The organism is Paenarthrobacter sp. NPDC056912 (assembly GCF_042786555.1).
Taxonomy (GTDB): domain Bacteria; phylum Actinomycetota; class Actinomycetes; order Actinomycetales; family Micrococcaceae; genus Arthrobacter.
The window spans coordinates 55,505-110,144 of sequence record NZ_JBHUCD010000016.1 but is presented as its reverse complement, the minus strand read 5'-3'; the positions used below and the strand labels follow the sequence as shown (position 1 = coordinate 110,144).

Sequence of the window (54,640 nt, the reverse complement as noted above, 5' to 3'; positions counted from 1 at the left end):
GACGTAACGGTCCTGCTTCTGGCTCATGTACCAGCGGTGTTCCAAGACCTCGTGCACCACTTCCGCCGGCTCCAGTTTCCCGGCCAAGTGCCTCGGAATGGAGCGGACGATCGGTTCGAAGATCTGGCTGACCCACGCGTGCGCACTGATTTCCTCGTCCAAGTCCGGATTGTTGTCCGCCCGGAACTGGTCCATGTCATTGAGGAGGCGTCGAGCCTGGTTCTCCTGAGCGTCCAGGCCGGTCAGGCGAAGCAAGCGGCGCTGGTGATGTCCGGCGTCGACCACCTTTGGCTGGAGCTGGATGGTGGAGCCATCCGCCGTGGTCTTGATGGCGTATTCCTCCACGTCGAAGCCGAGCTCGTTGAGCCGCCGGATGCGGGCGCCCACACGCCAGCGTTCGCCCAGCTCAAAGGATTCCTTCTCCGTGAGTTCGGTCCAAAGCCGGCGGTAGCTGTCCATGATCAGCTCACTGGTGGCCACCGGATCAACCTTCTCCTCAATGAGACCGCCATCCAGCAGGTCCATCAGTTCGCCTGCAATGTTCACGCGGGCAATCTCGAGATCGTATTCGCGCTGGCCCATGGACAGGTCCGGGTAGAGCTCACCCGTTTCAGCGTCCACCAAGTAGGCGGCGAAAGCACCGGCATCGCGACGGAACAACGTGTTGGAGAGGGAGACATCGCCCCAGTAGAAACCAATGAGGTGCAAGCGGACCAACAGCAGTGCCTGCGCGTCAATGAGTCGGGTCAGGGTGTCCTTGCGCAGCATCTGCGAGAACAGCGCACGGTACGGCATGGAGAACTTCAGGTGCCGGGTGACCAGCACGGGGTTGAGCGGTTTGCCGTCCGCAGTGGTCCGGCCGGTAATGACCGCCACCGGTTCCACACACGGAACGTCCAGCCGTGCCAGCTTCCGCAGCATGTGGTATTCGTGGCGGGCAACATGCTCGGACGTTTCCTTGATGGCAATGACCGAACCGCCAAGGTGGGCGAAGCGCACAATGTGCCGGGAAATACCGCGGGGGAGCGCGGCCAGGTTCTCTGCGGGCCAGTCCTCCAAAGCGATGTGCCAGGGCAGGTCCAGCAACTCCGGATCCGCCGCGGCCGCAGTGATGTTCAGGGAACCAATGACACTCGCGGGAGGAGCCGTGTCCTGCGCGCTGGCCGCTTCGGTCCTGGGGAGCTTGCCGATCTGCCCGTAATCGGTGGGTTCGTCGTGCCACTGGGCTTCGTTTTGCTCGCTCATGCCTCAATTGTTCCGTACCCGGGCTTATTGCCTGTCATCGTTTCCTGGAACGGCCATTCAGGTTTCGCGGACCACTCGACGTCGGGCGCTTCCTGGAACGCCACACCTTGCTTGGCGAGCCGCTCACCGAAGGCCCCGAGCCGACGTCGGAAGTCACCGGTGTTCCTGGCCTCCTGGGCGGACCAGGCGACTTCTGCCAAGGAGACAGCCCTCGGGTACAGGAGCCAATAGGCCTGCTGGTTGTTGCGTACAGTTTCGGTCCACAGCGGGCCTTCGACGCCGAGGATCTGGTGATCCTGCAAGCCACCTTGGGCAGGGTCCCAGTTGTAGTACTCGGACCAGGTGAACGGCCCGCCTTCCACCCATTCGAGCCCGACGGGGCTGGATTTGTCGTATTTCTGGTCCAGGTAGGTGTTGGCTGCGGGGGACATGATCACGCTGGAGGCCCCGCTGTCAGCCCGGCGAACCACGGGCGCCAGGTCTCCGTGCCAGTACTGCACCACGGCACCGTCCGGAAGCCCGGCGTCGGCGTATTCGTTCCAGCCCACTACCGTCTTGCCTGTCTCCGTGCCGATCCGCGCGAACTCCTGGACCATGGCGATGTAGTTATCGTGTCCCGTGACATGGGCTTCGTCACCACCGATGTGCAGGAACGGGCCCGCCGTGATTTCCGCGAGCTGGCCCAGGACTTCCCGCACGAACTCGTACGTGGCGGGGAGGGCGGCATCCAGGGTTGACCAGCCAACCTCGGAGGTGGAGCTCATGGGCTTGGCAAGGCCGTCCGGGTTGAGCTGGGGGATCGCAGCGAGGGCGGCGTTGACGTGGCCTGGAAGATCGACCTCCGGGACCACCAACACGTTCTTTGTGGCGGCGTAGGCCTGGATCTCCTTGAAATCCTGTTGCGTGTAGAAGCCGGAGTTGCCGCGCACAGGCACCGCAGTGGGCACTTCCACCGCTCCGTGCCCGCCAACGGCCGTGAGCTTGGCGTAGTCAAGACCGGACGGGTTTTCCTTCGGGGCATGGATTTCGATACGCCAGGCCTGGTCGTCCGTGAGGTGAAGGTGCAGGGCGTTGAGCTTGAACTGCGTCATCACGTCAATCTGCTTCTTCACCTCCTCCACGGTGAAGAAGTTGCGGGCAACGTCCAGCATGAGGCCCCGGTACGCGAAACGCGGAGCGTCCAGGATTTCGACGGCGGGAATCACCCAGCTGCCGTCGCCTTCCTTGGGGTTGGTGTCCTCGATGGAGGAAGGGAGCAGTTGCCTCAGCGTCTGGACTGCGTTGAAGAGTCCTGCGTTGCTGCCGGCCGTGAGCTGGATCCCGCCTTCGGTGACCGTCAGTGCGTAGGCCTCCGGGCCGCCGTCGAACGTTTCCACCAACTGAAGGGCGATATCCCCGGTACGGGTGTCGGCAACGATCGGCACATCGAAACCGGTGCCGCGGCGCAGCAGCGAGGCGAGCTGCTCAGCTACCGGCACGGTTGAGTCATTTCCTGCGATCCGTGCTGCAGCTGCAAGCGTGAAGGCGGGGCTGTCCAGGAGCTCGACATGGGAGGGGCGGGGGATCAGGTTATCTGTCGTGTTCATGCCGTTCTTCCGGGAGAAAGGTTAACGCGAGAGCGGCCCGACCGGGAGGGGTCGGGCCGCTATCACAATGCGGAACTTACAGACGCGGTAGCGCCGGGATGGGCCCACGCCGGCAGGGTTCCCTGGCCGAGCGAAGCGAGGCTAGGGTGCCGGTGGGGACTAGTCGCCGAGGCGGAGGCCCGTCTTGGTGTCGAACAGGTGCACGTGGCCGGACTGCGGGCGAACGAAGATGGACTCACCCTTCATCGGGGGGCGACGACCATCGACGCGTGCAACGATGTCGTGGCTCTTGCCGTCGAGGATGGTGTGGCCGTAAACGTAGGCGTCGGCGCCGAGTTCTTCGACGACGTCAACCTCAACCTGCAGGCCTTCGCCGTTACCGACGGTCTCCAGGTCTTCCGGACGTGAACCAACCGTGACGGTCTGGCCGTGTGCTTCTTCGAGGACATCGCGCGGCACGGGGTAAACGGTTCCGCCGAACTGGACGCCGCCGTCAACCACCGGCAGTTCCAGCAGGTTCATGGCAGGGGAGCCGATGAAGCCTGCAACGAAGACGTTCTTGGGCTTGTCGTAGAGGTTGCGCGGGGTGTCAACCTGCTGCAGCAAGCCGTCCTTCAGGACTGCGACGCGATCGCCCATGGTCATGGCCTCGACCTGGTCGTGCGTCACGTAAACCGTGGTGACACCGAGGCGGCGGGTCAGGGATGCGATCTGCGTACGTGTCTGAACGCGGAGCTTGGCGTCAAGGTTGGAAAGCGGCTCATCCATGAGGAAGACCTGCGGGTTACGGACGATTGCACGGCCCATGGCAACACGCTGGCGCTGACCACCGGAGAGTGCCTTCGGCTTGCGGTCCAGGTAAGCCTCAAGGTCAAGGAGCTTGGCGGCTTCGCGAACACGCTCGGCGCGCTCTTCCTTGGAAACGCCGGCGATCTTCAGGGCGAAGCCCATGTTGTCCGCAACAGTCATGTGCGGGTACAGGGCGTAGTTCTGGAAGACCATTGCGATGTCGCGGTCCTTCGGCGGAACATCCGTGACGTCGCGGTCACCGATCAGGATACGGCCGGCGTTCACGTCCTCAAGACCTGCGAGCATGCGCAGCGAGGTGGACTTACCGCAACCGGAGGGTCCAACGAGGACCAGGAATTCGCCATCGGCGATGTCGATGTTGAGCTTATCGACGGCGGGCTTATCTGTGCCCGGGTACAGACGCGTAGCGTTATCAAAAGTAACTGTAGCCACAGTTATCAATCCCTTCACCGGCAGGTACGTGCCGGACGATCCGTTGTGAATGGTTCATTTTGTTCAGTTGAACTCCCCGGCCAATGGCCGGGGAGGATCGTGTGACGTCGCACGGTACTGTGCGTCACATCACATCCAAGAGTATGTCAGACTTTTGGACGAACTACCTAAATGTTACGAACGTCACATGTTGCGCTCATCACCTACGGGGTCGAGGTGGTTGCCCGGCGGCGTTCCCGCAGCAGGGCTTCCAGCAGCTCCGCGACGTGTACGGGTGCCTCCACGCGGTACTGCGCCTGCGTGAAGTCGAGCCCCACTTTGACGCCAACGTCACCGCGCATGAGCCTGCCCAGTGCGTCCTCATCCGTCACGTCGTCGCCTGCAAACAAGATGGCAGTGGCGCCGGTCGCCTGGCGGAGGAACTCCACGGCCTCACCCTTGGAGGCGTGGACCACGGATGTCTCCAGCACCCTCTTGCCCGTTTTCAGGTAGACGCCGGGGTACTCGCGCAGAACCCGCGTTGCGGCTTCGACGGCGTCCTCCGCAACATCGTCGTTCGCGAGCCTCGTGTGGAGCACGACGCCGGCGGGCTTGTGTTCGAGCAACGTCCCCGGAGCGACACTCACGATTTCCGCCAGGACCTCGCGGACGGAGTCCAGCTTGGCGCGTTGCTCCTGATCCAGCTCCAGGCCCAGGGATCCTTCCCCAAGCCACACTTCGGCTCCGTGGCTGCCGATCAGCAGTGTGCTCCCGGGAGGGGAGGCGACCAGCCGCAAACTGTCCAGCGCCCGGCCCGAGATGAGTGCCGTCGTCGTACGTGGAAGATCGGCCAGTGCCTCCAAAGCCGCTGCCGAGCGGGGAAGGGGACGCGCATCCTCAGCGCGGTCCACGATAGGGGAGAGGGTGCCGTCAAAGTCCAGAGCCACCAGGAGCTGGTCCGTAGCGGCGATGTCCCGGACAGCCTCCAACAGTTCGGGGGACAGGGATAAATGCTCAGCTGTCATCGCGCACCACTTTTTCCTCCAGCGCGGCCAGGAACTCCGCAGACCAGTGATCGACGTCGTGGTCCAGGATCTGTTTCCGCATCAGCTTCATTCGGCGGCGTGCCTCCTTGGCCGGCATGTTGATGGCGCCCAGGATGGCGGACTTGAGTCCGTCGATATCGTGTGGATTGATCAGGAGCGCCTGCTTAAGCTGATCGGCGGCGCCGGCAAACTCACTGAGCACCAACGCGCCGTCATCCTGCGAACGGGCCGTGACGTATTCCTTGGCAACCAGGTTCATGCCGTCGCGCAGCGCCGTTACCAGCATGACGTCGGCTGCCAGGTACAAGGCCACCATCTCTTCCACGGGATAGCTGTGGTGGAGGTAGCGGACAGCAGTGTTCTGGATGGTGTCATAGGTGCCGTTGATATGGCCCACGGTGCCTTCGATTTCCTCGCGCAAGAGCCTATACTGCTCCACGCGTTCGCGGCTGGGGCTCGCCACCTGGATGAGCGTGGCGTCCTCCACCTTGATGCTGCCCTCGCGGAGGAGTTCCTCGAAAGCCTTGAGGCGGTGGCCGATTCCCTTGGTGTAGTCCAAGCGGTCCACGCCCAGGAGGATGGTGGTGGGGTTGCCCAGGTCCCTGCGGATCTGCTGGGCGCGCTCAATGATTTCCGGTGTGGCGGCGAGCTCACGGATCTGGTCGACGTCAATGGAGATCGGGAAGGCCTGCGCCCGGGCAATGTGCGTGACTTCGCCGTCCGGTCCCTTCACATGGACCTGCTGCTGCTTGACGCTGGCACCCAGGAAGCGGCGTGCCGAACGCATGAAGTTGCCGGCATCGCTGGGTCGCTGGAAGCCCAGGAGGTCCGCTCCCAGAAGGCCGTCGATGATCTCCCGGCGCCACGGCAATTGCGCGAAGATCTCCGGAGGAGGGAACGGGATGTGGTTGAAGAAGCCGATCTTCAGGTCCTGGCGGGCCTGGCGGAGCATGCGGGGGACCAGCTGGAGCTGGTAGTCCTGCACCCACACCGTGGCACCTTCTGCGGCATGGCGGATGACGGCGTCGGCGAACTTCTTGTTGACCTGCCGGTACGAGTCCCACCACGTACGGTGGAACTCCGGCGGAGCGATGACATCGTGGTACAGCGGCCAGATGGTCGAGTTGGAAAATCCTTCGTAATACATTTCCACTTCGTGGCTGCTGAGCTGGACCGGGACCAGGTCCATGCCTTCATGGCTGAAGGGGCGGACGGTTTCGTCCGGGGCGCCATGCCAGCCCACCCAAGCGCCGTCGGACTTGGTCATCATCGGCGCGAGCGCCGTGACAAGTCCGCCGGGCGAACGACGCCAGCCGTTGCCGTCGTCGTCGCCGTCACTGCTGAAGCGATCGACGGGCAGCCTGTTCGAGACCACCATGAAATCGAACTTGGTCGCCGTTGGCTTCCTGGTTGGGGAGGCCTTGGCGCCTTGTTCGGTCCTGAGTTTTTCGCTTGCCGGTTCCTGCATTAATGCTCCCTGGGGTTGCTGTGACTCAGCTCCCAGCCTACCGGCGGAATCTTCCCGGGCACTTGATCGTTCAACAACCGGGTTCGTGGGACACGGGCAAGCTCCAAGTTGGCTCCCGTAAACTGTCCCCGTTGCCCTAGCTATGCCCTACGACGTCGAGTACCCCGAGGAACTGATGAGCACCGCAAACGAACCCCGCCTGTCCAAGGCTGAACGCACCGCCCAGGCACGGGAGAAAGCGCGCGAAATCCGCGAAGCACAGCTGAAGAAGGAGAAGCGCAACAAACTCCTTATCGGTTGGGGCATCGTGGTGGCCGTAGTGGCAATCCTCGCCATCATCGCCCTTGTGGTGACCTCCAGCATCCAGAACAACGCACCCGTTGCGGACAGCGGACCGACGCCGGCCAACGGCAACGTGCACGGCGGCGTGACCCTGCTGGCCAACAGCGAAGTGGTCAAGTCCGAACCCGGCACTGTCAACGTGGCAGATGTTCCGTCCGCTCCGGCTACCAAGCCCGCCACCGTGACTGTCCCCGGCGGCGAAGCCGAGGCCGGCAAGCCCGTGAAGGTCATCGCCTACATCGACTTCATCTGCCCCGTCTGCAAGCGCTTCGAGACCACCTACGGTGAGTCGCTCACAAGCCTCCGCAACGAAGGCAAGATCTCCCTTGAGTACCGCCCCCTCGGCTTCCTGGACCAGCAGTCCACCACCAACTACTCCTCGCGCGCAGCCAATGCTGCCGCGTGCGTGGTGAACTCCTCGCCGGAAAAGTACGCCGACTTCTTCAACCTTCTCTTTGAGCGTCAGCCGGCCGAAGGCAGTGCAGGCATCTCGGATAAGGACCTGAAGGCGATGGCCACCGAGGTCGGTGCGGCCAACATTGACTCGTGCGTGGACAGCAAGCAGTTCCGTCCATGGGTGAAGGTGGCCACGCAGGAAGCTGCGGCAATCGGCATCACGGGCACCCCGACCGTCTTCATCGACGGCAAGCAGTGGGACGGCTCCACCGACTTGAACGCTGAGATCCAGACTGCGATCGACGCCAAGAAGTAAACCTGCCGAATTGACGACGGCGGCCGGTCACCTGGGGTGGCCGGCCGCCGTTGCTTTGTGCAAACCATGGTTGGGCAGGCATCCCGATACCGGCGAATTTCCATGACGGGGATGGTCTGGGCTACCCTTGTCTAGCGCCGTTTTTGACAACGCAGGCTAGCACCGTTTTTGACAACGCAGGCTAGCGTTGTTGTGCACCGCCCCGGTTGCCGGGGCACGCCTCCTTAGCTCAGTTGGCCAGAGCACCGCTCTTGTAAAGCGGGGGTCGTCGGTTCGAATCCGACAGGGGGCTCCACGAACCCCTTCATTCCGGCGATTTTGCCCGGAACGGAGGGGTTTTTCACGCGCGAAAACTGGACGCTACACGATTACACACGCTTTTAGCGAGACGGACGATGGCCCGTCGGCGATCGGTCTGCATAGGGGAAAACCATGCAGACCAGCAGGAAGACCTTGGGACCGGCAACGGACCAGGGCAATGCAGTACACCTTATGACCACGGCGGAAGTGGCTGTCTGGCTGCAGGTGGCTCCCAAGACCCTCCGGAACTGGCGCTCTGCCGGTCTCGGGCCGACGGCCCCTACGCTCCATGGCGTCGTTCGATACGATCGTGCCGCTGTCGTGGCCTGGATCGGCGAGAATTCGAAGGCTGCAGCCTGATGGGGCGTTCAAGCCTGCCGGTTGGCGCATGGGGAACGATCAGCGCCAAGAAAGACGCAGCGTCGGCAAAGTGGCGGGCCAGCAGTAAGTTCCGTGGCTAGGACGGTGTCACGCGGAGCTACAGCAAGTTCGGGTCGACCAATGACAAGGCAAAGAACGCTCTGCTGGTCTCCATGACGCAGCGCCAGCAAGAGAAAGGACGCCTGTCCAACAATCCCACCCTGAAGGACGTGGCAGAGATCTGGCTGTCAAGCATCGAAGTTCCTCAAGTGGTGGCCGACGAAAGGGGAACATGGTCCCGGTCTTGGGAGATCGAGACGGCCCCGACGACCTACGCGGTGAGGGCGGCCCGGCGCTAGAAACGGGAGCAGAGAAGTTGCCCATTTGTCACGAACTCCGTATTGTTTTGTGACATGACCCCGTTCCCGAAGATGACTGCATCGGCCTACTTGGAGAAGATCCCCGTGCGGACCTACGTGCGCGCCGGCGACCTCCCGGGTTCCCCCGAGGCTTCCCGCGCCGCGCTCTCCCGTGCGGCCAAAGCCGGCAAGGTCGTCAAGGCTGCACGTGGACTGTACTTCAAAGGGCCCAAGACCCGCTTCGGCATGGCACGCCCCAACGCCTTGGACACTGCCTTGGAAGTAGTCGGAAAGGAAGGCACCGGCCCTTGCGGGTTCTCCGCCGCGCGCGCGTTAGGCCTCACCACCCAGGTTCCGGCGAAAGTCGAACTCGCCGTCACCGGCCCGGCCCCAGAAGGACTGGACGGCGTCAAGCTGCACACCCGGAACAACCCGGCCCGCCGGAAGCTCTCCTACCTGGACATCGCCCTGCTGGAGGTGCTGCGCGAACCGGCTGTCGTAGAGAGCGGCTGGACCGCACTGGTCAACGCCGCCCGGCTGTCGGTGAAGGAGAACCGTGTGCACCCGGACCTCATCGCTGCTGCGGTGCCCCGGGAGCGCCCCGAAGTCCGCACCCGGTGGAACGAGCTGTGCAAGGCTCTGGCAGTTTGACGCCCCTTCAGCTCCGCACCGAAGCGGATGACCTCGCTGCCCTCGTCGACGCCGCTGCCAGGGCGCGTGGCCTCCCACAGGCGTTCGTCGAGAAAGACTTCTGGGTCATCGAGGTGCTGCGCGCGGCGACTGCGAGCCGGACGGTCACAGACAAGAACAACACCGCCCTGCCGATCACCGCGGTCTTCAAAGGCGGCACGAGCCTGAGTCGCGGGTTCAGCATCATCGAACGCTTCTCAGAAGACGTGGACCTTCTGCTCGGCTTCCCTGACAACTGCTCCGCCGGGGCAAAGGACAAGGTCCTCAAAGACATCTGCACCGTCGTCGGCGACCGCTTGGGCCTCGGTCCGGAGAGCCTAGTCCTCGAAAACTCATCTAAGGGCGTGAAACGGAATATGCGCTACCACTTCCCGGCCGTTTATGGTGACCATGGGATCACCGAAGGCGTGCTGCTGGAGATGGGGACCCGCGGCGGGACCTTCCCGACCGAAACCAAGCACATCCGCTCCATCGCAGCGGAACACGCCCTTGAGGTCCTGGGGCAGGAGGAGTCGGAGTACGAGGAATACGCCGCGGTGACTGTTGAGGTGCTGTCCCCGGAGCGCACGCTGCTCGAGAAACTGGCTGCTGTCCACGATGCGGTCACCCGGCTCCCCGACGAAAGGGCCCATGTGGCACTGGAACGCGGCGGGCGGCACTTCTATGACATCCACTGCCTCCTGAACGATGACCGTGTCGTCTCCGCACTGTCTGCCGTCGGCCAAGTCGGTGTCGCTCGGCTGGTGGACGACATCGGGCATCACTCCGAGTCGGCAGGTTTTCCGTTTACAGAGCGCCCGGCAGACGGCTACGCCGCGAGCCGGGCCTTCACACCCGACCAGACGGCCATGCCTCACATGCAGAGCTCCTACGATCTGGCCACACGGCTGATCTACGGCAATGCGCCCACGCTGGAAGAATGCCTCGCCACGGCTAGGACAGCCTCCCATTTGATCTGACCGGGACGTGGAACATTCGTGCCCTTGGCGACCTGATCGCCAAGTGTCTGGCCGGCCCGAAGGATTCACCGAAGCGGGACTGGCACGCGGTGGCCTTCCTGGCGGCGGTCATCTCCCGGTTCGACGTCGTCGCCGTCTAAGAATCCCGCCGGAACCCGGCCGCCCTGAACGGGATACCGGCCGTCGGATCACAATCAGGACTGCCTTTGTGTCAATGGCGGACTGAAGCTCTACCGGGTCGATGTGTGGCCCGGAGGCCGCAGCCTCGATGTCCTTGATGTAGACGACGGCGGCCCCGGTGAGTGGATCGCACTTCGGACCGTGTTCATCTGGATCCAGGTGTCCAGCTTTGATGAGTCGATCTTCTTATCGGCGGGAATCTTCGACAGATACATGCCCCGACGTTATCGGAGAGACCTTGGCGCCGTGGTGACAGACTTGCTGCGTGCCGCGTCGGGTCCCTTACCATCGGCGGCTCGCCTGTCCGGACCCCTGAAGCGGCGGCCGCTTCCACGTATATGGATTCACGGGCGGAACGAGGTACGGCCGGGACTGCGGGACCAGCCAACTGCTGTCCGCGCTCTTTACCACGGGCTCCGGGGTGCAGCCCTCTCCGACGCACGCCGCGACCGCCGCCAGGGCTGATCGCAGAATTTCGAAGTTCGAGTACATGGGAGAATCGGCCCATGAATGTGACTCTCGATGGCTGGCTGAGCGATGACCCCATTTCCGGAGACACCCCCGAATCGGATTTGTTGGGGATGGAGGGCTTCGTGGAGTCGTCATTAGGGTTGCTGAAACGTATCCGCTCCCAGAGCGAGTCCTCGGTAATCGCGCTCATCGGACCGTGGGGAGCGGGCAAGACCAGTGTCTTGAACCTCCTCACCAACAAGCTGGCAGGAATTCCCGCCGAGGCTGGGAGCGATTGGGTTGTAGTCAACTTCAATCCTTGGCACTACCAAGACCTGCCATCTCTGCAGGACGGCTTCTTCCGTGAGCTCGACAAGTCGGTGCCATCCGGAAAATCGTGGAAAAGGGTCCGTAATTCGATTAGCGGATTCAGCCGATCCATCGCTCCGATTTCCAGCTTGGCGAGTCTCGCGGGCATCGATCCGTCCAAGGCGGTGGCGGGCGTAGCGGAGTTGATAGCTTCCGCGCCGAGCGTCGCAGAGTCCAGAAGAGGAGCAGAAATCGCTTTGCGCAAAGCCGGCAAACCGGTTCTCATGATCCTAGACGACCTGGATCGGCTGGCGCCTGAAGAGTTGCTGTTGGTCTTCAAGCTCATCCGGCTGATTGGGCGTTTGCCAAATATTTATTACCTTGTCTCCTACGACGAAGAGACCTTGCTCGACGTTTTGAGCCGCACGGGCCTAGTCGGCGCAGAGGACCCACGCCGGGCCATCAACTATCTCGAAAAGATCGTTCAGGTTCGGCTTGATCTTCCGCCATTACGGGCCGAGCAATCCTCGAGCTGGGTCGACGAGGCAGTCAATTCATTTGCGAGCAGGTTCAGCATCAGTCCTAGCTCCGAAGAGCTGAACCGTTTCACCCGGGCCTACCGGGGCCACATAAGGCACAGGTTGGACACGCCCCGGGCGATCAAGAGATATTTCGGTCAGATCGACGCTTTTTTCGATCAGGTCAGAGACGAGGTGGACTGGGTCGATTTCTTGCTCGTGTCTTGGCTCCGGACGGCCGAGCCGCTCGTTTACGACCTGATGATCGGGGAGCGGGACGAGCTGCTGGGCACATCCGATGCTGCTATGAACGCGCACGACCTGTTCGGAAATCGCGAGAAATACAGCAAAAATTACTGGTCGGCGAAGTTGACTGCCTCGCGTGTCTCGGAAAACCATGTTGATGGCGTGGCATACGTTCTCGGGCTGTTGTTTCCGCGGTTTCAGTCCGCGTGGCATGAGCCGCAGACAGAACACTCGTCTCGGGCGAAGGCTGGCCGGATCTCGAACCCCGACTACTTCGACCGGTTTGTTTCGTTTCAAGTACCCGAAGGCGACATTTCAGATGCGCTGGTCAGGGTTGCCTATCAGCAGATTATTGACGGTGTACCAGGTCCGCAATTGCTCCGCGTTGAGTCGGAGTTTGCGGCGAAGACGGACATCCTTGTAGATAAACTCGAGAATCTCTTCGAGGAGCGAAAGCTGGGTGGGGTGCAGCTGCTTGAATGGTTGGCTTCTCACTACAGTCTCCTAAGTGATGAATACGATCTCGTCACCCCAAGGACCCGAGTTCAATACGCTTCGCAACGGGTCTATCTTTCCCTTCCGGCGACAGACGTTGTGGCAGCACTTGAATCCGCTGCGCAGCATGAAGAAGGGCTGGCGCTTGCATCATTCTGGATCTACGCCGCGACAGGAACGGATCGGTTTCTTACCCGAGACACTCCTGAACGACTGGCAGCCCACGCTGATGCCCAAGTGAGATTTCTGAAGCTTGTCCAGGAAGAGTTCGACAGACACCGGAACCTGAGTCCGCTGGACTTCCCCGTTCACGTTTGGAACCTTATCTGGGACTGGATCAGGCTAGACGAGAATGGCGCGAGAATCTGGTTGCAGGCCGCCATCCGGGAAGGGGCATGGCCGATGCTCGACGTTGCAGGCAGCTTTGTGGTTGCACAATCGTCGGTGGGAAGCGCGGGCGCCAAACGAACGCTCCGAAGCCTTGAACTTGAAACACTGGACCGCATGGTCGGTCTGAACCGGGTCTACGAGTCCCTTCGCTCGGAAATTGAAGATGTCGATAGCTCGCCTCCGAACATTTCCGACATGACCCCGAATTCGCGACGTCAGTTCGCTCTCAAGATGCTCAAAAAGGAGCGGCTAGAGAGTCAGTCTGAGGGCGAGGGGTTCCTGTAGGGCGGACATTTCAGCGAGGATGCGCCACAACAGGTCCAGGCCATTCGGAATCTGCGCCACCGTATGTCCGGCCCCTTGGTCAAACCGATACCTGGGGTAGGCGTTCCACGGGGTGATTGTGAGTCGTAGGTCCGGGCCGGATACTCCATTCCGAGCCAGGAACGCCCAGTCACACGTCCAGGTTCGATCTCGGGGTCGAAATCCCGAGCGCAGACTTCAGGCTTCAAGCCTCACATGAAGTACACGTCATAGTTGCATGACCGCCGAGGGCGCGTAGTTGGCGTATACCGGCCGGCATCGCCCCCGGCGCCGCGATAAGCGGGGGTCGTCGGTTCGAATCCGACAGGGGGCTCCACGAACCCCTCCATTCCGGCGATTTCGCCCGGGACGGAGGGGTTTTTCGTGTCTTGTTAGTTGATGATTTCGCCGCGCTCGTCCGCAAGAAGTACGGCCAGCCGTTCCTTCCACGCCTGCAGTGCCTCGGGCGCAAGCCGTGTCCAGTCGGTGACTTCGCCCACCACCCTGAGCGGGGCAGCGCTGCGATATGAGCGGGTGGGGTTGCCGGGGAATTTCTTGTCGGTCACGTTGGGGTCGTCCTCGAACGGCCCGGTCGGCTCGACGGCGTAGACGCGCGGTTCGCCGTCGCCGGCCGCGAGTTCCGCAGCCAGTCCCGCTCCGTCCGGGAGGGCGGTGAAATAGATATGGTTCATCACGACTTCGGGACGGTAGTTCGACCGGAATCCCGCGCTCAGGAGATCACCGACCACAAGGTCGGCCTTCGTGCCGTGAAAGAACGGACCCGCGTCCAACGATTGGTTCACAGCTACAGCCTAAACCGAGGGCATCGCCGAAGACCCTCTAGCCGCTAAGAGCACGGATGAGGGTGTAGACAGCCAGCACGACCACTGCGAATCCGACCACCAAGTCAGTCCAGGTGGCCAGTGTTTCCTTTGCGTTCTTGTTCTTCTTCGGCACATGCAACATGCCGGCGATGAGGAGGAAGATGCCGCCGGCGAATCCAGCGGGCAGGGCCCAACCCGGCACGAGGGAGAGCAAGCCGGCGAGTCCCATACCGATATTGGCCGTCCCGAGTTCGCGTGCGAGTTGCTGCGCCTGAACACTCGGCGTGGCCGCGCCGAGAATGGCGGTGGTGGGCCCTTTGCCCGAGACCTGCGCGAGGCCAGCGACCAGCAGACGAGTGCCGACACCCCAAAACACCCACCATTTGCCGAAGACCAGCACCGGGTCGCCACCAACCAGGGCAAGCTCCAGCATGCCGGCGATGACGGGCAGCACGACTGTCTGTGCGATAACCAGGATGAAGTAGCCCATGGGTGTCAGTCCCTTCGCGTTCTGCCCGACAAGCAACAGGGTAGCGAGAACGTGGCCCTGCGGCGATGGCGCAAATCCCGGAAGCGATGCGGGGGCCGCGGCAGCCAAGCGTCGGACATACTGGTTTCATGCAGGCGACGACGGTTTTGGTCGAAGGCGAAAGTGACCGCTTGGCGGTGGAGACACTCGCCGTTCGACTTGGCCACGACCTGGCAGCGGAGCGGGTGTCCGTGGTGCCAATGGGCGGCGCGACCAGCATCATCCACTTCCTCGACCGCTACGGACCTAGCGGTGCCGACCACCGCCTCCTGGGCCTGTGTGATGCCGGGGAGTCGCGTGGAGTTGCCCGCGCGCTAGACAGGGCCGGTGTCGGGTCTGGTCCGCTGGCCGAACTTGGGTTTCACGTCTGCGATGCCGACTTGGAGGACGAGCTCATCCGCTGCCTTGGAGTCGATGCCGTGCTCGACGTCATCGCGGCTCAAGGTGAACTAGCATCATTCCGGCTTCTCCAACGTCAACCTTCACAGCGGGAGAGGACCGTTACCGCGCAGTTGCGCCGGTTTTTCGGAGGACGCAGCGGTAACAAAGTGAGATACGCGCCGCTGCTCGTTGAGGCGTTGCCCGCTGGGCATGCGCCCCCGCCACTTGCGCTCCTCGTTGCATCATTTTCAGGCTGATCCGGTGCTGAGATACCGTCCGCTGCTATCCAGAGCCAATGGGATGGTTGGACACGCGACTGAAGAACTGGTCACGAGGGCAGGCGTTGAGGGCAGAGTTCTTGGACGATGGACCTAAGCTGACTGGGCCGGAACGGCTTGATGAGGTAGGCCGTGGCACCGGCGGCCATTCCCTGGAGTTCGTCCTCGCGTTCGGCAAATGCTGTGATCATCACGATTGGAGCCATGGATACCTCACGGAGGCGTTGAGCGACGTCGCGTCCGTCCATGTCGGGCAGTCCCAGATCCAGGGTGATCAGTGCCGGGCGCAGCTTGGTGACGGCCAGCAACCCGCCGGATCCGGTTTCCTCTCCGTGGACCTCAAACCCTTCGCCGGTGAGAATCAACGTGATGAGGTCGCGAATGTCTGCGTCGTCCTCGATAACGACGCAAATCCCGCGTGAAGTCATAATGCCCCCAGCCCAATTTTCCACCCGATTCTACCCGCAAAGGGCTACAAGCCGCGCGGAATTGGCCTGGGGCACGGAAAGTCGCTGCTGAGCGAAGACAACAAGCCCTGCTTGTCAGCTTGAGCTGGGAAGATAGCAGGAGGAACCCGGAACAAGGAGCATCATGACACTCAAAGAACGCCTGAAAGCGGACGTCGTCGACCATATGAAGGCCGGCAACAAAGTCGCCCTGACCACTGTGCGAAACGTGCTGGGCGAAATCACCACCCGCGAGAAGTCCGGCAAGACGCCGGTGGAACTCGACGACGCCCAGGTCACCTCGCTGCTTCAGAAGGAAGCTGCAAAGCGCCGGGACACGGCCCGCATCTACACCGAAGCCGGTGAAGCGGACCGGGCAGCGGCAGAAGTCGCAGAGGCGGAGATTATCGAGGCCTACCTTCCCAAAGCGCTCACCCGTGAAGAGGTGGAAGCAATCGTGGACGAGGCCATCGCTGCTCTGAAAGCGGACGGTCAGGAACTCTCGATGCGTTCCATCGGGGCCGTCATGAAGCCGGTCACCGCGAAGGTGGCAGGTCGCTTCGATGGCAAGACCGTCAGCGAGATTGTTCGCGGACGCCTGGCCTGACCGTCACCGGCCGCCTCAGCAACTCAGTTCACCCGAGCAGCCACCGCAAAGTGTCCGCATTACGCACGGCGTTACCACCGCCGTCGTTGTTGAAATAGACGTAGACGTCCTTGCCGGAGCCGCTCCACTCGTGGATCCTGTCAGCCCACCATCGTAAGTCGTCGTCGGAGTACGAGCCGCCGTATAGGTGCTGGTGATCCGGGCCGTGCAGTCGAACATAGACGAACGGCGCGGTGGCCCGCAGGATGCAGGGCAGGTTGGCGCCGCTCATGATGCAGTAGCCCGCCCCGTGACGCTCCAGCAGTGAATACCCATCGGGGTGGTCCCAACTGTCATGCCGGAACTCAACGGCAACGCGGATCCATGGGGGCATGGCGGCCAGGAAATAGTCCAACCGGGCGTCGTCGCGGGCCAACCCGGGTGGGAGCTGGACCAGCAGCACGGCCCGTTTGTCGCCAAGCTCGTGCCAGCGGTAGAAACTCGCGTTGAGCTCCACCGTGGTGAACCTCGCAACGTAGTGGGCCAGGCGTTTGGATGGCTGTAGGTCCGGGGGATAGAGCACGTTCTCCCAGTGGTCGTAGCTCCAGCCCGACGTGCCGATGTGGATGCCCATGGTGTGGATGGTAGCCGGTTTCCGACGGTCTCGGCTGGGCGGGTTTTGAGGATGGTAGTGCCGTGCGGCACGCCCTCCGGAGCGTGGGCGTCACTTGGCGCCGAAGAGTTTCCTGCCGATCTTCGCGAGGACACCCGGTTCTTTTGACGGGTCAATGAATACCGGTTCTGCGGAGAAGTCGGTGCCTGTGTCGGTGACGGGGAGGCGTTTGTTGTCCCAATCGACGGTTTTCATTTGTGGATTGTATATGGGAGGGATCATTCCTTCAGCTCGGAATACTTCCCGCATCCATGGTGGAATATTTTCTGCTGTCCTTGGAAATGTTCTGAGGTCCTGGGCCCAAGTCGCCCCATCTGCGGGCCGATCCGGGATTCTAGCGAGCGTCTCAGGCCGTATAAGTTCTTCATCAAAGACATCAATATAGTTTTCGCCTGCCTGCGAAATTTGTACTATACAACTCGTCCATGTTCCTTGGCCAATTTCATAGGATGAACGTCGCAACTCGTACATCCAGTTGGTGGTGCTCTCTTCGGAAAAAGCTACAGAAAAATCTTGACTCTTGGGTGCTCCTCCAAGCCAACTTGCTTCTGTCCTTCGGGACCAAGCTTCATGCAGGACCGCTGATATTCTGATTTCATCGGCAACGAAACCGGCTCCGTTCAGGGAAAAGGCCTCATGGTGTAGTCGGTCAAGTCCTGCTAATACATGCGGCGAAGTAAGTCTAAATCCATGTGGCATTTCTAGTCTTCCGTATCGCGCAAATTATCGAATCGGTTGATTTCGATTTCCGCTGTTGGGTGCCGGCGATTTTGGGGGAGCGTCGTAAACGGCGGATTCAAGTCTGGGGCTTCTGGAAGCCTGCGATTTGGGCCGGGCCGGTTTTGAAGGCGACAGTGCCGGCAGGTACGCCCTTTGGAGCGTTGGCGTTACTTGGCGCCGAAGAGTTTCCTGCCGATCTTCGCGAGGACACCCGGTTCCTTTGACGGGTCAATGACCACCGGTTCAACGGAGAAATCCGTACCATGGTCATTGACGGGGAGGCGTTTGTTGTCCCAATCGACCGTTTTCAGTTGTGGATTGTACACCGGTGGCGTCAAAGCATCTGCACGGAGCGCATTCCACATCCATTCCTGAAGATTGTCCTCTGTGCGAGGGAAGGCTAAAAGATCCGCCTTAACGGACTGCCCTGATGCCGGGCTGTTGGAAATTTTCGGATCACCGAACATGCCGCGCGTCAGAATTTCGTGATCGAATGCTTCGAGTCGCCCTTCGTCGGACGGGAAAAGGAATACCCTGAAGGTTTTCCATGCGCCGAGTCCTGGAGCATACAGCTGTCGTCTGACTTCCATCAGCCAGTACTCAAGAAGTTCAGAAGGAAAATCAGCGTGCCATCCACGGCCGCCCCACCGACCGTCACGGCATACATCGACGTAACGCCTCGTCGTATCTTGAGACATAAGCGAGGTGCTTACGACTTCCTGAGCGCCAAAGCCTAGTCCAGCCTCGGAGAATGTATGCTCCTTAAGGCGAGCCAGCCCCTGTTGAATAAGCGGATTGTCAACGATCGAATCTTGCATCGAGAGCCTCTCTACTTGGGGAACTCAAGATTTGGGAAGAAGTCATCTTGAATCAAGTCCTCGTCAAATGAGTGAGACACCTTGAGTCCGCTGGGCAGTCCGGGATTAGGTCCTGGGATGGCTTCTACCTTTAGGTGCAAGTCTAGGGGTTGTCCGGTGTCGACGCGGTGGAGGGCTTTTGTCATCAGGTCTCTTTCGAGCTGGTAGAAGGCCAGGGTGTTGGCCGGTACGTTGGGGATTCCGTGACCTCGGTTTTGGAACATGAGTTGGGCGAGGAGGTTGGCGCCTTCGCCGGGGCCGGCGAAGAGCGAAGCGATGAGGTGGCCGCCGTCGTAGCCGGACCCGCCGACGCGTCGGCCGGCGAGTATTTGCTGCCAAGCGCTGCGGTTAATGTCGCCTTTGAGGAGCCCGGTGATGTGCGCTTGGACGCTTTTGGGCTTGGCGAACTCGTCGGTGATTATTGTGAAGTGGTTCTCAAGTCCGCCGTCGGCTTTCGCGACGACGTTGTAGGTGACGTTGGGCACCCGCTTGTTGAGTTCGGTTGACCACGCCCCCTTGATGCCTGCGTAGGTGTCCACGCGTTCCACCCGGCCTGTGGCGTCTGTGTAGAACTTTTCCATCGTGTTGGCTGTGTGGCCGCCGGCACCGTCTTTCATTTTGGTGCGGTGGTCGATGATGTATTCGGTGTTGGGGTGCAACCCGGTCCTGGCCGCGAAGTTGTCTTTGCGGCTGACTGGGAAGACGTCGTGCCCATGCTGCAGGACAACGGTGTTGGTGATGTTGTTCTGTGGCGGGAAAGGATCAGGGGTGACAGTTGGTGGCGAAGCCGAGGTACGGTTCTCAAGGTGAGGACCGGAGCCACCCTGTGCGTGAGGGGTGTTCTCCCGGATGCCTGCAGCTGTATGGTCCAGCCAGTTCGGCAGTGCACTGTTGCCCGCGGTTCGGCTAAGCACCCCGCTGGGGTCCGGGTGCAAGGTGGTTGGAAGGCTCGCTTCGGCGTTTCGCAGGCCCTGGGCAATGTGGTTCATTCCATCGGCCGTGGCGTGTTTCGCTCCGCCCATGACGTCCGCTGCCCCGGTTTTCGCGTCAAGGAGGGCGGCCCACATATTCACTTTTGCCTGGGTGATTCCGTCGAGGACCTTGGTGGTGGTTGCTGGCATCATCAAATCCGACAGTTTCAGTGCCAGGGTGCCGGGCTTATCCAGGAACAGGCCGGTCCGGTGCAATCCGTTGGCGGCGTTGCTGAGAGCCGAAGAAAGCCCGCCAAGCCGGGAACTGTCCATAGTGGCGATGCTCAGCCGTTCGGCGGTCAGCCCCAGTTTCCCGGCTGTTGATCCTGCTTTGATGCCGGCGCCGGTGCCGCCGGCGAGGAGGGATGCGACGTCGAATCCGGTGGCGCCAGCGGCGTGCCAGGGGTCGGTGGCCCAGTCGTCGTAGTGGATGGTCTCCTTCAGGGCCCCGCCGACAGTGAGGACGGCGTCGAGGTCCTCGGCGGTGGTGTCCCGGAAACCGCGGTCGATGACGGCTTTGGTGGTGACCGCCGCGGCGCCCAGGGCGAACATTCCCTGCCAGGCCTGGGTTTGTTTGACTTTGTCGGTGGTGCCCAGCAGGGTGTGCAGGCCTTGCCCGGCGCCGAGCAGGGCGCTGACGAACCCCTGCCCGGCCGAACCGGGCCCGCCCAGGCGCAGGGACACGTTCGGTGGCCCCCAGGGCAGGTCGGGGAGGTCCTGGTCGGTGCCGAAGAAATGCTGGGCGTGGGTCAGGCCGTTGGCGATCAGGTCGGTGGAGCCGTCAAGGGTGGCCCGCGGGATGGCCGGGGCGTTGTAGCGTTCGCCTCCGGTCAGGGCGCTTAGTTCCGTGGCGCAGGCGGCGTCGGAGTCGAGAATGGCCTGGGCCAGGGCGCTGGCCTTGTCCATGGTTTCGCGGTGCCGGTCCACGATGTTCAGGTGTGATTGCCAGTCATCGTTGCCCCCGATGAGCCCGTCCAGGGCAACGATGTCTGCCCGGAGGGCGGTGATGCGCTGTTTCAGTTCCCTGGCCCGGTCCGCGTAGGCGCCCAGCACGGCCGCGGCTTTGCCGGTCAGGGCGGCCAGGTCCTGGGAACGGGAGAGCACCGGATTGAACCCGGCCAGGACCTGCCCGGCCTCGGGTGCCTCGTACGCCCCGGACAGCCCGGCCCAGGACCGGGCAGCGTCGTTGACACCGGAATGCACAGCATCCCCCGAAGCCGCCAACGCCCGCGCATGGGTATCCAACGCCTCAGGATCAGGCAACGGCGGAAGCCCCTCGACACTGATCCCCGACGCCCCGCCACCAGCAGCACACACATCCCTGAAATCCACACTCATCAAACTTCTTCCTGGTCCCGGGGGCTACCGCGGCCCGCCGACGCGGCCCTGCAGGTACACGGTCGCTGCACTGGACGCGGCGGCAGAGGCCATGGACATATCCCCGCTCACGTAAAAGGTCACCGCTTCGGAGGTCCCGGACAGGACCGTGCTGCTGCGCTCGATCACGTCTGTGCTGGCACGAACCAGGCCGTTTTCCACGAGCGCCCCGAGGGCTTGCTGGACTTGGCCGGAGGGAACCGCTGTAGCGATCCCTTCCACTGCGGCCTGCATCGTGGACAACGGAATGTCCAGCCCGGCAACTGATCCGGCGGTCAAGGAGATCACCGCCCGCGCGGTGCCGACGTCGATGTTCCAGACAACCATTACTGTGAGATGCCGGTTTAGCCGATGCTCTGCACGGCGTTGCGGGCAGAGGTGGCGGCGGTAGTGGCGGTGTCGTCGTTCTGGGCCAGGGTGGTCCGGACGAGTGCGATGATTCCGCGTACCTCGGCGGCGGCGGCGCCCCAGCGGGCTTCGACTGCCTGGTATTCGGCGTCCACGCCGTCGGCGCGGAAGTCCGCCATGGCTTGGTTCACGTCGGATTGGCGGGCTGCGATGAGGGTTTCCAGTTGCGCGGCCAGGGCTTGGATGTCGGACTGGACCTGGGCGGAGACGTTGGTGTCGTAGCCGATGCGGTTGCTGGTCATGGTCATGCCCGTCCTTGGAATCGTGCGGCGTCGAAGTTCGCTGAGCCTTCGGAGCGGCGTGCGTTGTCCGAGGCTGCGAGGTCGCCTTGGGTGAAGGCGGTATTCATCCCGGACTGGCCGTGGACGATCGCGGCCAGGGCGGTGTTCAACTCCGAGGCCACCAAGTCCGAGCGTCCTTTGAATGCGTCAAACGCGGCCTTGCCGGCTCCGCTGAATTTGCCCTCCAACGGGGTCACGGCGTCCACGAAACGCCGCACCAACGCGCCGAGGTCCTGATGCGAAGCATCTGTTTGCTTGGTGAGGTTGCCGAGTGTCTCGGCGCCCATATCGAAGATGGCCATTGAATCCCCCAAAGAGAAGTGGTCGGTCGTTGCGGCGCCGAAGCACATTAACAGAATGGTCAACGCGGGTTGTAAAGTCCAGTCGATGCAGTAACAGGTGACAAAAACTTTATGACGTTCCAGTCACATCCACGTGGCGTACAAAGTCGTGCTGGGCTTCACGATGCCTCACCTGAAGCGGTCTAGGTGCCGAAGAAGGCGGTCTAGGTGCCGTTTTGGGTCCGCCTAGGTGGTGAAACACCCCAAAATGAGTGTTGCCGAAATCCGTCTAGGTGCTTCGTCGGTAACCCGCATGACGTCGCGGCTCCACAGCCAAATCCGGCACGTCAGCGATCACGGTCCTGAAGTAAAACTTGAACTGATGAGGTGCTAAGGTCTGGTCCGTATTTAGTCGGTGCCATGGTCTAGGGTTGATGGCATTATGACGCCATACATGAGCCTGATTGGGGAGGCCGAACATGGCTGAAGACTACGATTCCCGCCTGCTCGAATCAGCACGTGCGCGGAAACACAGACTCGACGATTCCCTGCTGTTTGGGCAAAACCCGCAGGAACGTACTTACAAAACCGCGACAGCGCGATTGATGCAGTCCCTTTTGATCGCAGCGCTCATCGCGGCCATTTGTGTTGGCTTCAGCTTCGTCCAGCAGTTGCTCAGCGAACAGGCCGCCAAACAGGCAATGCCATCGGCAGTAGCCGTAAAACTAATCGAAGGAAGCCTATGAGTGCGGCCCTGAGCCGGGTTACTGTCATTGCTGCCCACCGGCACCTTGACCTGCGACTCCCGTCCGATGAGCCTTTGGCGACGCTGATCCCACAGATCCTGGACCTGATGAACCAGGTCACGGACGGTGAGACGGTGAGTTCTGCCCGCGGCGGGACCACCCTGCTCACCTCCGCGGTGCTGACCACCAGCATGGGCATCACTGTGGAAAATTCGTCCACGCTTCGCGAGGCAGGCATCTCAGATGGCTCCATGCTGTACCTGCGCGACGAACGCAACGTTCCGGCCGCGCCGGACGTTTACGACGTTCCCTCCTTTGCCGCAGACTCGACAGAACGCCTGCCGGCGCTGTGGACGGGCAACCTCAGGGTCATTGGACTCTCCGTGGTGGCCGGCTTGCTATTGGCGGCGGCGGGCTCCTCGTTCGTGGTGGTCCTCCGTGGAACGGGCAACAAGAATGCGGCGCTGATTGGCATCGCAATCGCTGCCATGCTCATGATCGCCGGCGCTGTTACTGGCCGCGCACGCTCCACTCCCGCCGGCTTGGCGCTGGTGTTCGCGGGCCTGGCGACCGCCGCGTCAACAAGCTTCATCGTGGCACCATTCGCAACCGGTGCGTTGCTCCTGGCCGCCGCATTGGTGGTTGCCTTGGCTGCCTCGGCGGCAGCAACGGGGAAGTATGTCCCGTTCCTCTCCAGCGCAGGCTTGCTGCTTGCATTGGGGGGTATGTGGGCGTTGCTGGCCTTCAGCACGCGCGACCAGCCGCTCTCGGCCGGAGTGACGGGCGTTGTTGCGATCTTTGCGTTGGGTGTCGCACCCCGTTTGGCCACGATCCTGACGGGTCTGAGCGGATTGGACGACGACCAGCGGCAAGGGAAACGGATTACCCGCAGCACCACGCTGGACGCTATCCACGCCGCTCAGGCCACCTTGACCGGCTGGACCTTGACCGCGGCGGCGGTTGCCTGCGTCGCTGTCGTGGTTGTCGCAACGGCGAAGAACAGACCAGTCTGGGCGGTCCTCTTGTCCGTCGCGCTGCTGGGGGCGTTGACGTTCCGCGGCTTGGCTCTTCCCCTGGTTGCCCAACGTGCCGGCCTTTACGTCGCAGCGGCCGGGGCCTGCTGGGGTGCTACCCAGGTTTTTGCGCTGGCGACCAAACAGCCGCTGCTGCTGGCAGTCGCGGCCAGCTTGGCAGCTCTGGTTCTTGTTGCCTCGATCCTCAAAGTACGGGATCAGACCGCTGCCAGGCTTCGCGTCATGGCCTCACGACTCGAACTGATCTGCGTCCTCGCCACTATTCCGCTGGTTCTGGGACTTTCCGGCGCCTATACACAACTAGGACAGACCTTTGGCTGAACAACCGCGCTCAGGCTTCCCGCTCGGCCAGCCGGGCACCGACTCGCCGGTCCTCCAGACAGCGCTCAGGACGAGGACACGCACGACGCCGGTGGGCGGCTTCCCGGGGATGGGCACCGCAGCCAGCCCGCCGCCGTCGAGCCGCCCCGCCGCTGCACCCACAGCGGGACTGGCCACCGCGCCACACAAGAAGAGCCCGAGCAAGAAGAGCGGGGACACCTGGTGGGAGCGTGTCCGCTTTGAGGTGACCGACGCTGTGACCTCCGGGGCGCTCTCGGAGCGATTGATCCGTGCAAGCTCGGCAGTCGAAGCCCCCATCACCACCGGACGACGCATTGTGGTGTTGGGAACGGCCGGGGGAGCGGCAACCACCACGGTCGCGTCGTTGCTTGCCAAGCTGATGGGCAGTATCCGGCAGGAACCGGTCATGGCCGTGGACGCCACCGATCACAGCGGGAATCTCCTGCGCTGCCTTGGGGCATCGCAGGCCGCGCCACTGACAACCCTCATGCGGCAATTCCGAACCCAGCCTGTCCGGACTTTGCCCGACGCCGTCAAGAACGCCGCGTCCTGCGGCAACCAGGTGTTCGCCGCGGGCAGGCCGGACGTGCCCGCCTTCGCGGACGCACCCCTTGGATTGCAGGAGTGGACGGATGTCTCGTCAACATTGTCGCGCTTCATGGCAGTAACAATCGTCGACGGCGGCGCCTCACCATTGTCCCGGCACGCGGCGGCGCTGCTGGAAACGGCCCACGCCGTGGTGCTGGTTTCACCGCCGGGAAGCGTCGAGGCAGCTAAACTTGCCTCAATCCAGGGATCCCTTGCTGAGACGTTTCCGGACGTTCACCAGGTTCCCGTAGTAGTCCGTTCCCGGCAGAATCACGAGGCAGCCTCGAGCGACGGCGTGCTGTCCTATGATCGGCATCTGGCCAGCAGCAGCGGCCTGCAGCTCAGAAAGCTGGGCTCCCGCACCAGGATCGCGGCCACGGAACTTACCGGCAAGGCCTTGATGGCCGCCAACAGGGCGTAAGCGCATGACCACACGAATAGTTCACCGCCCTGCGCGGACCACCCTTCCAGAGCGGGCGCCCGGGGCCGCACTCCTGGACGCGCCACCGCAGCTGGCCGGCGGCGCGGGCGGAATGAACCTGCTGGCCCTGGTTCCCATGCTGGGAGCCGCAACATCGGTGACCGTCATGATGCTCTTCCGAGGATCGTCCCTGGCCGGTATCGGCGCGATCATGATGGTGGCCACCGTCCTGGCGTCTGTGGTGCTCATGTTTTCCCAGCGCGGCAAGGCGACCAGGCAAAGGGCTGCCAAGCGCCGGCTCTACATGGACTACCTTCGCCGCCGACGAGCCGACTTCGAATCTGAAGAGCTGCAGGCACGCGATGGATCCAACAGGGCCCACCCTCCGGTGGATCGCCTGGTGGAGTGCGTGGTCAACGATCCCCACCGGCTGTGGGAGCGCCGCCGCACCAGCCCCGATTTCCTGGTGACCCGTTGCGGCACCGGCAGTGTTCCCCGCCGTCCCATCACGGTCCAGGACAGCGGGGATGCCGTTGAACGCCCGGATGCCTTCATGCTTTCCGAAGCCGAACAGCTTCGCCAACGCTTTGGCAGCAATCCGGACATGCCCCTGACGCTGCCGCTGGGTTCGGTGTCGGACGTATCGATCGTGGGGGACAGGGACACGGCGCTGATGCTGTGCCGGAGCCTGGTGTGCCAGCTCGCGGCCGGGCAGTCTCCGGAGGACGTGGAACTGGCCATTGTTACCGGTGACGCCGAGGTGAATGACTGGGAATGGACCAAGTGGCTGCCCCACCTGCAGGACCGTGGAACTCCGCGCCGTGCCGGGTCCCTGGCCGAGCTGGCCGGCCTGCTTGAAGGCTCCATGGCTGCCCGGCTAGCTGCCGTGAACAGCGCCTCCCGCAACTTCCAACGGGTACCCGCGGATGCCCTCCCACGGCTGATCATCATCACGGACCTGCCTGGGCAGAACGCTTCAGCGCTGCCCGGTATCCCGGCCGACCTTCCCTTGTCCCGCCTCGCTGTGACCCGAATCCATGTGCTGGCTGAACAGCAGCAGGAGCCAGAGCGTGTGGACCTCCGCCTGATGGTGGCACCCGGCACCTTGAGCATGGAAGCTACAGCTACCGGCCACACCATTCGGGGCATTGCTGACGAAGTACCTCCGGTGGTGGCCGGATCCGTTGCCCGGGCCTTGGCTCCACTCCGACTCTCCGAGTTGTCTCACGAATTCGGGGAACACCGGTCTTCGCGCAGCTATGCAGAAGCTCTGGGCCTCACCGACTACACAGCCGAGGCGATGATCCAGTTGTGGAAGACCCCGCGAGGCTCGGATTTCCTGCGAGTAGCCATCGGAGAAGACGAAGACGGCACGCCCATCCACCTCGACCTGAAGGAACCCGCCCAGCAAGGGATGGGACCCCACGGACTCTGTGTTGGCGCTACCGGCTCAGGAAAGTCCGAGCTGCTGCGCACCATCGTCTTGTCCTTGATCGCTACCCATTCTCCCGAGGACCTCACCATGGTCCTGGTGGACTACAAGGGCGGTGCGACGTTCGCGTCCTTCGAAGAGGCGCCACATGTGGCCGGCCTTGTCACCAACCTGGTTGGTGACGCCAGTTTGGTGGACAGGATCTATTCCAGCCTTGCCGGCGAGGTCAAACGGCGCCAGGAGTTGCTGAAGAGCGGCGGCGACTTCGCGCACATCAACGATTACCGTAGCGCCCGCAGCAGGAACCCGGATAACCCGGCGCTCGCGGAGCCGTTGCCCTACCTTTTCGTGTGCATCGACGAGTTCGGGGAGCTCCTGACCGCCCGTGCCGATTTCATCGACCTCCTGCTGTCCATCGGCAGGATTGGCCGCTCCATCGGTATTCACCTGCTCCTCGCGTCCCAGAAAGTGGAGCAAGGCATGCTCCGCGGCCTGGACACCTATCTGGCGTACAGGATCGCGCTGCACACCAACTCGGAGAGTGAAAGCCGGACCATCATCGATGTGCCCGATGCCTACCACCTGCCCAGCGCCCCCGGGCACGGCATCCTCAAAGTGGACACGAGCGTCTTCAAACGATTCCGAGCAGTTTACGTTTCCGGTGCCCTGCCTTCGCAGGATGACGACGCCGGCGCGGCGGTCCCGGAGGCCGTCCCTGTGCGCTCCTTCCGCTTGGCTGCGGAGCCGGACACTGAGGTGCCGTTGATACGGAGCGGTCCTATCGAAGCCGACCGACCTCCGGGGAAAGCCAACAGCGCAACCATCCTCACCGCCGTCGTGGGTTTCGCCGCGGAACAGCCGCGACAGACCCAACCGGTGTGGCTTCCGCCGTTGCCTGTTGCTGTGTCCTTGGCCGGAACCGGCGCCTCACTGGACCTCACCTCAACAGGCCCACGGCTGGCCCAACCACGGTACCTGAGCCCCGCCGTGGGCATCCTCGACGACCCAGCCCGGCAATGGCAGGGGCCGTGGCACCTGGACCTGTCCGCCCGCGGAGGCAACCTCGCCATCATCGGGGCACCGCAAAGCGGAAAATCCACGGCACTGCGTACCATCGCAGCATCGCTGGCGTTGAGCCACAGCGTGGAAGACGTCAATATCTACGCCGTAGACCTGCTGGGAAACGCGGTGGCGGGCCTGGCCGAACTGCCCCATTGCAGCGGTGTGGCGGGCCGCGGAAACCGCGAGCTGCTTCGCCGGACGGTGGAAGAAGTCCAAGGCCTGCTGAACGTTCGTCAGGCCGTGTTCGACCATCACAAGCTGGATTCACTGCAATCGATGCGGGGATTGCGGTCCCGGGGTGGGCTCGGCGAGCTGGGATGCACGGACGCGTTTCTGTTCATCGATGGATTCGGAAGCCTGACATCTGAATTCCCCGAGCTGGAAGACGCCATTCACGACGTCATGACGCGCGGGAGCACCCTGGGCGTGCACGTGGTGGTCAGTCTGCGCAATTGGTCCGAGGTGCGGATGGCCCGACAATCGTTATTGGGAACCAGGATCGAGCTGCATCTTGCCGATCCCGCGGATTCCATCGATCGTCGCCTGGCCACGACTCTGGGTGCCAACCGGCCAGGGCGGGCGCTAACGCTGGAGAAGACGATCGGACAATTCTCCCTGCCGTCGTTGGCCACCCACCCGGACCGCGACAGTACCGGGCAGGAACTGGCGGACCTTGCCGCGGTCCTGCAAAAGTACACCTCCACAACAGCTCCTCCCGTACGCGTCCTGCCGGGCATGACGCGGCTTCCGAAGGATTACCATTCGGTTCGCGGCAGCATTGCGTTGGGCGTCAGGGAGCACGACGCCGGCACAGAGAGCCTTGATCTGTTCGGCGGGGACAGGGGAGCGGTGATCATCGGTGACCCTGAGACCGGCCGTACGAACCTGCTCCGGACCGCAGCGTCCCAGCTGATGGCTGCCCACCAGCCGGGCGACGTGGCCTTCGCAGTGTTTGATCCCCGCCAGCAGTTGCAGGACTTCATCCCTCAAAACTACTTGGGCGAATACGCATCCAACGGCCAGCGGGCTGCACACCTGGCGGAGTTCCTTGCGGGCCAGGCGCGGGATCGGCTGGGCGACGGGAACGGCGCACCGGTCCGGACGCCAAAGATCGTCCTGCTGGTGGACGACTATGACATCCTCGCGGCCACGGGTAACCAGCCAATGAAAGCCTTGGCAAGCTACCTTCCCTCCGGAGCCGACATTGGACTCTTCGCGATGGTGACCAGCAGGACCACAGGGGCCGGCATCATGATGCACGACCCCTTCATCGCCGGCCTTCGAGCCGCCGGCGCACCAGTGGTCATGTTCTCCGGCGACCACTCCGAGGGAGCGATCGCGAACGGTGAGCGACCCGTCCCTCTGCCTACCGGACGGGCCAGGGTTCTCCGGACAAGCCGACCCCCTGTTACAGTCCAGACCTTCCACCACGGCCTTGAGGTTGCCAACCATGAGCTATGACTTCCACCTGATTTGTGATGAGGATCCTCGCGAAGGCAGGTTTGCCTACGCCTCCGCGCAATTCGAGGACAAGTTCCAGGTCACCGCCGTGGCGGGCTCCGAGAACTCGGTGGTGAAGCTGGTGGGAGAGGGGCTGGGGCTGATCAGCGTCCCCACCCTTACTCCAGGTGCCGAGGTGGGCAGGATCTTTGGCGAGGATGTGGCCAAGCAGCTCGCAGGAGACGCCTGGGTGTCCGAGGTCAATTGCCCGCATGACAAGGACACTGCCGAAGCCGTGCGGTCCTTCTTGATGATTACGGTCATCGGGACAAAAGGGCTCCTGATTGATCCCCAGTCCTACGAGGTCATCAACGCCGAGTGGGGCTCATGACGTCGCTGGTTCCTGTCTCAACTCCCGCCCGGCGACCATGGCTCAGCAGCTCGCTCCGTGGGGAGTTGGAGCGCGCAGGCGTGGCGACGTCCGGGACCGGTGTGGCTGCACTGCAGACACACGCTGATGCGGCTCCCAGCTACCCGCTGGTGGCGTTCCTCAAAGCCGCGAGCATACCCTGGGTCACCGAAGGTCCGGACGGTGACCTGCATGAAGTGGCGGCGGCTGCGGTGAGTGAAGCGCCCGTGGCTGGTCCCGGCGTCGGGCTTTACGGCAGCGTGCTGCACGCGGCTACGGGGGACTTGGTGCTGGGCAAGTTCACCACCCGGATGTTGGCAGCTGCCGGGTGTTCGCCGGCGTTCATGGGTGCTGCGGAACCGTTGCAGCAGCCCTGGGATGCGGTAGCGCTGACGGCGTGGCTGCGGCCCACCATGCCTTTGGGGATCGCACTGGTGTCCGGGGAAGGATTTGCCGGCATTGTCACCGCATACCGCACTGAGGCCGGAGTACTGGAGTCCTTCGATGTGCTGATGGCAGCACGTTTGGGGGGAGTTCGTCTTCCGGAGCGCAGCGCGCTGGGGTCCGCCGCCGTGGATGCCAATGCCCAGGGATTCGGGATGGACCTGCATTTCGGGGCCGTTGGGCTTCGTGTGCCTGCGGGCAGGGACGCGCTCAGGGTACCCCAGTTGCTGGTCCTTGGACCTTCCCTGCACAAAGGTGGGGCAGCCGTAGCGGATGGGCACGCCGGCGTGGACGTTGAAGTCCTGGGGAATGCGCCCTTCCAGCACCTGGCCATCCGGTACCCGGCAGCATCTTCCTGGGACGGTGGAGAAGCCCGCGGGCTGCGGGAACGGATCCTGAACGCAACGTCCGCAGGCTAGTCCCGCAGCCTTGTCCGCAGCGGGTCTAGACGTACCCATCCACGATCGCCGCAGCGATCTCCTTGTACGCCCGGCGCGTGCCGGCCGAGATCTTGTCCAGTGAAATGCGGTCGCCGTCCGCAACTCCGCGGTCGTGCGGCACAGTGATGAGCTGGCGGCAGAAATCTCCCAGGTGCTCTTCGATGGCTCGCTTGTTGACGCGGCTGGATACTTGGTCCTTGTCCGTGACCACCACGACGGCGTTCCGGGCGAGGTTCTCGTAGCCATGATCGGCCAGCCATTGAAGGGTGTTACGGGCACGTTTGGCGCCGCTTACGGCGTAGCCGGAGGCGATGACCAAGTTGGTGGCTTCCGGGAGCACGCCGGCCATTGCCGGGTGGGACACGCCCGTGCCGCAGTCAGTGAGTGTCACCGAATAGTACTGGGACACCAACTGCTTGATCTTCAAGTACTCGGCGGCAGTGAGGGCATCCGACAACGCTGGATCCTGCTCGCCGGCCACCAGGTGCAGCCTGTTGGCGTGGTGCATGTAATCGGTGAGTGTGGTCAGGGACGTGATGTGCCCGATGTCCCGGACAATGTCCGTGATGGTTCGAGGCTTTACCTTTTGGTACAGCATTTCACCCAACGCGCGTTCAGCGAGGTCTCCGCTGTCAGGGTTGGCATCGATGGCGCACGGGTGGTCACCGCGGTATTCGGCAAGGATCATGCCAACGCCGACTGTTGTGGACGTCTTGCCGATGCCGCCCTTGAGGCTGAGGATGGCGGTGTTGAAACTGCCCGAGAGCGGGCGGGCGATCCTGCGCTCCAACTCGGCCTCGTCCTGGTCCTTGGCGCTGGGCCCGAGGTTCACAAACCCACCCGTTGCCGCGTAGAGCGCGCCGCGGATGCCGCTGGTGGGCCGGGGCCTGTCCGGCCGGACGAATTGGGTCTCAAGGTGTGCCGAACCGTAGGGCGGGCTGGCGGGAGCGGGCTCGGCGGCGGGCTGCCGGGGTGCCTGTGCCGGGGCAGATACCTCGGGCGCCTGGGCGGGCGCGGACTCCGCTGCGCCGGGGAATCCTGTTACTGCTTCTGCGCGACCGTCCGGATGAACGTGGAACCGGCCCGCCTGGCCTTTGACGTGGTCGATCGCATCCGCCAGCACGGGAGCTCCGGAGGACTTGGCATACTGCGCAAGTACATCAATGGCCGCTGAGTAAGGATCAATTCCCTCGGGCGGTGAAATGGTCTCACCACCAACAGTTACCTTGCCGTCGGCGAACACTTCAACGCGTGTGGCCCCCAGTTCCATCGCTGCACCCTTCGATATTTCCGCTATGCATCATGGCGACGCTCCAACCAGTGATACTAGCCGGGCCGGGCTGCAGGGTCATGTCACAGGGCTTCCCAAGGGGTGGTTGTGGAAAACGGATCAATGCCTGCCGGCAGTCCTCGCCATCAGGGCCTGGAGATCCTCGGCGACCTTTGCGACCTCCCGCTGCCTGGCGGCCCGGGTCGGCTTGGATCCATGGGTGGCTTGGCGCGGGGGCCGGGTGGAGGTACGGGCTGGTCGGTGGATTTGGGGATCTCGCGCGGGCGCGTCGACAGTGACGGTTCCCTGCAGAGGATCGTGAAAGAGCGGGAGGTTCATGATCCCTGATCTTGACACAACGGCAAGGTCGCCGAAATGGACAACTGCATATCATCCTTCTGGTGCGCTGTGCAGATGTCTATGCGTCACTCGGAGCCGCGCGGTCCTGCCGTCGTCTTCCGGACAATCAACTTCGGCGGCACCAGGATGTGCTTGGATTCACTGCGTCCCTCAATCCGTGACAGGAGGAGCTCGGCCGCTTGCCGCCCCATCTGAACGCCGGACTGATCCACAGTGGTCAGACCGATGGGTGGAAGTGATGCGGACGGGACGTTGTCGTAACCCACCAGGGAGATGTCCGCGGGAATACTGATCCCGGCATCGAACAGGCTGGTGAACGCTCCAAGGGCGGCGACGTCCGCGCCGCCGTGGAGGGCTGTCGGGCGCTGTGCCAGTGGCCGCTGAGCTATTGTCCGCCCCGCTTCCAGGCCGCTCTCATACCCCCAACGACCAAGTACGTGATCAATCCATTCCTGGAGGCCGTGCTTCTCCATGGCCAGGTTGTAGCCGTGCCGGCGGACTGTCTGAGGCATGCCTGGCTCACTCTCCGGCATGGTGTTGGCGAGCATTGAGATCCGCTGGTGCCCCAGCCCGACGAGGTGGTCCACAATGAGCGCGCTGCCTGCGATGTCATCGCTGGCAACGGTGTCAAAGTAGTCGGCGGGCCCGTGCCTGCCGAGGACCACCACCGGCATGGTGCGCCCTAGCTGCTCCAACTCCTCGTTGGGCCCGAAGGGGGCGATCAACAGGAGCCCGTCCATGCGGCGATCCACCATGGCCTCGATGAGTTTCCTCTGCGCATCGAGCCCCTGGCGCGCCTGGCCTATCAATACCTGGTATCCGAGTTCATCGGCGACATCGCGGATGCCCTCCACCAAAACGGAAAAGAAGGTGTTGGAGAGGTCTACCAGGAAAACGCCCAAGGTGTAGCTGTTGCCGCGCATGCCCCGGGCAAGGGCCAGCGGGCGGTAGCTGAGAAGTGCCATGGACTCTTCCACTTTGGTGCGCATCGCAGGGCTGACGCCGTACGCGTTGCGGAGAACTTTGGAAACGGCCGCGCGCGAAACGCCGGCGTGCTCAGCGACGTCGCTGATCGTGGCGCGTTTAAGCGGTTCAGTCATTGGTTTCCCCTCCGGCATTGCCCTTCATTCGTAATTGTAGATTGATCTACGAAAAAGTCTTGGCAACGACTGTGACATGACTTACAGTAGAAAAACGTAGACCGATCTACACAATGGCATCGCAGGACTGGCCGCGAGGTTGAAGAGTCCTTTTGAAACGTTCCACGAACTATGGAGTCCGTGGCTTTACGAGGAGGTAAAGATGGCCGCAATGAGCAAGCAGCGCTGGGCCGCTCTGGCTGGGGGAGTGACAGTCCTGGCGCTGGCTCTGACCGGTTGCAGCGGAGGCAGCAACAACAGTGCCGGCGACGGTAAGACCATCACCTGGCTGGTGGACAACGCTGAGAACACCGTGGCTGCCGCAGAAAAGGTCGCCGAAGAATTCACTGCCGCCAACCCCGGCATCAAGGTTGAGGTGGAGACCCGCCCGCAGGGCGGGGACGGTGACAACATCGTGAAGACAAGGCTGTCCACCGGCGACATGGCCGATGTCTTCAACTACAACACCGGCTCGCTTCTGCAGCAGATCAATCCCGAGCAGAACCTGCAGCCCATCACCAATGAGTCCTACCTGTCCAACGTGACCGACTCCTTCAAGCCCGTGGTGACTTCCGGCGGCGAAGTGTATGGAGTGCCGTTCAGTACCGGGATGGCCGGAGCGGTCCTTTACAACAAGAAGGTCTACGAAAAGCTCGGACTCTCGGTCCCCAAGACGTGGGACGAGTTCATGGCCAACAGCCGCAAGATCAAGGACGCGGGAATCGCGCCGATCATACAGTCGTATCAGACCACCTGGACCTCACAGCTCTTTGTCCTGGGCGACTTCGCCAACGTAGTGACCGCGGACCCTGCCTTCCCGGCTGATTACACCGCCAACAAGGCCAAATTCGCCACGAACGCGGCGGCGGTCAAGGGCTTCGAACACCTTGAAGAGGCAGGAAAGGCCGGCCTTTTCAATGAGGACTTCGCTTCCACCACCTACCAGCAGGCGCAAGACATGCTGGTCAATGGTCAAGGTGCGCAGTACCCGATCCTGAGCTTCGCCCTCAACAACATCAAGGTGAACTACCCGGACAAGCTGAACGATCTCGGGTTGTTCCCGCTTCCCGGCGATGATGCGTCCAAGAACAAACTGACCGTCTGGATGCCGGGCGGCACATACATTCCCAAGTCCACCAAGAACCTTGAGGAAGCCAAGAAGCTCCAGGCCTTCATCGCCAGCAAGGCTGGATGTGATGCGCAGACGGCAGCAGTCGGTGCGGCCGGACCGTACCTGGTGAAAGATTGCGAGCTTCCCTCGGACGTGCCGGATGCCGTGAAGGACATGCTCCCGTACTTCGAGGACGAGGCCAAGAACAGCCCCGCGCTGGAATTCCTGTCCCCGGTCAAGGGTCCTGCCCTTGAGCAGATCACCGTCGAGGTCGGTTCGGGCATCCGCTCCGCCAAGGACGGCGCCGCCCTCTACGACGAGGACGTCAAGAAGCAGGCCAAGCAACTGAACCTGCCCGGCTGGAACTAACCTCCGAACCCTACAAGCCGTCCGGACCCTTCCGGTCCGGACGGCCCTTGGAGAGATTCACATGACACTGAACACCGCACCAACGCCGACGGCGGTACGTCCAGTACCGCAGGCCGCCCAGCCCAAGCGCCGCAAGGGCAAGTCGCCCTACCCCTACTGGTTCTACCTCCCGGCAGCAGTCATCTACACCGCACTGTTCCTGGTCCCCACCATTGTGTCGTTCTTCTTCAGCCTGACGCGCTGGAACCTCAGCGAATTCACCTTCATTGGCTTGGACAATTTCGTACAGTTCTTCCAGGAGCCGGCTCTGATCAAGGGCCTCACCAACACGTTCATCTACGGACTAGTGACTTCCGTCCTCAAAGTTGTCCTGGGAATGCTCCTGGCTGTCTTGCTGACGTCCCAGATCATCGCCCGTGGCTACTTGCGTTCCGTGATGTTTTTCCCCGTCCTGCTGAGCAGCATCGGCGTCGGCATTGTCTTCACCGCCCTGATGGACCCCCGCAACGGCATGATCAACGAGGGCCTGGCGGCCATCGGCATACAAGGTCCCGCGTGGCTCACCGACCCCGCGTGGGCACTGATTTCCGTCGCCTTGGTGGACGTCTGGAAAGGAGTCGGCCTGGCCACTGTTATCTACATTGCCGGCATTGTCTCCATTCCGCAGGAGTACTTCGAAGCCGCCAAGATGGACGGCGCCAGCTCCTTCAAGAGCTTCTTCAACATCACCCTGCCGCTGGCACGTCCCGCCACGGCAACGGTCATCATCCTTTCCCTCATCGGCGGCCTGCGCTCCTTCGACCTGATTTGGGCCATGACCAAGGGCGGGCCGGGCTTCACGTCCGACGTCATCGCCTCCGTTATTTACAAGCAGTACCAAGCCGGCTTCTACGGCCTCTCCACCGCAGGGAATGTGGTCCTGTTCCTGATCGTCACGGCGATCATCCTGCCCTTGTCCATGTTCCTGAACCGCAAGGAGGTCGAACAGTGACCACCGCCCTCAAGCGTTACGGCCTCGGAGTCCTGGCCATCGCCGTCAGCGTCGTCGTCTTCATCATTCCCCTGCTCTTCATGGTCCTCACAGCCGTGAAGGACCGGAAAGAAGCAGCTAAGCTCGATTTCGCGTGGCCCAGCAATTTCCAGTTCGTGGAGAACTTCACGCAGGTGCTGTCCGCCCGGAAATTCATGTTGGTCACCGCTTTCATCAACAGCACCATTTTGACCGTGGCCAGCGTGACCATCCTGGTGATCCTCGCGGCCATGGTCGCCTGGGTCCTTCAGCGCCGCAAGTCACGGTGGAACGGTGTGGCCAACTTCCTGATCCTGTCCGGACTGATCATCCCGCCCGCCATTGTGCCCACCATCTGGGTGCTGCAAAGCATGGGATTGTTCAAGACGCTCCCTGGCCTGATCCTCATCGAAGTGGCGTTCGGCCTGTCCTTCTGCGTGATGCTCTTCCGGGCATTCATCGCCTCCATTCCCAAGGAACTGGACGAAGCCGCCGTGATCGACGGTTGCGGCCCCATCCGCCTCTTCTTCAGGGTGATCTTCCCGCTCCTGCGCTCGGTCATCATCACGGTGATCGTGGTCCAGTCAGTGCATATCTTCAACGACTTCCAGAATCCGCTCTACTTCCTGCCGGGAGACGCGAACGCCACTGTGCAGCTGACCCTTTTCAACTTCCAGAGCCAGTTCACCACCAACTACAACCTGCTCTTCATGAACATCCTGCTCATCACAGTCCCGCCGTTCATCATGTACCTGTTCTTCAACCGCCAGATCGTCGCAGGCATGACCGCCGGCGCCGTCAAGGGCTGACCCACACCCCACCAAGGAGACTTCCCCTATGCCCGCCACCGTGCATCCGGCAACGTTCGAACACTTGCCCCAGCCTCTCGGCATCGGCCTCGCCACACCGCGCATTTCCTGGAAAACCAACGCCGAACCCGGCTGGGTCCAAGAGGCCTACCAGGTTTCAGTGAACACCGCCGATGGACAGTGGACGGGTGAACGGATCGAATCCGCAGAGTCCGTTGTGGTTCCGTGGGAAGCCAGCCCCCTGAAGTCCGCCCAGCGCGCCGAAGTCAGCGTCCGCGTGTGGGGGGCCGGGGACCAGGTGCCCAGCGAATGGAGCCAGCCATCCGCCGTCGAAACCGGTCTCCTGGAGCCCGGCGACTGGACGGCCACCGCCGTCACCCCGGCGTGGGACGAGGACCCGGACACTGACCGCAGGCCGCCGTTGCTGCGGCGGGGTTTCAGCGTTGACAGGCCAGTAGCCTCCGCCCGGCTGTACGTCACGGCCCATGGCTTGTACGAGGTGGAGATCAACGGCGTCCGCGTGGGGAACGACGCGCTTTCGCCGGGCTGGACGGTCTACGGCGAGCGACTGCGCTACTACACCTACGACGTCACCGGGCACCTGTCCGACGGCGACAACGCCATCGGCGCGCTGCTCGCCGACGGTTGGTACCGCGGCCGGATCGGTTTCAAAGGCGGGTACACCAACCTCTACGGAGACAAGGTCGCGCTGCTGGCCCAGCTCCACATCACGCACGACGACGGTTCGGTCACCGTGGTGGGCACGGACGAGAGCTGGAAAGCGTCCTTCGGGCCGATCCTCCTTTCCAGCCTGTACAAGGGCGAAACGTACGATGCCCGCGAACTGCAGTCAGGCTGGAGCAGCCCTGGCTTCGACGACTCAGGCTGGGAGCCGGTCACCGGCGTCGAACGCGATCCCAGGACCCTGGTGGCGCCGGAAGGTCCGCCCGTCCGCTGCACCGATGAGCTCCGTCCGGTGAGGGTGTGGGCCTCTCCGCTGGGCAAGACGCTGATCGACTTCGGCCAAAACCTGGTGGGCCGTCTCCGGATCACGGTCCGAGGGGAGGCAGGCTCCACGGTCACGCTCCGTCACGCCGAGGTCCTGCAAGATGGTGAGCTGTACACGCGCCCGTTGCGTGGTGCGGACTCCACCGATCACTACACGCTGGCAGGGAACGGCGAAGAAACCTGGGAGCCGCGGTTCACCATCCACGGCTTCCGCTACGCCGAGATGACGGGCTGGACCGGCGAGGACATCGCGCAGAACGTTGTAGCACGGGTGTACCACACAGATATGGAGCGCACCGGGTGGTTCGAGTCCTCCAACCCGGACCTGAACCGGCTGCACGACAACGTCCTGTGGAGCATGAAGGGCAACTTCGTGGATATCCCCACGGACTGCCCGCAGCGCGACGAGCGTCTGGGCTGGACCGGTGACATCCAGGTCTTTGCCCCGACGGCCAGCTTCCTCTACGACTGCTCCGGCATGCTGTCCTCCTGGCTCAAGGATGTGGCCGCCGAGCAGCTCCCGGACGGCACCGTGCCCTGGTACGTGCCCGTCATTCCGGGCGGCAACTACTGGACGCCCATCCGCCCGGGCGCGGTCTGGGGGGACGTGGCGGTGTTGACCCCCTGGACCCTCCACGAGCGCTTCAATGATCCGGGCATCCTGGCCGCACAGTATGACAGCGCCAAGGGGTGGGTGGATCTCCTGGACCGGCTGGCTGGCCAGAGTCGTCTGTGGAACGGGAGCTTCCAGCTGGGTGACTGGCTCGATCCGACCGCCCCACCCGAGGACCCCACACAAGCCATGACGGACCCGCACCTTGTGGCCACCGCGTACTTCGCGTGGTCTGCACGGCACCTCGCACGGACTGCCGCCGTCCTGGGCAAGCCCGACGACGAGCTGCACTACTTCACGCTGTCCCGCGCTGTGGCCGACGCCTTCGCGGCTGAGTACATCCACCCCGACGGCATCATGACCAGCGACGCCCAGACGGCTTACGCGCTGGCGATTGTCTTCGACCTCTTCCCTGATGCTGACTCCAAAGCACGGGCCGGTTCCCGCTTGGCGGAGCTGGTCCGGGCCAACGGCAACCGTATCGGCACCGGATTCGCGGGTACGCCCGTAGTGTCCGACGCGCTCACCATTGCTGGCGAGATCGACGCCGCCTACGATCTGCTGCTGGAGAAGGAATGCCCGTCCTGGCTCTACGCCGTGGGCCAGGGCGGAACCACCATCTGGGAGCGTTGGGATTCCATGCTTCCGGACGGCTCCATCAACCCGGGCGAGATGACGTCCTTCAACCACTACGCCCTCGGCGCGGTAGCTGACTGGATGCACAGGGTAGTTGGCGGCCTCGCTCCGCTTGAACCCGGCTACCGGAAGATCCTCGTCAAGCCCCGGCCCGGTGGCGGCCTGACCTCGGCTTCGGTCCGGCACGAGACGCCGTACGGTGCAGCTTCGGTGCAGTGGAGGATCGACGACGGCGGCCTTACCGCCGTCGTCGAAATTCCCACCGGGACCACGGCGCGAGTTGAGCTGCCGGGCGAAGAACCCGTTGACGTGGGGCCGGGCCGCCACGAGTTCGCTGCGCAACTGGTCTTCTAGCGGCAATGTGAGGAGCCGGGCAGGGAATGTCCTTGCCCGGCCCTTCGCTGTCTGGGTTGCCCTGCTTGGTGTGCCTTGCCCTGACAGGAACTGGCAGTACACCTCACAGCAGGCACTCCCACCAGCAAGAAGAGGCTGGTTATCTGGAACGTGCACCAATCTCCTGCCCAGAAGGACCCCTCACGTGACAGACATCAACGCGCTCCCGGCGGCCCAGCGGCTGGGGTGTCGGCAGTGAAGCACATGCTTTCGTCGTCGATGGCGTTGCTCTGGGGGCTGCAGTTTGCCTTCCTCACCCCAGCCTTGGCACTGATGCTCGTAGACCTATTCGACGCCTCGCCCGCCGATGTCGGGTGGGTGCTCGCGCTGTACAACGCTGGTGGTTTCCTCGCGTCGTTGATGATCCCGGCGCTCGCGGACCGGAAGCGCGACTACCTGCGGCCGATGCTGCTCTGTGCTGTTTTGGCCTTGGCACTCCCTGCCGTGCTGGCCTTCACGTCCTCCCTGCCAGTGGCTGTGGTTGCCCTGTTGGCATTGGGAGGCCCATCCGGCGTGGGGATGTCCCTCTTCTTCGCCCACCTCAAGCACTCTGGAGCAGGTTCCCAGGACGTCGTCTCCATGCGCGCGATCGTGTCGTTCGCCTGGGTTGCCGGACCACCGCTGGCCACCTTCATCGTGGGGTCCTACGGCAGCCGCGCGATCCTGTTGGCCCTTGCTGCTGTGGCACTGTTGAACATCCTGACAACGGGGGCAGCATTTCGTCGCAGCAAAGCCGTCCCTGAGCTCGCAAAAGCGGCCGGCACTTCGGAGGACGGCCGCGCATCCTCCAGGATCGCCGTCGTTGGTGTCGTGGCCGGGTTCATCATTCTTCAGGCCACCGATAGCAGCTCCGTGACCATCATGGCCCTCTTCGTCGACCAGAAAATGGGCGGGCAGCTCATGTGGGCCGGTATTACCTTGGGTGTCGCCGCGGCGCTGGAGATCCCGGCACTCCTGCTGATCGGGCGCATGAGCAGGAAAGCCTCGGAGAAATCGCTGATCGCGTCAGGATGCCTTGCCGGGATCGCCTATTACGCCGGGATGACGTTTGCTGCGGAGCCCATCGCTCTCATCTCCCTGCAGGTCCTGCACGCGTGGTTCTTCGCGGTTGTGGCGGGCGTTGGGCTGACCCTTTTCCAGCGGATCATTCCCCGCCCTGGTTTGGCGGCCGGCCTCTTCACGAATACCCGAAGGATCGGCGCAATTGTGTCCGGCCCCATCATCGCGTTTGGGTCGATGACGGCATTCGGCTATCAGGGCGTCTTTGCCGTCTGCGCCGTGCTGACGCTGGTGGCCTTGGTGCTCATGGAAATCACGTCAAGGACCGGCAAGGCCGTGGAACCTGCACGTCGCGCCAGATCCTACGAATCCGACCGCGAAGTCAGCCCCACAACGCCTTCTTGAGCAGTGCCCTCAGCTGGGCATTCTCGTCCTCGCTCAGTGCCGCGAGCTGGGTCTGCTCGCATGCTTCGAGCGCGGCCCGCGCCTTGTTGTGGATCCTGCGGCCCTCGGTGGTGGAGACGATGATCTTGGCGCGTCGGTCCTGTTTTCCCTGGGTCCGGTTGACCAGGCCGCGGTGCTCAAGATCGTCCACCAGGCTGACCACCTGGCTGGGGTCCAGGCTGAGGAAATCGGCGAGTTCGCGCTGCGTCGGTTCCAGTCCGCTGCACGCGATTGTCAGCACGGAAAAGTACCGTTCCCTGAGTCCGTAATCCGCCAGTGCCCTGTTGTTCAGGAGGGAACCCGTTGCGTGCAGTTTGGCCAGCAGCAGACCCACGTCGTTGCCGATTTTGGCCGTGGCCAGGCGCGGGGTTTCCACTTCGGTGCTTTGCGGGCCCATGACAACTCCAATAGTGATGAAAGGCAATAATTCACGTTTTCAATGATCCATATTCTCACTGATCACGATAAGGATCTCACGATGCAGCAGGATCGGCCCCACTGGCGGTCTTAGGGTGACGCTCGCTCACTTATCGTGGGTTTTTGGGTGACGCTCGCTCACTTATCGTGGATGTTGCCGTCCGGAACTTTCGGCGCGCAGGCGAGTATCGCCGTCGAACTTTATGCGGAGGGTGAGAGAGCGTTTGGAAATTGGCGCCGGGAAGGGAGAGAGGGTTCCGAAAAGTTTGTCGGGAAGTGAGAGAGCGTTGGGAATTGGGCGACATAATCCGTCAACGGGCTAAATCCCGGTTAATTTTGTCCAACGAACTGCCTTATCGGCGCCGGGGGCATTACGATGAGCACGACTCATCACTGAGTACTACTCACCACACCTAACCCGGGGGATATACCAATGAGCTACCCGCAGCAACCGCAACAGACCCAGCCGTACGCCGCACAGGCCGGCGAGCCGCCGCTCTGGGCTCCGTACTACGGCGCACCGATCGGCGCAGCTGTAAAGCGTTTCTTCAAGAAGTACACCGACTTCACCGGTCGTGCCAGCCGCAGCGAGTACTGGTGGTGGACGCTGGTTTCCGTCATCGTCAGCACCGTGCTGAACACCCTTGCCACGGTGGTCGGCTCTGCCGGCGCTACCGTTAGCGATGCCGGAACGGTGACCCTTGGCGGTGGAGCCATTGCGTTCTACGTCATCCTGGGCATCTGGGGCCTGGCAACAATCATCCCGTCCATCGCCCTGCTTGTTCGCCGCCTTCACGACGGCAACTTCAGCGGCTGGCTGGCACTGCTCGTCTTGGTGCCGTTCCTTGGCGCCCTTGCCGTGTTCGTGCTCTCGCTCCTGCCGTCCAACCCGGCCGGCCAGCGTTTCGACCAGCCCCAGGCTGCCTAGTAATCCACGTTCCAAACAAGAGGGGCGGCACGCAATGTGCCGCCCCTCTTGCGTGCCCCCGGAACCTGCCCGTGAAATGCTGTGACTGGCACGGACCGACCCCAACGACGAGGAGCGCCGCATGTCCGGGAACACCGGATCCAGGAAGATCAAACGCTGCGCGGTGGTGGGCGGCGGGATTATCGGCGTCGCTGTCGCGCGGGAACTCGCCGCCAAGCTCGACGACGTCCAGGTCACCGTCTACGAGAAGGAAGACCGCCTCGCGGCACACCAGACCGGCCATAACTCGGGCGTTGTCCATGCGGGCCTCTACTACGAACCCGGCGGACTGAAAGCAACGCTATGCCGCAGGGGAGTGGAGTTGCTGCAGGAATTCTGCGCAGCGAAAGGCCTGCCGTATGAGGCCTGCGGCAAGCTCGTCATTGCCCAGACGGCCGAAGAAAGCAGGCGCCTGGACAGCATCTTCGCGCGCGCCACAGCCAACGGGGTGCCTGGTGCCCGGATGCTTTCGCGGGGGCAGATCAGCGAGGTGGAGCCGAACGCCGTCGGGCTTTCTGCTTTGCACTCGCCGGAAACGGCGATTGTTGACTATGCGGCCATCACCAACGCGCTCGCCGACGACGTCCGCGCCTCGGGCGGGACCATCCGGCTGGGGCAGGAGGTCACCTCCCTGGAACAGCAGATGAGCGGCGTGGTGGTTCACACGAAGGAAGGCGGCGAACACTTCGACCTTGTGGTGGCGTGCGCGGGCCTGCAATCCGACCGTTTGGCGGAGTCTACCGGGGAGCCTGCAACACCACGCATCGTCCCTTTTTTCGGACAGTATTTTCTGCTGGGAAAGGAAGCCCGCGAGAAGGTGAAGGGCTTGATCTATCCGGTGCCGGATCCCAAGCATCCGTTCCTGGGCGTACACCTCACTAAACGCATTGACGGCGAAATGATGCTCGGCCCGAATGCCTTCATATCTTTCGGCCGCGAATCCTACGCGTGGAATGCCGTGAATGTGCGTGACGTGCTCAATTACACGCTCTTCCCGGGTTTTTGGAATTTCGCTCGCCAGAACGTGCCGTCGGCCGTCCGTGAATTTCAGACCGTGGTGAGCAAGAAGAAGTTCATCCGTGAGGCCATGCGGTTCGTGCCGTCGCTGGAGGGCGCAACGATTCTTCCGGGGACCCGCGGTGTCCGCGCCCAGGCGATGAACGGTGACGGTTCGCTGGTGGACGACTTTGTGATCGCACGACGCCGGGACGCGGTGATGGTGCGCAACGCGCCGTCGCCAGGGGCTACGTCGTCCATGGCCATCGCGGAGTACATCGTGGAGCAGGCTTTGCGGGACTGAGGGGCGGGCGGAACAGTTAACAAGTCCGTGACGCAGCCGAAACGGCACCCACATCCGGCCCGGTTACCGTTGCCGCATGATCGCATCCCTGGCCTCGTTTGCCACCTCAATCGGCACCACCCTGGCGGCATGGATCGAGGCCGCCTACGTTATGGACTGCGCTGAACCAGAAACCGACGAGGGACTTCGAAGCGATTGGACGTGGCTTCCGGCCCTGAGCGGGGTCACCGTTGCCAGCGCCCAAGCCATTCAGGCGCACGCGGGAAGGGCCCGTCCAAAGCCCTAGGGCCGGCGTCGAAAGCTGCACAATGTCGCGTTGGGCACAGTATTCGTTGATCACGTGTACTATGCCCTAAACTGCTTCACTGAGGTGCCGGAATAGGCACTATGCAGCAACGAAAGCGAACCCTCAATGGCTACTGATTACGACGCCCCGCGCAAGACAGAAGAAGAGTCTCCCGCTGAATCACTTGAGGCACTCCAGGCATCCCGCGGGAACGGTGCACAGACTGCAGTCATCGACGTCGAGGAAAACGATACCGCCGAAGGAATTGACCTTCCCGGCGCCGATCTCTCCGGCGAAGAACTGACCGTCATCGTGGTTCCTGAACAGTCCGATGAATTCACGTGTGGCTCCTGCTTCCTGGTCCGCCACCGCTCCCAGATTGCGTTGGAAAAGAACGGTTTGAAGTACTGCAAAGACTGCGAAGGCTAAACTCCAGGCAAACGCATTTCCCCTCGCCCCGCCAGACCAGGACCGGTCCGGTGGGGCTTTTGCGTTTCGCCTGGCGCAGGTAACGCTCAGGTGTCGTTACTTTCGATCACGAACATGGGCGCGATGACGTCCAAAACCGTCTGGAACCAGCCCCAAAACGGGCTTCCGATGACACTCCCGTGACCCCCGAAAGGCCCCCTTAACGGTTATGCGCCGAAGCGGCTACAAACCGCCCGAACACCGGGATGCGCTCCTAATGTTGAAGTATCAATCTCGCCTGAAGGGGGCAAAAAATGAGGAAGTTCAGTGCCGGTTTGGCAGCAGTCCTGGCTGCTGCCGGACTCGGTCTGGCAGCGCCGGGTCCAGCCTCGGCAGCATCATATTGCGGTATCACGTGGGGCTCATTGGCCAAGGCCGATCCCGACATGAGCTCCGCCAATGTCACCAGCGTCCGCACGGGTCAACAGCCCTGCTACGACCGCTTGGTGATCGACATGACCGGCAAAGTGGCCGGCTACTCAGTGCGTTACGTTCCGGTAGTGATCCAGGATGCAACGGGCTATCCCATCCCGATGCTCGGTGACGCGGACTTGCAGGTGGTGGTGACGGCGCCGTCGTACAACCAGAACGGCCAGCCGACGTACTTGCCGGCCGCGAAGGCAGACCTGTCCAACGTTTCCGGCTATCAGACGTTCCGCCAGGTGGTTTATGCGGGCAGCTTTGAGGGCACCACGAGCATCGGGCTGGGGCTCCGTGCCCGGCTTCCGTTCCGGGTGTTCACCTTGGACGGTCCCGACGGCGGGTCCCGCCTGGTGGTGGACGTAGCACATCGCTGGTGAATGAGGACGCCGGGAGGGGGCGCTCAGGACGCGGGAAAGCGGCCAGTTCGTTGGAATGTTCCACACGAACTGGCCGCTTTCCCGCGAACTCGCTGTTTCCCTACTCCGGCACCACCAGGGCCGGGGTGTCCTTGCGGATAGTTTCACCACGGAAGAAGCCGGGCCGGACGCGGGACATGATCAGCATGACCACGGCGCCCAAAGCGAGGATCCCGATGCCGAGGACGAACACCAAGCCCACCCCGAAGATCTCCGAGCCACTTCCGAACTCCGGAGCCCAGCTGTCAACGGCGGTCTGAAGGAACACCACGAACAAGCCCACCCCACCCAGCAGCGGGCACACGAGCCGGAGGAAGAAGTTGCGGACGCTGGAGAACACGCTGTTGCGGAAATACCACACGCAGGCGATGGCCGTCAGTCCGTAGTAGAAGCAGATCATCAGGCCGAGGGCCAGGATGGTGTCGTTCAGGACGTTTTCGCTGATCACGTGCATCACTGCGTAGAACCCCGCGGACAGGACGCCGGCCGCAATGGTGGCGAAGCCCGGCGTCGAGAACTTCTTGCTCATGTGGCTGAAGCGCTCAGGCAGGGCGCCATAGTGCGCCATGGCCAGCAGGCTGCGCGACGGTGACGTGAACGTGGACTGCAGGGATGCCGCGGAGCTGGAGAGCACCGCGAGGGACATGAGGATGGCGAACGGTCCCATAACAGGCGACGCGAGGGCGGTGAACACGTTGGCGTGGTTTTCGGCGTTGTTCAGGCCGATTCCGGTGTCTCCGACGCCGGCGAACATCATGGTGGCGATGGTGACCAGCAGGTAGATGCCCAACACGATCACGGCGGTCAGCGTGCCTGCGAGGCCGGCGGTCTTCTTGCCGTTGGCGGTTTCCTCGTTGACTGTCAGGCACACATCCCAGCCCCAGTAGACGAAGATCGACAAGGAAATACCTGCTGCGATCTGGCCGAAGGTTTCGATCTTGGTGACGTCGAACCAGTCCCAGCTAAAGGGAACGGCGGTCTCGGACGTGGACCAGTTGGCGAAGGCCATGGCCACGAACAGTCCCAGGACCAGCAGCTGGAAGCCCACCAGGCCGTACTGGACGATCTTGGTGGTGTGCAGGCCGCGGTAGCTAATCCACACGGCCAGCGCCACGAAGACGAAGCAGGTGGCCACGTTGAGCAGCTTGTTCGAGGCGAGGTCGGCGAGCTCAGGTGAGCCCGTGGCCTGTGCCAGGAACAGGTAGAAGAAGTCCACGGCGACGCCCGCCAGGTTGGACAGCACGATGATGTTCGCCGCGAGCAAGCCCCAGCCGCCCATCCAGCCTACCCACGGGCCGAACGCCTTGGTGACCCAAGTGAACGTGGTGCCGCTGTCCGGTGAGTCTGCGTTGAGCTCCCGGTAGGCCAGCGATACCAGGATCATCGGAATGAAGCCGATCAGGAAGATGACGGGCAGTTGCAGTCCGACTTCGTTGACGGTGGGACCGAGCGCACCGGTGAGGGTGTACGCCGGGGCGATGGTTGAAATGCCCAGAACGACGACGGCGAGGAGCCCCAGCTGCCCCGTCTCCAGTCCCTTGCCGCTGATGTCGTGCGACGGTGCGGCTGCGGCGCTGCTGGAAGCAGCGTTGCGGATTGTCTGGCTCATGTGAGGCCCTTTCTAGCTGGCCGAGGGTTGTTGCTGCGTGATGCAGTGGATGCCGCCGCCCCGGGCGAAGAGTTCGCGGGCGTCAACACTGACCACGCGGCGTCCGGGGTAGGCATCGGCGAGAATGCGGTGGGCTTTCTCGTCCATGGAGTCGTTGAAACTGCAGGCGATGACCCCGCCGTTGACCACGAGGTGGTTGATGTAGCTGTAGTCCACATACCCTTCGTGGTCGGTCAAGGTAACTGGTGCGGGAACTTCGATGATGTTCCAGTCCCGGCCTGCTGCGTCGTGGGTGGTGCGCAGGAAGTCGATGATCTCGCGGGAGACGTTGTAGTCAGGGTGTTCCGGGTTTTGCTGGGAGTGGACCAGCAGCGTACCCGGGCTTGGGATCGCTGCCACGATGTCCACATGGCCGCGCGTGCCGAACTTTTCGGAGTCACGGGTCAAGCCCCGGGGCAGCCACACCACGTGGGTGGCGCCGATGGTGCGGGCCAGCTCCTCCTCGATGTCCGACCTGGTCAGGCCAGGGTTGCGGCCTCGGTCCAGCTGCACCGTTTCGGTGACAAGGACAGTGCCCTCGCCATCAACCTGGATGCCGCCGCCTTCGTTGACGATCCCGGACGGTATGTGGCTGGCGTTGGCCCGCTGGCTCACGTCCGCGGCGATCAGCGAGTCCTTGTCCCAAGCCGCCCAGTCCTGCCCGCCCCAGCCGTTGAAGATCCAGTCAACAGCGCCAAGTTGCCTGTTGGCGTCGAGCACGAACGATGGCCCGATGTCCCGCATCCAGGCATCGTTGAGTTCGGCAGTCTGTACCTCGACGCGAGGGTCCAAGTAGCGCGCGGCTGTCTCGACGTCGTCGGCCGTTACCACCATGGTGACGGGTTCAAACTCGAGGATGGCGTTCGCGACGGCGGCCCAGGCAGAGCGCGCTGCGTGCGCCTCTTCGTCGGTATCGCCCAAGGTGTAGCCGCCGGTGGGGAAGGCCATCCAGACGCGGTCCTGGGGAGCCGTTTCGGACGGCATGCGCCAGACGCTCACGCGGCGACGGCCTGGGGCTGGGCTTGGATGTAGTCGGCGCGCAGCGGGGCGGTCCACGGCGGGGTGCGCGTGGCCGGTTCCGTGCGGGCCATGGAAGCCGGGGCTTCGCGGCGGGTGATTTCAATCATGATGGCGTGTACTCCGTGAGACGACAGTCACTAAATGAATAGCGTTCATTTAGTATGGCCTGTGTCACGCTTCTGTGCAAGGGCGGGCTGAGTGACTGTTGTTTGTGACCGGGCGGGGGTGGGTTCCCCGGGGTTGCCATGGGGGCCATTAGCGACGAGCCGGCGAGTCGATGGATGGGTGCGTTATCGGGTTTTCCACATAGCAACGATTGGGTCTGATGGTTGCTCTTGCCTGCTGGAAGAGTTGGGGTATGGAGCAGATTCGGGGCAGTCAGGCGGGCGCAGCGGTTGCGTCTGATCCTGTCGCAAGACTTCTGTCCCTGGAGTCGGCACCCCGGGTTTCTGATCTCATCGCACTCCTGGGCGCCGTCCGTCTCGGTGCCGCGAGCGGCGAGCTGATCGATCAGATTCGTGGGTTGGAAGATTTGAAGTCCGCTATTGCTGGCTTGCAGGCGCGTGCTGCGGTGGCTTTTGATCTGGCGCAGCGCGGCGAGCAGGAGGCTGTCGGTGTGCCCGCTTCTGAGCGGGGCCAGGGTGTCGGGGCGCAAGTGGCGTTGGCTCGGCGTGAGTCCCCGAACCGTGGATCCCGGCTTCTGCGGTTGGCGAAGGCGTTGGTAACCGAGATGCCCCGCACCATGGCCGCCCTGGAAACGGGCCAGCTGAACGAGTGGCGTGCCACCCTACTCGTGAAAGAGACCGCCGGCCTGTCTGTCGAGGACCGGTCCGCCGTGGACGAGGAACTCGCGGCCGATACCGGGACGTTCGAGGGAAAGGGTGACCGGGCCATCGTCGCGGCCGCGAAGGCCGCAGCGTATCGCCGTGATCCGCGCTCGGTGGCCCAGCGTGCCGGTCACGCCGCGGGCGAGCGGACGGTGAGCCTGCGCCCGGCACCAGATGCCATGACCTACCTGACAGCGTTGCTGCCCGCCGCCCAGGGTGTGGCCGCCTCTGACGCGCTGACCCGAAAGGCGGAATCGGCCCGTTCGGTGGGGGATTCGCGGACCCGGGGACAGGTCATGGCCGACACCCTCGTCGAACGACTCACCGGCAAGCGCGGCGGGATCAGCGGTGTGGAGCTCCAACTCGTGATGACCGACCGAACCCTTCTCCAAGGCGACAGCGAACCGGCCCGGCTCAAGGGCTACGGAATCGTCCCATCGGAATGGGCCAGAACTCTTGTTGGCACGGGGGATGAGTTCACCGTGTGGCTCCGCCGGCTCTACGCTGCACCCGGGACCGGCGAGCTCTTGAGCATGGACTCCAAGGCCCGCTTCTTCCCGCCACGGCTTAGACGTTTCATTGAAATCCGCGACGATACCTGCCGCACGCCTTACTGCGACGCGCCCATCCGGCACATCGACCACATCGTGCCCTGGCGCTCCGGCGGCACCACCACGGCGGACAACGGCGCCGGACTCTGTGAAGCCTGCAACCACACCAAGGAAAACCCCGGTTGGACCGCCAAAACCGCGCCCGCGGACGTCCACGCCCTCGAAATCAGCACCCCCACAGGGAACACGTACCAGTCCAAAGCGTCACCCTTGCCGGGGCAAGGTCAAGCAGCGGGAAATGCGCGTGACCCGGACCCGGAACCCGAAGCGCGCCCACCTGGGCACGAACGGCGTGGCCTGGTCCCCGTATAGCGAGCCTGGGGTGCCGGCCCGGTGGTGAAACTTCCCGGGAACGGCCCCTGGCGAGCCTAGGTCAGAGTCGGCAAGGTGAGAATCTCGGCACCGTCGGGTGTGATGGCGATGGTGTGCTCGCTGTGGGCTGTCCGGCAGCCCGTCACGCTTCGGAGCGTCCAGCCGTCAGGATCGGTGACCAGTTCGGCTGTGTCCGCCATGACCCACGGCTCCAGTGCCAGTAGGAGCCCGGGACGCAGTTTGTATCCGCGGCCGGGCCGGCCGGTGTTCGGAACGTGCGGGTCCTGGTGCATGGTTGATCCGATGCCATGGCCGCCGAATTCGACGTTGATCGGGTAGCCGGCCTCGCTGAGGACTGCGCCGATGGCATACGAGAGGTCTCCGATCCGGGCGCCGGGTCGGGCGGCAGCAATCCCGGCGCGCAGTGCACGTTCGGTTGCGTCGATCATCGCGACACTCTCTGCAGGCCGTGATTCGCCCACAATGAAGCTGATGGCCGAGTCTGCAGCGACTCCGCGGAGGGAAACTGCGAGATCCAGTGTCAGCAGGTCGCCGTCGGCAATCGTGTAGTCGCGAGGCAGCCCGTGCAGCACGGCATCGTTGACGCCGGTGCAGATGTAGTGGCCAAACGGCCCCCGTCCGAAGGATGGTGCGTAGTCGACGTAGCAGGATACTGCCCCCGCCTCGAGGATCATGGCCTTGGCCCACTGGTCGATGTCCAGAAGGTTGGTGCCCACGGTGGCGCGGCCCTTGAGCGTGTGCAAAATGTTGGCGACCAAGGCCCCCGTATCCTTTGCTCTGTGCAATTCAGCGGGGCTTAGGATTTCGATCATGCGGCACCTTTCTCTCTGTGTGACCAATAACTATCCCGGCCATATTATCCCGGTATTACAATTGGAGCCATGGTCAGGCTGCCACTTACTCCCGCAGAGGCCGAGCGCGGACAACGCCTTGGTGCTCTCTTGCGTCGCGCCCGCGGTGAGCGTTCGATGCTGGAGACCGCCCTGGACGCCCGCGTCTCGCCGGAGACGCTCCGAAAGATTGAGTCCGGTCGTGTGGCGACCCCCGCATTTCCCACTGTCGCCGCGATCGCCGATGTCCTTGGACTCTCCCTCGATGAGGTGTGGGCTGAGATCAACCAGCCCGAACCTGGCGTGGAGCAGTCCAGCATTCGCCGGAGTGCTCGTGAATGGCTGGCCTCCTAGGCTCAGCGCTTGGGTCGGGCCCGCACATGGAGGCGTTCGCCCTGCTGGCCGAACAGGGTTAGGAGCTCCACGGGTTCCGCGGTGGCACTGACAAACCAGTGCGGTGTCCGCGTATCGAATTCCGCCACTTCGCCCGGGTTCAAGACAAAGTCATTCTCACCGAGCATCAGCCGCAGTTTGCCGTTGAGGATGTACATCCAGTCGTAGCCCTCGTGGGATTGGGGGTTGGGAACCTCCTTGCCGGTGCCGCCCCGCAGAACCATTTTGAATGCCTGGATTCCGCCGGGTCGTCGCGTGAGCGGGAGTGCGGTGCCCCACTCGTGGACGTGGGGCTTGAGGTGGATGCGGGGATCACCCGTTTCCGGAGCGTCGATGAGTTGTTCGAGGGGAACCTGGTGAAGTCTCGCGATGGGCAGCAGCAGCTCAAGCGTGGGTTTCCGTTGGCCAGACTCCAGCCTTGAGAGCGTGCTCACGGAGATGCCTGTTGCCTCCGAAGCTTCCGCCAAGGTCAGGTTGCGCTGGGTCCTCATGGCGCGCAACCGGGGACCGACGGCGTCGAGCATGGTGCTGAAATCTGCAGTCATCCCTCCAGTTTGCCATAGCGGCAAATTTTCTTGCCGCTTTGGACCGAAGTGCCCAACCATTGAATCAGCGGTACAGGACCGTATCTAACGTGTGGAGGCACAGTGAGCAAAGAGCCAGTGGAGAGCCGGATGGCCGATGAGTATGACGTCATTGTGGTGGGAGGTGGCCCAGCTGGGTTAAGTGCAGCGGTCACCCTGGGCAGGGCACTGCGGTCTGTCCTGGTGATCGACGCCGGGGAGCCGCGAAATGCGCCTGCCGCGGGGGTGCACGGCTTCCTTTCGAGGGACGGAATAGATCCCAAGGAACTGCTGGCACTCGGACGCGCGGAAGCGCGGCAGTATGGGGCTGACGTCGTATCCGGTGTAGCGGTCGCGGCACGTTCGACGGCGGACCCAACGGCCGGTTCGGTGCCGGCCTTCGCGGTGGACTTGGCGGACGGCCATACGGTGGGAGCGCGCCGTCTGCTGGTTACTACCGGTCTCACCGACGTCCTGCCCGAAATTGACGGCATTCGGGAACGGTGGGGACGCGACGTGCTGCACTGCCCCTATTGCCACGGCTGGGAAGTTCGAAACAAAGCCATCGGCATCCTGGGGTCGGTGCCGATGGCTTTGCACCAGACAATGCTGTTCCGCCAATGGAGTCCCGACATCACGCTGTTCCTGAACGACCTCGTGGACCCGACGGAGGAACAGTGGGAGGAATTGGCCGCCCGATCCATCACCGTGGTGGAGGGCAAAGTGCAGTCCTTGCAGGTTACCGACGACGCCCTGAGCGGGGTTGTCCTGGCGTCCGGCACAGTGATTCCTGTGGAGGCCGTTGTCACGGGCCCGCGGATGGTGGCCCGTTCCGTCGTCTTGGAGTCGCTGGGTGTCTCCGCTGTGGAACACCCCATGGGCGTTGGGAGCCATGTAGAAGTGACTGCGCAAGGCGGCGCGACGTCCGTGCCGGGTGTGTGGGCGGCAGGCAACGTCACGGATCTCACGGGGCAGGTTATGGCGTCCGCTGCTTCCGGGGTCATGGCCGGGGCTGTGATCAACGCCGACCTCGTGAATGAGGAGACCAGGTTAGCGGTGCAAGCCGCGAGGACGGCATTTTCCCGGTGATTGCTGGTGCCAGCTAGTCCTCGGTGTCTGGGCAGCCAACTCAGCGTTGCCGTAGTTCGGTGTCAGCAGGGGATGCTGACTGGGCAGCCGTCCAGCTCGCCAGGAAGGCAAGTTGTTCCTGGGCTTGGCTGCCTGGCTCGGCCGTGTAGGCGATAAGGGTCAACCCTTCGCCAGGGACTTCCAATGCGTCGCCCGTCAGTTCGATCTCCCCGACCAATGGGTTCCTCATGGTCTTCCTTGCCGAGCGGTGGAATTTCACGTTGTGACGTGCCCATCGAGTGGAGAACTCCGGACTGCCGGCCGCGAGGTCACCGATCAAGCCATTCAGGTATCGGTCGCGGGGGCGACGACCTGATTCCACGCGCAGGGCTGCCGCGAAATCATCGGCAATGGTCTCCCACTCCACGAAGAAGTCCCGCGAACGAGGGTCCAGGAACATGAAGCGGGCCAGGTTCAAGGGCATGCTGGCGGGGGAGAGGATGCCGGTATAGAGGGCAAGGCACAGGCTGTTCGCAGCGACGATGTCCATCTTGGCGTTTCGGACATACGCCGGAGTCCCGGTCATTCCGGATAAGACCCGTTCGATGCTCGGCCGTACCTCGGACCGCGGGGTGCGGCCGCCTGCTGGCCGGGCCGGGGCCGCCGCCTTTGCCAAGTCCAGCAGGTGCGAGCGCTCCGCCTCGTCGAGCTGAAGGGCGCGGGCCAGGGAATCAAGGACTGAGTCAGAGACTCCGCGGAGATTTCCGCGTTCAAGGCGGGCGTAGTATTCGGTGCTGACCCCGGTCAGCAGCGCTACCTCTTCGCGCTTGAGGCCCGCCACCCTTCGTGTCCCGCTGTAGGCGGAAAGGCCGGCCTGCGCTGGAGTGATGCGCGCTCTCCGGCTCATGAGGAAATCGCGGACGTCTTTGTTGTTGTCCATGGTCCTACGCTACGACGGCCGCGGCGGCTCCAACAGGAACTGGCAGTACACCTCACAGCAGGGACTCCTCCGCCCGGCCGGGGGCTGGTTCTCTGGAGGTATGGAACTAGTACCTGTTGCCCCTGCCTCGGTGGCCCCTGCGGAGCGGTTCACCGGGGACGTCTATGTCAGTCCCCTCCATGCGGGCGAGGTCCCGTCAAGGCTTATCTCAGCGTTGGTGCACTTCACTCCCGGTGCCCGTACCAATTGGCATTCCCATCCATTGGGTCAAACCCTGCACTGCACCGGCGGCAATGGCCTGGTGGTGACAAGGGATGGAACGGTGATCCATCTGCGCCCGGGAGACACGGTCCACACCCCTCCTGGCGAAGAACACTGGCATGGCGCCACGTCACGAAGCTTGATGAGCCATTTGGCCATGGTGGAGCACTACAACGGGGAGAGCGCCACGTGGCTGGAACCCGTTAGCGACGCCGACTACGAAACTGCCGACGCCCCCTTGGGCCGCTGAACCGACACATCCCAACGAAGGAAAACCATGCAGACTGTGACACTTAACAACGGCGTCGAGATGCCGATCCTCGGCTTTGGGGTCTTCCAGATCCCCGATGAGGAAACCCAGGCCGCCGTGGAGGCTGCGCTCGCCGCCGGATACCGTCACCTGGACACAGCCGCTTCCTACGGAAACGAAGCGGCAGTCGGTGCAGCGATCAAGGCGAGCGGCCTCTCGCGCGAGGAACTGTTCGTCACCACCAAGCTCTGGATCCAGCATGCTCCTACGGGCAATGTGCAGGAGGACACCAATCGGGCCTTCGCCAACTCGCTCGACCGGCTGGGACTGGAGTACGTGGACCTGTACCTGATCCACCAGCCGCTGGGCGACTACTACAGCGAGTGGCGGGCCATGCAGGACTTCAACAAGGAAGGCCGGGCCCGCGCCATCGGCGTCTCGAACTTCCACCAGGACCGCCTGGTGGACCTGATCGACCACAACGAGATCGTCCCTGCGGTCAATCAAATCGAAACGCACCCGTTTCACCAGCGTGCTTCTGACCAGGCGCTCATGATCGAACGCGGAGTGCAGATCGAGTCCTGGGGTCCGTTCGCTGAAGGCCGCAACAACCTCTTCGCGGATCCGGTCCTCAGCGCCATCGCCGAAGCCCACGGCAAGTCCGTTGCCCAAGTGGTGCTGCGCTGGCTCGTCCAGCGCAATGTGGTGGTCATTCCCAAATCGATCCGGCCTGAACGGATGGCCCAGAACCTGGACGTCTTCGACTTCACCTTGACGGACGAACATATGGGCCTGATAGCGGCGCTCGATACCGGATCCAGCCTGTTCTTCGACCACCGCGACCCCGCCATGGTGAGCTGGTTGGGCGGACGCAGGATCAGCTGATCCACGAATCCAGGCTGGCTGCCTCACACCTTCACGCAAAATAACAGTCGACTTGTCGGCCAAGTGCGAGGACCATTAAAGGACAGCCGTTGAAGGAGGTTGGGTATGTGCTACGCGTACTATGACGACTTCGAGCGGCGCACGAAGAAGGACTCCGCGCGCAAGCCCGAGACGCACACGTCCGAGGCCAAAAAAGAACCAGTTGTCCCTGCTGAGAGCCGTCCAAGGACGGAAGGAACGCTATGGACTTTCCTGGCCCGCCGTCGCAGGGAATTCGAGGTTTCCGAGCCGAAGATCGACCGCATCCGCGAGAAAGTCTAGGTACCAACCAGGACTGGAACGAAAATCAGATCCAACGAAAGGCGCTGCATTCGCGGCGCCTTTCCCACGTTGTCCTAACGGGCAGCAGCTGTGGTGCCCCTGAG

56 protein-coding genes and 2 tRNA genes (2 of these 58 cut by a window edge) are annotated in these 54,640 nt (G+C 63.0%); 33 read left to right on the top strand and 25 right to left on the bottom strand.

Translation table 11 applies throughout. From position 1 onward, the window contains the following. The 5 genes from ACFRJ9_RS17410 to ACFRJ9_RS17390 form a co-directional block, all read right to left on the bottom strand. Positions 1-1,245 carry the 5' portion of a DUF4032 domain-containing protein gene (locus tag ACFRJ9_RS17410; protein WP_377670412.1) on the bottom strand. Its footprint begins 171 nt before the window's first position, so only the first 1,245 of its 1,416 coding nucleotides appear in the window; the start codon lies at positions 1,243-1,245; its stop codon lies off the left edge, out of view. After that, entirely contained in the window at positions 1,242-2,831 is a 1,590-nt protein-coding gene (locus tag ACFRJ9_RS17405; protein WP_377670409.1) for a beta-N-acetylhexosaminidase, read from the bottom strand. The genes ACFRJ9_RS17410 and ACFRJ9_RS17405 overlap by 4 nt, the downstream gene beginning before the upstream one ends. Positions 2,832-2,990: 159 nt before the next feature. Beyond that, on the bottom strand, positions 2,991-4,073 hold the full coding sequence (locus ACFRJ9_RS17400) for an ABC transporter ATP-binding protein (protein WP_377670406.1): 1,083 nt from the start codon (positions 4,071-4,073) through the stop codon (positions 2,991-2,993). A gap of 203 nt (positions 4,074-4,276) precedes the next feature. Further along, complete coding sequence (gene otsB / locus ACFRJ9_RS17395) at positions 4,277-5,077, bottom strand: trehalose-phosphatase (RefSeq protein WP_377670403.1); 801 nt, start codon at positions 5,075-5,077, stop codon at positions 4,277-4,279. Then, the gene (locus tag ACFRJ9_RS17390; protein ID WP_377670400.1) at positions 5,067-6,566 is read right to left on the bottom strand and encodes a trehalose-6-phosphate synthase; all 1,500 of its coding nucleotides are present in this window, start codon (positions 6,564-6,566) and stop codon (positions 5,067-5,069) included. The genes otsB and ACFRJ9_RS17390 overlap by 11 nt, the downstream gene beginning before the upstream one ends. 175 nt (positions 6,567-6,741) lie before the next feature. Between ACFRJ9_RS17390 and ACFRJ9_RS17385 the strand changes: the two genes are divergently transcribed. The 8 genes from ACFRJ9_RS17385 (at position 6,742) to ACFRJ9_RS17350 (ending at position 13,516) form a co-directional block, all read left to right on the top strand. Next, positions 6,742-7,620, top strand: coding sequence for a DsbA family protein (locus tag ACFRJ9_RS17385; protein WP_377670397.1), 879 nt, complete (start codon positions 6,742-6,744; stop codon positions 7,618-7,620). Positions 7,621-7,838: 218 nt separating this feature from the next. After that, positions 7,839-7,915 (top strand) — tRNA-Thr (locus ACFRJ9_RS17380). Between the two features lie 137 nt (positions 7,916-8,052). After that, positions 8,053-8,280: a helix-turn-helix domain-containing protein gene (locus ACFRJ9_RS17375; protein ID WP_377670394.1), complete on the top strand. Its 228-nt coding sequence runs from the start codon at positions 8,053-8,055 to the stop codon at positions 8,278-8,280. 173 nt (positions 8,281-8,453) lie between these two features. Beyond that, on the top strand, positions 8,454-8,639 hold the full coding sequence (locus ACFRJ9_RS17370) for a hypothetical protein (protein WP_377670391.1): 186 nt from the start codon (positions 8,454-8,456) through the stop codon (positions 8,637-8,639). A gap of 54 nt (positions 8,640-8,693) precedes the next feature. Then, positions 8,694-9,290 carry a hypothetical protein gene (locus ACFRJ9_RS17365; protein WP_377670388.1) on the top strand — a complete coding sequence of 199 codons (597 nt, stop codon included), beginning with the start codon at positions 8,694-8,696 and terminating at the stop codon, positions 9,288-9,290. Beyond that, on the top strand, positions 9,287-10,288 hold the full coding sequence (locus ACFRJ9_RS17360; protein ID WP_377670385.1) for a nucleotidyl transferase AbiEii/AbiGii toxin family protein: 1,002 nt from the start codon (positions 9,287-9,289) through the stop codon (positions 10,286-10,288). The genes ACFRJ9_RS17365 and ACFRJ9_RS17360 overlap by 4 nt, the downstream gene beginning before the upstream one ends. Before the next feature lie 686 nt (positions 10,289-10,974). Then, positions 10,975-13,161 carry a P-loop NTPase fold protein gene (locus tag ACFRJ9_RS17355; protein WP_377670382.1) on the top strand — a complete coding sequence of 729 codons (2,187 nt, stop codon included), beginning with the start codon at positions 10,975-10,977 and terminating at the stop codon, positions 13,159-13,161. Between the two features lie 270 nt (positions 13,162-13,431). Continuing rightward, positions 13,432-13,516, top strand: a tRNA-OTHER gene (locus ACFRJ9_RS17350). A 55-nt stretch (positions 13,517-13,571) separates the two neighbouring features. Here the strand turns inward: ACFRJ9_RS17350 and arr are convergent. Both arr and ACFRJ9_RS17340 read right to left on the bottom strand, forming a co-directional pair. Continuing rightward, positions 13,572-13,982 (bottom strand): NAD(+)--rifampin ADP-ribosyltransferase, encoded by a 411-nt coding sequence (gene arr, locus ACFRJ9_RS17345; RefSeq protein ID WP_377670379.1) that lies wholly within the window; start codon positions 13,980-13,982, stop codon positions 13,572-13,574. 37 nt (positions 13,983-14,019) lie between these two features. Further along, the gene (locus ACFRJ9_RS17340) at positions 14,020-14,601 is read right to left on the bottom strand and encodes a hypothetical protein (protein WP_377670376.1); all 582 of its coding nucleotides are present in this window, start codon (positions 14,599-14,601) and stop codon (positions 14,020-14,022) included. A gap of 20 nt (positions 14,602-14,621) precedes the next feature. Here ACFRJ9_RS17340 and ACFRJ9_RS17335 point away from each other — a divergent pair, with 20 nt between their 5' ends. Continuing rightward, on the top strand, positions 14,622-15,170 hold the full coding sequence (locus ACFRJ9_RS17335) for a TOPRIM nucleotidyl transferase/hydrolase domain-containing protein (protein WP_377670373.1): 549 nt from the start codon (positions 14,622-14,624) through the stop codon (positions 15,168-15,170). Between the two features lie 71 nt (positions 15,171-15,241). Here ACFRJ9_RS17335 and ACFRJ9_RS17330 read toward each other — a convergent pair whose 3' ends face one another. Continuing rightward, the gene (locus ACFRJ9_RS17330; RefSeq protein WP_377670370.1) at positions 15,242-15,619 is read right to left on the bottom strand and encodes a response regulator transcription factor; all 378 of its coding nucleotides are present in this window, start codon (positions 15,617-15,619) and stop codon (positions 15,242-15,244) included. 163 nt (positions 15,620-15,782) lie between these two features. Between ACFRJ9_RS17330 and ACFRJ9_RS17325 the strand changes: the two genes are divergently transcribed. After that, a complete protein-coding gene (locus ACFRJ9_RS17325; protein WP_377670367.1) occupies positions 15,783-16,244 on the top strand; it encodes a GatB/YqeY domain-containing protein in 462 nt (153 codons plus the stop codon). A 28-nt stretch (positions 16,245-16,272) separates the two neighbouring features. Here ACFRJ9_RS17325 and ACFRJ9_RS17320 read toward each other — a convergent pair whose 3' ends face one another. From ACFRJ9_RS17320 to ACFRJ9_RS17290, 7 genes are all read right to left on the bottom strand, one after another. Beyond that, complete coding sequence (locus ACFRJ9_RS17320) at positions 16,273-16,857, bottom strand: DUF72 domain-containing protein (protein WP_377670364.1); 585 nt, start codon at positions 16,855-16,857, stop codon at positions 16,273-16,275. Positions 16,858-16,947: 90 nt separating this feature from the next. Beyond that, on the bottom strand, positions 16,948-17,091 hold the full coding sequence (locus ACFRJ9_RS17315) for a hypothetical protein (protein WP_377670362.1): 144 nt from the start codon (positions 17,089-17,091) through the stop codon (positions 16,948-16,950). Positions 17,092-17,783: 692 nt separating this feature from the next. Then, a complete protein-coding gene (locus ACFRJ9_RS17310) occupies positions 17,784-18,434 on the bottom strand; it encodes a hypothetical protein (RefSeq protein WP_377670360.1) in 651 nt (216 codons plus the stop codon). 11 nt (positions 18,435-18,445) lie between these two features. Continuing rightward, positions 18,446-20,782, bottom strand: a complete 2,337-nt coding sequence (locus ACFRJ9_RS17305; protein ID WP_377670358.1) for a DNA/RNA non-specific endonuclease — start codon at positions 20,780-20,782, stop codon at positions 18,446-18,448. Between the two features lie 24 nt (positions 20,783-20,806). Next, on the bottom strand, positions 20,807-21,148 hold the full coding sequence (locus ACFRJ9_RS17300) for a DUF6507 family protein (protein ID WP_377670355.1): 342 nt from the start codon (positions 21,146-21,148) through the stop codon (positions 20,807-20,809). A gap of 17 nt (positions 21,149-21,165) precedes the next feature. Further along, positions 21,166-21,477: a pore-forming ESAT-6 family protein gene (locus ACFRJ9_RS17295; protein WP_377670353.1), complete on the bottom strand. Its 312-nt coding sequence runs from the start codon at positions 21,475-21,477 to the stop codon at positions 21,166-21,168. Next, positions 21,474-21,812 carry a hypothetical protein gene (locus ACFRJ9_RS17290; RefSeq protein WP_377670350.1) on the bottom strand — a complete coding sequence of 113 codons (339 nt, stop codon included), beginning with the start codon at positions 21,810-21,812 and terminating at the stop codon, positions 21,474-21,476. Before ACFRJ9_RS17290 ends, ACFRJ9_RS17295 begins: the two co-directional genes overlap by 4 nt. Before the next feature lie 458 nt (positions 21,813-22,270). On the opposite strand from ACFRJ9_RS17290, the gene ACFRJ9_RS17285 reads away from it, so the two are divergent. Genes ACFRJ9_RS17285 through ACFRJ9_RS17260 form a run of 6 tightly spaced genes read left to right on the top strand, consistent with a single transcriptional unit; the run spans position 22,271 to position 30,128 of the window. Continuing rightward, positions 22,271-22,537: a hypothetical protein gene (locus ACFRJ9_RS17285; protein WP_377670348.1), complete on the top strand. Its 267-nt coding sequence runs from the start codon at positions 22,271-22,273 to the stop codon at positions 22,535-22,537. Then, the gene (eccD, locus tag ACFRJ9_RS17280) at positions 22,534-23,892 is read left to right on the top strand and encodes a type VII secretion integral membrane protein EccD (RefSeq protein ID WP_377670346.1); all 1,359 of its coding nucleotides are present in this window, start codon (positions 22,534-22,536) and stop codon (positions 23,890-23,892) included. The genes ACFRJ9_RS17285 and eccD overlap by 4 nt, the downstream gene beginning before the upstream one ends. Continuing rightward, positions 23,885-24,922, top strand: coding sequence for a MinD/ParA family protein (locus ACFRJ9_RS17275; protein ID WP_377670344.1), 1,038 nt, complete (start codon positions 23,885-23,887; stop codon positions 24,920-24,922). Before eccD ends, ACFRJ9_RS17275 begins: the two co-directional genes overlap by 8 nt. 4 nt (positions 24,923-24,926) lie before the next feature. Beyond that, on the top strand, positions 24,927-28,877 hold the full coding sequence (gene eccCa / locus ACFRJ9_RS17270; RefSeq protein WP_377670341.1) for a type VII secretion protein EccCa: 3,951 nt from the start codon (positions 24,927-24,929) through the stop codon (positions 28,875-28,877). Continuing rightward, positions 28,867-29,247, top strand: a complete 381-nt coding sequence (locus ACFRJ9_RS17265) for a hypothetical protein (RefSeq protein WP_377670339.1) — start codon at positions 28,867-28,869, stop codon at positions 29,245-29,247. Before eccCa ends, ACFRJ9_RS17265 begins: the two co-directional genes overlap by 11 nt. Further along, a complete protein-coding gene (locus tag ACFRJ9_RS17260; RefSeq protein WP_377670336.1) occupies positions 29,244-30,128 on the top strand; it encodes a DUF6177 family protein in 885 nt (294 codons plus the stop codon). Before ACFRJ9_RS17265 ends, ACFRJ9_RS17260 begins: the two co-directional genes overlap by 4 nt. A 25-nt stretch (positions 30,129-30,153) precedes the next feature. Here the strand turns inward: ACFRJ9_RS17260 and ACFRJ9_RS17255 are convergent, their stop codons facing one another. Beyond that, positions 30,154-31,419 carry a MinD/ParA family protein gene (locus tag ACFRJ9_RS17255; protein WP_377670334.1) on the bottom strand — a complete coding sequence of 422 codons (1,266 nt, stop codon included), beginning with the start codon at positions 31,417-31,419 and terminating at the stop codon, positions 30,154-30,156. Between the two features lie 108 nt (positions 31,420-31,527). Here ACFRJ9_RS17255 and ACFRJ9_RS17250 point away from each other — a divergent pair, with 108 nt between their 5' ends. Continuing rightward, positions 31,528-31,767 (top strand): hypothetical protein, encoded by a 240-nt coding sequence (locus tag ACFRJ9_RS17250; RefSeq protein ID WP_377670331.1) that lies wholly within the window; start codon positions 31,528-31,530, stop codon positions 31,765-31,767. 77 nt (positions 31,768-31,844) lie between these two features. Here ACFRJ9_RS17250 and ACFRJ9_RS17245 read toward each other — a convergent pair whose 3' ends face one another. Then, the gene (locus ACFRJ9_RS17245; RefSeq protein ID WP_377670329.1) at positions 31,845-32,879 is read right to left on the bottom strand and encodes a LacI family DNA-binding transcriptional regulator; all 1,035 of its coding nucleotides are present in this window, start codon (positions 32,877-32,879) and stop codon (positions 31,845-31,847) included. A 202-nt stretch (positions 32,880-33,081) separates the two neighbouring features. Between ACFRJ9_RS17245 and ACFRJ9_RS17240 the strand changes: the two genes are divergently transcribed. From ACFRJ9_RS17240 to ACFRJ9_RS17220, 5 genes are all read left to right on the top strand, one after another. Beyond that, entirely contained in the window at positions 33,082-34,398 is a 1,317-nt protein-coding gene (locus ACFRJ9_RS17240; RefSeq protein ID WP_377670327.1) for an ABC transporter substrate-binding protein, read from the top strand. Positions 34,399-34,459: 61 nt separating this feature from the next. Further along, on the top strand, positions 34,460-35,389 hold the full coding sequence (locus tag ACFRJ9_RS17235) for a carbohydrate ABC transporter permease (protein WP_306879921.1): 930 nt from the start codon (positions 34,460-34,462) through the stop codon (positions 35,387-35,389). Beyond that, on the top strand, positions 35,386-36,216 hold the full coding sequence (locus ACFRJ9_RS17230; RefSeq protein WP_064723688.1) for a carbohydrate ABC transporter permease: 831 nt from the start codon (positions 35,386-35,388) through the stop codon (positions 36,214-36,216). Before ACFRJ9_RS17235 ends, ACFRJ9_RS17230 begins: the two co-directional genes overlap by 4 nt. A gap of 28 nt (positions 36,217-36,244) precedes the next feature. Further along, on the top strand, positions 36,245-38,827 hold the full coding sequence (locus ACFRJ9_RS17225) for a family 78 glycoside hydrolase catalytic domain (protein ID WP_377670324.1): 2,583 nt from the start codon (positions 36,245-36,247) through the stop codon (positions 38,825-38,827). Between the two features lie 243 nt (positions 38,828-39,070). Beyond that, a complete protein-coding gene (locus ACFRJ9_RS17220) occupies positions 39,071-40,270 on the top strand; it encodes an MFS transporter (protein ID WP_377670472.1) in 1,200 nt (399 codons plus the stop codon). Here the strand turns inward: ACFRJ9_RS17220 and ACFRJ9_RS17215 are convergent. Then, positions 40,248-40,706 carry a MarR family winged helix-turn-helix transcriptional regulator gene (locus tag ACFRJ9_RS17215; RefSeq protein WP_377670322.1) on the bottom strand — a complete coding sequence of 153 codons (459 nt, stop codon included), beginning with the start codon at positions 40,704-40,706 and terminating at the stop codon, positions 40,248-40,250. The two genes, ACFRJ9_RS17220 and ACFRJ9_RS17215, sit on opposite strands and share 23 nt — an antisense overlap. A gap of 453 nt (positions 40,707-41,159) precedes the next feature. Between ACFRJ9_RS17215 and ACFRJ9_RS17210 the strand changes: the two genes are divergently transcribed. From ACFRJ9_RS17210 to ACFRJ9_RS17190, 5 genes are all read left to right on the top strand, one after another. After that, positions 41,160-41,654: a DUF805 domain-containing protein gene (locus ACFRJ9_RS17210; protein WP_377670320.1), complete on the top strand. Its 495-nt coding sequence runs from the start codon at positions 41,160-41,162 to the stop codon at positions 41,652-41,654. A gap of 121 nt (positions 41,655-41,775) precedes the next feature. Beyond that, complete coding sequence (gene lhgO, locus ACFRJ9_RS17205) at positions 41,776-42,993, top strand: L-2-hydroxyglutarate oxidase (protein WP_377670318.1); 1,218 nt, start codon at positions 41,776-41,778, stop codon at positions 42,991-42,993. Positions 42,994-43,069: 76 nt separating this feature from the next. Then, on the top strand, positions 43,070-43,279 hold the full coding sequence (locus ACFRJ9_RS17200) for a hypothetical protein (RefSeq protein WP_377670315.1): 210 nt from the start codon (positions 43,070-43,072) through the stop codon (positions 43,277-43,279). Between the two features lie 126 nt (positions 43,280-43,405). Beyond that, positions 43,406-43,708 carry a DUF4193 domain-containing protein gene (locus tag ACFRJ9_RS17195; protein WP_377670312.1) on the top strand — a complete coding sequence of 101 codons (303 nt, stop codon included), beginning with the start codon at positions 43,406-43,408 and terminating at the stop codon, positions 43,706-43,708. A gap of 293 nt (positions 43,709-44,001) precedes the next feature. Further along, on the top strand, positions 44,002-44,547 hold the full coding sequence (locus tag ACFRJ9_RS17190) for a hypothetical protein (protein WP_377670309.1): 546 nt from the start codon (positions 44,002-44,004) through the stop codon (positions 44,545-44,547). A gap of 100 nt (positions 44,548-44,647) precedes the next feature. Here ACFRJ9_RS17190 and ACFRJ9_RS17185 read toward each other — a convergent pair whose 3' ends face one another. Genes ACFRJ9_RS17185 through ACFRJ9_RS17175 form a run of 3 tightly spaced genes read right to left on the bottom strand, consistent with a single transcriptional unit; the run spans position 44,648 to position 47,361 of the window. Continuing rightward, entirely contained in the window at positions 44,648-46,195 is a 1,548-nt protein-coding gene (locus ACFRJ9_RS17185) for an APC family permease (RefSeq protein ID WP_377670306.1), read from the bottom strand. Positions 46,196-46,207: 12 nt separating this feature from the next. Further along, positions 46,208-47,218: an agmatine/peptidylarginine deiminase gene (locus ACFRJ9_RS17180; protein WP_377670304.1), complete on the bottom strand. Its 1,011-nt coding sequence runs from the start codon at positions 47,216-47,218 to the stop codon at positions 46,208-46,210. An 11-nt stretch (positions 47,219-47,229) separates the two neighbouring features. After that, positions 47,230-47,361 (bottom strand): hypothetical protein, encoded by a 132-nt coding sequence (locus ACFRJ9_RS17175; protein WP_377670302.1) that lies wholly within the window; start codon positions 47,359-47,361, stop codon positions 47,230-47,232. Between the two features lie 251 nt (positions 47,362-47,612). Here ACFRJ9_RS17175 and ACFRJ9_RS17170 point away from each other — a divergent pair, with 251 nt between their 5' ends. Next, entirely contained in the window at positions 47,613-49,004 is a 1,392-nt protein-coding gene (locus tag ACFRJ9_RS17170) for an HNH endonuclease (protein ID WP_377670300.1), read from the top strand. Between the two features lie 56 nt (positions 49,005-49,060). On the opposite strand, the gene map is transcribed toward ACFRJ9_RS17170, so the two are convergent. Continuing rightward, the gene (map, locus tag ACFRJ9_RS17165; protein ID WP_377670297.1) at positions 49,061-49,837 is read right to left on the bottom strand and encodes a type I methionyl aminopeptidase; all 777 of its coding nucleotides are present in this window, start codon (positions 49,835-49,837) and stop codon (positions 49,061-49,063) included. A gap of 69 nt (positions 49,838-49,906) precedes the next feature. Between map and ACFRJ9_RS17160 the strand changes: the two genes are divergently transcribed. Further along, positions 49,907-50,209 carry a helix-turn-helix domain-containing protein gene (locus ACFRJ9_RS17160; RefSeq protein WP_377670296.1) on the top strand — a complete coding sequence of 101 codons (303 nt, stop codon included), beginning with the start codon at positions 49,907-49,909 and terminating at the stop codon, positions 50,207-50,209. A gap of 2 nt (positions 50,210-50,211) precedes the next feature. On the opposite strand, the gene ACFRJ9_RS17155 is transcribed toward ACFRJ9_RS17160, so the two are convergent. Then, positions 50,212-50,793 carry a helix-turn-helix domain-containing protein gene (locus ACFRJ9_RS17155; protein WP_377670294.1) on the bottom strand — a complete coding sequence of 194 codons (582 nt, stop codon included), beginning with the start codon at positions 50,791-50,793 and terminating at the stop codon, positions 50,212-50,214. 129 nt (positions 50,794-50,922) lie between these two features. Here ACFRJ9_RS17155 and ACFRJ9_RS17150 point away from each other — a divergent pair, with 129 nt between their 5' ends. Continuing rightward, a complete protein-coding gene (locus ACFRJ9_RS17150) occupies positions 50,923-51,900 on the top strand; it encodes an NAD(P)/FAD-dependent oxidoreductase (protein ID WP_377670470.1) in 978 nt (325 codons plus the stop codon). 40 nt (positions 51,901-51,940) lie between these two features. On the opposite strand, the gene ACFRJ9_RS17145 is transcribed toward ACFRJ9_RS17150, so the two are convergent. Then, complete coding sequence (locus ACFRJ9_RS17145; protein ID WP_377670291.1) at positions 51,941-52,819, bottom strand: helix-turn-helix transcriptional regulator; 879 nt, start codon at positions 52,817-52,819, stop codon at positions 51,941-51,943. Between ACFRJ9_RS17145 and ACFRJ9_RS17140 the strand changes: the two genes are divergently transcribed. From ACFRJ9_RS17140 to ACFRJ9_RS17130, 3 genes are all read left to right on the top strand, one after another. Then, positions 52,818-53,330, top strand: coding sequence for a cupin domain-containing protein (locus ACFRJ9_RS17140; RefSeq protein ID WP_377670468.1), 513 nt, complete (start codon positions 52,818-52,820; stop codon positions 53,328-53,330). The genes ACFRJ9_RS17145 and ACFRJ9_RS17140 overlap by 2 nt on opposite strands. Positions 53,331-53,357: 27 nt before the next feature. Continuing rightward, positions 53,358-54,215, top strand: coding sequence for an aldo/keto reductase (locus tag ACFRJ9_RS17135; protein ID WP_377670289.1), 858 nt, complete (start codon positions 53,358-53,360; stop codon positions 54,213-54,215). Positions 54,216-54,320: 105 nt separating this feature from the next. Further along, positions 54,321-54,536, top strand: coding sequence for a hypothetical protein (locus ACFRJ9_RS17130; RefSeq protein WP_377670286.1), 216 nt, complete (start codon positions 54,321-54,323; stop codon positions 54,534-54,536). Positions 54,537-54,610: 74 nt separating this feature from the next. Here ACFRJ9_RS17130 and ACFRJ9_RS17125 read toward each other — a convergent pair whose 3' ends face one another. Continuing rightward, on the bottom strand, positions 54,611-54,640 hold the end of the coding sequence (locus ACFRJ9_RS17125) for a LacI family DNA-binding transcriptional regulator (RefSeq protein WP_377670465.1). The gene runs 978 nt beyond the window's last position; the window shows 30 of its 1,008 coding nt (coding positions 979-1,008); its start codon lies off the right edge, out of view; it ends in the stop codon at positions 54,611-54,613.

What these genes read in the sequence shown, in the direction of transcription:
- ACFRJ9_RS17170 (WP_377670300.1), top strand. Translation starts at nt 47,613, where the DNA reads ATGGAGCAGATTCGGGGCAGTCAGGCGGGCGCAGCGGTTGCGTCTGAT.
- ACFRJ9_RS17295 (WP_377670353.1), bottom strand. Translation starts at nt 21,477, where the DNA reads ATGACCATGACCAGCAACCGCATCGGCTACGACACCAACGTCTCCGCC.
- ACFRJ9_RS17310 (WP_377670360.1), bottom strand. Translation starts at nt 18,434, where the DNA reads ATGCAAGATTCGATCGTTGACAATCCGCTTATTCAACAGGGGCTGGCT.
- ACFRJ9_RS17190 (WP_377670309.1), top strand. Translation starts at nt 44,002, where the DNA reads ATGAGGAAGTTCAGTGCCGGTTTGGCAGCAGTCCTGGCTGCTGCCGGA.
- ACFRJ9_RS17135 (WP_377670289.1), top strand. Translation starts at nt 53,358, where the DNA reads ATGCAGACTGTGACACTTAACAACGGCGTCGAGATGCCGATCCTCGGC.
- eccD (WP_377670346.1), top strand. Translation starts at nt 22,534, where the DNA reads ATGAGTGCGGCCCTGAGCCGGGTTACTGTCATTGCTGCCCACCGGCAC.
- ACFRJ9_RS17245 (WP_377670329.1), bottom strand. Translation starts at nt 32,879, where the DNA reads ATGACTGAACCGCTTAAACGCGCCACGATCAGCGACGTCGCTGAGCAC.
- ACFRJ9_RS17305 (WP_377670358.1), bottom strand. Translation starts at nt 20,782, where the DNA reads ATGAGTGTGGATTTCAGGGATGTGTGTGCTGCTGGTGGCGGGGCGTCG.
- ACFRJ9_RS17255 (WP_377670334.1), bottom strand. Translation starts at nt 31,419, where the DNA reads ATGGAACTGGGGGCCACACGCGTTGAAGTGTTCGCCGACGGCAAGGTA.
- ACFRJ9_RS17320 (WP_377670364.1), bottom strand. Translation starts at nt 16,857, where the DNA reads ATGGGCATCCACATCGGCACGTCGGGCTGGAGCTACGACCACTGGGAG.
- ACFRJ9_RS17140 (WP_377670468.1), top strand. Translation starts at nt 52,818, where the DNA reads ATGGTCCTACGCTACGACGGCCGCGGCGGCTCCAACAGGAACTGGCAG.
- ACFRJ9_RS17265 (WP_377670339.1), top strand. Translation starts at nt 28,867, where the DNA reads ATGAGCTATGACTTCCACCTGATTTGTGATGAGGATCCTCGCGAAGGC.
- ACFRJ9_RS17215 (WP_377670322.1), bottom strand. Translation starts at nt 40,706, where the DNA reads ATGGGCCCGCAAAGCACCGAAGTGGAAACCCCGCGCCTGGCCACGGCC.
- ACFRJ9_RS17335 (WP_377670373.1), top strand. Translation starts at nt 14,622, where the DNA reads ATGCAGGCGACGACGGTTTTGGTCGAAGGCGAAAGTGACCGCTTGGCG.
- ACFRJ9_RS17330 (WP_377670370.1), bottom strand. Translation starts at nt 15,619, where the DNA reads ATGACTTCACGCGGGATTTGCGTCGTTATCGAGGACGACGCAGACATT.
- ACFRJ9_RS17290 (WP_377670350.1), bottom strand. Translation starts at nt 21,812, where the DNA reads ATGGCCATCTTCGATATGGGCGCCGAGACACTCGGCAACCTCACCAAG.
- ACFRJ9_RS17180 (WP_377670304.1), bottom strand. Translation starts at nt 47,218, where the DNA reads ATGCCGTCCGAAACGGCTCCCCAGGACCGCGTCTGGATGGCCTTCCCC.
- ACFRJ9_RS17175 (WP_377670302.1), bottom strand. Translation starts at nt 47,361, where the DNA reads ATGATTGAAATCACCCGCCGCGAAGCCCCGGCTTCCATGGCCCGCACG.
- ACFRJ9_RS17210 (WP_377670320.1), top strand. Translation starts at nt 41,160, where the DNA reads ATGAGCTACCCGCAGCAACCGCAACAGACCCAGCCGTACGCCGCACAG.
- ACFRJ9_RS17220 (WP_377670472.1), top strand. Translation starts at nt 39,071, where the DNA reads ATGCTTTCGTCGTCGATGGCGTTGCTCTGGGGGCTGCAGTTTGCCTTC.
- ACFRJ9_RS17390 (WP_377670400.1), bottom strand. Translation starts at nt 6,566, where the DNA reads ATGCAGGAACCGGCAAGCGAAAAACTCAGGACCGAACAAGGCGCCAAG.
- otsB (WP_377670403.1), bottom strand. Translation starts at nt 5,077, where the DNA reads ATGACAGCTGAGCATTTATCCCTGTCCCCCGAACTGTTGGAGGCTGTC.
- ACFRJ9_RS17145 (WP_377670291.1), bottom strand. Translation starts at nt 52,819, where the DNA reads ATGGACAACAACAAAGACGTCCGCGATTTCCTCATGAGCCGGAGAGCG.
- eccCa (WP_377670341.1), top strand. Translation starts at nt 24,927, where the DNA reads ATGACCACACGAATAGTTCACCGCCCTGCGCGGACCACCCTTCCAGAG.
- ACFRJ9_RS17300 (WP_377670355.1), bottom strand. Translation starts at nt 21,148, where the DNA reads ATGGTTGTCTGGAACATCGACGTCGGCACCGCGCGGGCGGTGATCTCC.
- ACFRJ9_RS17235 (WP_306879921.1), top strand. Translation starts at nt 34,460, where the DNA reads ATGACACTGAACACCGCACCAACGCCGACGGCGGTACGTCCAGTACCG.
- ACFRJ9_RS17355 (WP_377670382.1), top strand. Translation starts at nt 10,975, where the DNA reads ATGAATGTGACTCTCGATGGCTGGCTGAGCGATGACCCCATTTCCGGA.
- ACFRJ9_RS17365 (WP_377670388.1), top strand. Translation starts at nt 8,694, where the DNA reads ATGACCCCGTTCCCGAAGATGACTGCATCGGCCTACTTGGAGAAGATC.
- ACFRJ9_RS17375 (WP_377670394.1), top strand. Translation starts at nt 8,053, where the DNA reads ATGCAGACCAGCAGGAAGACCTTGGGACCGGCAACGGACCAGGGCAAT.
- map (WP_377670297.1), bottom strand. Translation starts at nt 49,837, where the DNA reads ATGATCGAAATCCTAAGCCCCGCTGAATTGCACAGAGCAAAGGATACG.
- ACFRJ9_RS17240 (WP_377670327.1), top strand. Translation starts at nt 33,082, where the DNA reads ATGGCCGCAATGAGCAAGCAGCGCTGGGCCGCTCTGGCTGGGGGAGTG.
- ACFRJ9_RS17225 (WP_377670324.1), top strand. Translation starts at nt 36,245, where the DNA reads ATGCCCGCCACCGTGCATCCGGCAACGTTCGAACACTTGCCCCAGCCT.
- ACFRJ9_RS17285 (WP_377670348.1), top strand. Translation starts at nt 22,271, where the DNA reads ATGGCTGAAGACTACGATTCCCGCCTGCTCGAATCAGCACGTGCGCGG.
- ACFRJ9_RS17160 (WP_377670296.1), top strand. Translation starts at nt 49,907, where the DNA reads ATGGTCAGGCTGCCACTTACTCCCGCAGAGGCCGAGCGCGGACAACGC.
- ACFRJ9_RS17260 (WP_377670336.1), top strand. Translation starts at nt 29,244, where the DNA reads ATGACGTCGCTGGTTCCTGTCTCAACTCCCGCCCGGCGACCATGGCTC.
- lhgO (WP_377670318.1), top strand. Translation starts at nt 41,776, where the DNA reads ATGTCCGGGAACACCGGATCCAGGAAGATCAAACGCTGCGCGGTGGTG.
- ACFRJ9_RS17370 (WP_377670391.1), top strand. Translation starts at nt 8,454, where the DNA reads ATGACGCAGCGCCAGCAAGAGAAAGGACGCCTGTCCAACAATCCCACC.
- ACFRJ9_RS17150 (WP_377670470.1), top strand. Translation starts at nt 50,923, where the DNA reads ATGGCCGATGAGTATGACGTCATTGTGGTGGGAGGTGGCCCAGCTGGG.
- ACFRJ9_RS17200 (WP_377670315.1), top strand. Translation starts at nt 43,070, where the DNA reads ATGATCGCATCCCTGGCCTCGTTTGCCACCTCAATCGGCACCACCCTG.
- ACFRJ9_RS17130 (WP_377670286.1), top strand. Translation starts at nt 54,321, where the DNA reads ATGTGCTACGCGTACTATGACGACTTCGAGCGGCGCACGAAGAAGGAC.
- ACFRJ9_RS17325 (WP_377670367.1), top strand. Translation starts at nt 15,783, where the DNA reads ATGACACTCAAAGAACGCCTGAAAGCGGACGTCGTCGACCATATGAAG.
- ACFRJ9_RS17405 (WP_377670409.1), bottom strand. Translation starts at nt 2,831, where the DNA reads ATGAACACGACAGATAACCTGATCCCCCGCCCCTCCCATGTCGAGCTC.
- ACFRJ9_RS17155 (WP_377670294.1), bottom strand. Translation starts at nt 50,793, where the DNA reads ATGACTGCAGATTTCAGCACCATGCTCGACGCCGTCGGTCCCCGGTTG.
- ACFRJ9_RS17195 (WP_377670312.1), top strand. Translation starts at nt 43,406, where the DNA reads ATGGCTACTGATTACGACGCCCCGCGCAAGACAGAAGAAGAGTCTCCC.
- ACFRJ9_RS17385 (WP_377670397.1), top strand. Translation starts at nt 6,742, where the DNA reads ATGAGCACCGCAAACGAACCCCGCCTGTCCAAGGCTGAACGCACCGCC.
- ACFRJ9_RS17315 (WP_377670362.1), bottom strand. Translation starts at nt 17,091, where the DNA reads ATGAAAACCGTCGATTGGGACAACAAACGCCTCCCCGTCACCGACACA.
- ACFRJ9_RS17185 (WP_377670306.1), bottom strand. Translation starts at nt 46,195, where the DNA reads ATGAGCCAGACAATCCGCAACGCTGCTTCCAGCAGCGCCGCAGCCGCA.